This is a genomic window from Arthrobacter sp. PM3, from assembly GCF_003352915.1.
In the GTDB taxonomy this organism is placed as follows: Bacteria; Actinomycetota; Actinomycetes; order Actinomycetales; family Micrococcaceae; genus Arthrobacter.
Map to the genome: position 1 here is coordinate 2,236,043 of NZ_CP022314.1, position 56,159 is coordinate 2,292,201.

Here is a 56,159-nt window from a genome sequence, read left to right on the forward strand (position 1 = left end):
GAGAACCAACAACTGAATAACACCACAACTGCACCACCAGCTATAACTACAGGTGCAGCGTGTTGTAACCACAAAGTTTTCCCCACCCCCGCCCCCACAAAGGGCCGGGCCGGTGGCGGACACAGGGTTACGGCGGTCATAGCGTGGGGGAAACGCCCGGTCCCATTCCGAACCCGGAAGCTAAGACCCACAGCGCCGATGGTACTGCACCCGGGAGGGTGTGGGAGAGTAGGTCACCGCCGGAACATCATTCAGGTCGAGGACCCCAACCACCAGGTTGGGGTCCTCCCGCATTTAACCACCCCCACCACCCATTCACACCCTCCCTCACCACCCGCACCCCCCACCCGGACCCTCCCTCACCACCCGCACCCCCACCCGGACCCTCCCTCACCACCCGCACCCCCGGACCGGACCCTCCCTCACCACCCGCACCCCCCCAACCCGACACCTGAGGGAGGGGCACCCCCAGGACCGCCGAACCTGAGGGAGGATCACAGCCGTGAAACCGGCTAGCGGCCCCGCAAGGGTTTTGCCCTGGCTGTAACCAGCTCGAGCAGCGGTCGTACGGAGGGACGGATCCATTGCATTGGCGCCGTACATGTATTCGGAGTTGCTATCCGGGGCGACCGTTTCGACTTTGCTGCCGTCGGCGCGCAGCTCATCGACCTGTGCTGCCAGCTGCATGGCCCACCCTGGCGGCATCCGGGTTCTGCCGCCAAACGGCGACAGGACCAGGACCCGGGCGTAGCCGGCAGCTAAGTCGGCATTCTCGTTGCGTCGGTAGCCGCCGTCGACATATCGGTTGTCGCCGATCCTGTACGCGAAGGCACTCGAACAGCTGGCGGCGACAGCGTCCGACAGGTCGATTCCGCTATGGCGATCGAATACGACCGGTTCGCCGGTCTGAGCACTAACGGCAGTGATGAGCACCGATCGCGCGGGCCAATGCGGACTGGGCAGCCGTGAGGCGACTGTCGCGCGCCATCGCGCCTGCCCGGAGGCATCCGACGACGACTCGAGACTGAGTGCTGCCGCGCCAATCCTGCGGCGCATGTCAGCCGCGTTCGCAGAGGCGGCGATAATGTTTCCCGTTCTCTCCATGTGGTCTGACGCCGTCCTGACGGGCACACGTCCGCTGTCGGGTCCGACCGGAGCAGCCCGTTGTTGGGGTTTCGCAGCAAGGATCGCTGCAAGCAGGTCTTCCGGGGATGCGCCGGTTATCTGCGCCGCGGCCGTTGCTCCGGCGGATGTTCCGATGACCAGGTCAGCCCCGGTCACATCCAGGCCGGCATCGAATAGCCCGGCGATGATGCCGATGAGCCACGCGTTGCCTGTGGATCCGCCGCCGCCGAGTACCAGTGCCCGCTCGCCCGAAGTACTGCGCGGACGTGAAAAAGATGTTGTGTTCATGGGAGTCGCCTTTCGCGAATTGCCTGGCGTGCGCTCCCGGAGGCGACTACTTCAGCCGCGCGATCGTGGACTGCAGGGGAGCGCCCATTGCGGATACTGCGTTCATGGGTCTCACCTCCTGCCGACGGATCACGATCGCCACGAAAGTAGCACGCCACGGTGAGAGCGCACAATCAGCATGGGGCGGAACCTGCGGGAGCGTCGGGCTGGAGCGGGCAAAACGTGAGGGAGGGTTGAGCAGGACTGTGCGAAAGATGAGGGAGCGTCGGGAAGGGGGTGGGCGGGTAGAGTAGTTGCCCATGGATAACCTCTTCAGCCATGCTCCGTCGAGCGTGCCGGACCCTGGCGCGGCGGACGAACTTGACCCCGTTGTGGTCAGTGTTGTGGTCCCCGGCGCCGTTGCCCGGGCCTTCATGGGCTTCACCGAGCACACGCACCTTTGGTGGCCGCTCGAGGACCACAGTGTCTACGGTGCCGGCTCCTACGTGGAGTTCGAGGAGAGCCTCATCCTGGAAACGGCGGATGACGGCAGAACGGCTGTCTGGGGATCGATCGACGACTGGCAGCCGCCACTGTCCTTCCACGCCAGCTGGCACCCCGGAACCACGGCGTTATGGTCCACGGAGCTGCGGGTGGCCTTCAAAGCGGTCGAAGGCGGGACGGAGCTTCGCCTGGTCCACGGCGGCTGGGAAGGGGCCGAGGACCCCGAAGCCACCCGCGCCGACTATGAGGCCGGTTGGCCCGGCGTGCTCGACAGGTTCGTGCGCTTCATGGGCGGCGCCTGAGCCGGGACGTTAGTCCCGGGCCGGAACCGGGTCCACCGGCGGAACGGCAGTGCTGGTGCGGATCACGAAGCGGGTGGGATATTCGGTGTCCGCGGCCGCCAGGTCCGCTCCGTCGTCGAGCCCTGCCAGCAGCCGCCGGACAGCCAGGGCGCCCTGACCGCGGGCGTCCTGGTCTATGGTGGTCAGCCCGAACACTTCGCCGAGCTCATGGCCGTCGATGCCGATGACGGAGAGATCCTGGGGCACGCGCAGGCCGAAATCGCGGGCGGCGAGGATGGTGCCGATCGCCATCTCGTCGGAGGCGGCGAAAACGGCCGTGGGACGCTCGGCCGAGCTGCCCAGGAGTTGCCGCGCACTGGCGTAGGCGCCCTGGATGGTGAAGTCGGCGGAGACCTGCCATTCGGGCCGCACCGGGAGCCCCGCGTCCCGCATGGCCTTCTTGAACCCCGCCTGCCGGGTACCCGGCAGGCGGAAGTCTTGCTCGTAGGCGGCGTCGCCGGTCATGTGGGCGATTCTGCTGTGGCCGAGCTGGATCAGGTGCCGGGCCGCGGCCTCGGCGATGCCGGAATCATTGATGCGGATGGTCGACGCCCCGGGCAGCGGGCCGCCGATTCCCACGATCGGGCGGTGGATGGCCAGCAGCTGATCGATCTCGGCCTCGGAGAGCTCCAGGGACACCGCGATCACGGCATCCACGCGCTTGCGGAGCAGGAAGTCGTTCAGCACGCTGTGCCGCCGCTCCTGCCCCCCGCTGACGTTGTAGAGGGTGAGGTCGTAGCCGGCGTCGAGCAGGGTAGCCGAGACGCCTTCGACCACCGAGGAGAAGAACCACCGGTGGACCGACGGGACCACGACGCCGACATTGTGGTTGCGCCCGGAGGCCAGGCTGGAGGCGTGGTAGGACAGGACGAAGCCGAGCTCGGCGGCCGCGGCTTGGGCGCGTTCCCGGCTGCGCGGGGAGACGTTGCCCTTGCCGCTCAAGGCGCGCGAAACGGTGGCGATGGAGAGGCCGGCCCGTTCCGCGACGTCCTTGATGCCCGGCATTTTCAGCGCTCCGTGTCCTCGATGTAGATTTCCAGCCAAACGGTTTCACCTGAGCTTAACTGATCCCCCGGGCTGGACATGTCCCCTGCGGCGTAACCCGCGTCCGGGGACCCCGCGCTGCGCAGCAGCACCCGCCCCGCCGGGATCGCCAGCGGTCCGGGGCCGACGTTCAGCAGCACCAGTGTTGTCCCGTTGAGGAAGGCCAGGCTGCTGTCCGTGCAGAGGTCCTCATACCAGGACAGCGAGCCCCGGCCGAGGCCCAGTTCACGGCGCAGGTCCAGCATGCGCTTGTAGAGGTTCAGGTGCGACGACGGCGAGGCGGCCTGCACGTCGCGGGCCAGTGCTGCGAAGCTGTCCGGCTGCGGCAGCCACGGGTCCTGCCCGCCGCCGAAACCGGCGTGGGGTTCGGCGGCCCGCCACGGCAGCGGGACGCGGCAGCCGTCGCGGCCCAGCCGCTCGCCGCCGGTGCGCGCGAACGTGGGGTCCTGCCGCCGGTCATCCGGGATGGCGATCCCGTCCGGGAGGCCCAGTTCCTCGCCCTGGTACAAGTAGGCGCCGCCGGGCAGCCCCAGCATGAACATCGAGGCTGCGGCCGCCCGGGACCGTCCCAGGTCCTCGTCCGGCTGCGGGTCCGCGACGCCGATGCCGTCGCCGTCGCGCGGCGCCGGGCCGTCGTACCCGAACCGGGTGGCGTGCCGGACGACGTCGTGGTTGGAGAGCACCCAGGTGCTGGGAGCGTCGACGGCGTCCAGTGCGGTCAGCGATTCGGTGATGACACTGCGCATGCGGTGCACGTCCAGGCCCGCGTGCAGGTACGGGAAGTTGAAAGCCTGGTGCATTTCGTCCGGCCGGACCCAGTCGGCGAGCCGGGGGAGCGGGTCCACGTTAGCCTCTGCGCAAAGGATCCGGTCGGGGCCGTACTCGGCCAGGATCCGCCGCCACTGGCGGTAGATGTCATGCAGGGCCGGCTGGCCGAACATCGGGGCGTCATGGCCCGGGAAGCCGTCACAGCTGTTGCCGTCCGCGCGTCCGCCCCACTCGGGCAGCCCGGGCGCCTTGACGAGGGCGTGCGCCACGTCCACCCGGAACCCGGAAACGCCGCGGTCCAGCCAGAAGCGCAGGATCCGCTCGAATTCGTCATGGACGGCGCGGTTGTCCCAGTTGAAGTCCGGCTGCGAGGAGTCGAAGAGGTGCAGGTACCACTGACCGGGGGTGCCGTCCGGCTCGGTGATCCGGGTCCAGGCGGAACCGCCAAAATGGGACTGCCAGTTGTTCGGCGGCTCGTCGCCGGAGACCCCGCGGCCGTCGCGGAAGATGAACATGTCCCGCTCCGGGCTGCCGGCCGCCGCGGCCAGGGCGGCCCGGAAGGCCGGGTGCTGGTCAGAGCAGTGGTTCGGCACGAGGTCCACGATCAGCCGCAGGCCCAGCCGGGAGGCCTCGGTCATCATCGCGTCGAAGTCGGCGAGGGAACCGAACAGGGGGTCGACGTCGCAGTAGTCGCTGACGTCGTAGCCGGCGTCGCGCTGCGGCGACCGGTAGAACGGGGAAAGCCAGACGGCGTCGATGTCCAGATCGGCCAGGCGGGCCAGTTCGGCGGTGATACCGGCGAGGTCGCCGACGCCGTCGCCGTTCAGGTCCCGGAACGAGCGCGGATACACCTGGTAGATGACGGCGGAGCGCCACCACCCGGGCAGCTGGTCGGCGGCATGCACCGGGGTCAACACCCCCGTCAGGGGACCGGCCTGCACAGTGGGTCGGAAGCCGGCCGGCGCGGCGGGGGAGCAGAGAACTGAATCTACGGACATGACGGCAATCGTAAGTCCCGAACCCCGAAAATGAAAACGCTTCCAACAATTGCCGGTCCGGCCCTCGGGCCGATGCTCGGGCCTCCCTCTGCCCGCAGCCCCTTGCTGCAGAGGGAAAAGCGGGTCATGTGGCTCCTGCGCCGTCAGTCCGCTAAACCGCGCGAGAAACAGATGGTGCCCCTACCAGGCGGTACGCTGACTTTTCAAAGCGACGCCAACCGTGTACTTTGGAAGCGCTTGCAGCTGTGAGCCACATCACCGACGATGCCACCGGGCTCTGGAAGGGACTTCCAGGGCCTTACGCGTGGATGCAGGATTTATGAAAGGGACACCAATGAAGGTGCAGAACACCCTCACGAACGGGACGAGCCGCCGGGTCTTCACCGCCGGCGCGCTCTCCGTAGTGGCCGCGCTGGCTCTCAGCGCTTGCGGCGGCGCCGCAGCCACCGCACCGGCCACGGCGACGGCCAAGCCTGACCTGAAGGCTTCCGGCGCCAGCACGATCACCATGTGGGTCGATGCCGAGCGTTCACCCGCGCTGAAGGACATTACGGCCAAGTTCCAGGCCGACACCGGCATCGAGGTCAAGCTCGTCGTTAAGGACTTCGCCGCTGTCCGCGACGACTTCATCACCCAGGTCCCTACCGGCAAGGGCCCGGACCTGATCGTCGGCCCGCACGACTGGGTCGGCAAGTTCGTCCAGAACGGCGTGATCGCGCCGGTGGAGCTCGGTGACAAGAAAGCCGCTTTCCAGGACTCCTCCATCAAGGCCATGACTTACAACGGCTCCGTCTACGGTGTCCCGTACGCGATCGAGAACATCGCCCTGCTGCGCAACACGGACCTCGTCCCGCAGAGCGCGAAGACCCTGGATGAAGTGATCGCCAACGGCAAGAAGGCCGTGGCCGACGGCAAGGCGAAGTTCCCGTTCCTGGTGGGCATGGACCCGAAGCAGGGCGACCCGTACCACCTGTACCCCTTGCAGTCCTCCATGGGCTCGGAGGTCTTCGGCAAGACCGCCGACGGCAGCTACGATCCCAAGCAGCTCCTCCTCGGCGACGCCGCCGGCGTCGAGTTCGCTAAGAAGCTCGCCGCGTGGGGCGATGCCGGGGAGAAGATCATCAACTCCAACATCACCGGTGACATCGCCAAGGAGAAGTTCCTGGCCGGAGAATCCCCGTACTACCTGACCGGCCCGTGGAACGTGCCGGACGTGCAGAAGAAGGGCATCAAGTTCGCCGTTGACGAGCTGCCCACCGCCGGCGACAAGCCCGCCCAGCCGTTCATCGGGGTCAACGGATTCTTCATCAGCGCCAAGAGCGCCAACGCCCTGGCCACGAACGAGTTCGTCACCAACTACCTCACCACCGAGGCGGCGCAGGACTCCATGTACAAGGCCGGAGGCCGCCCGCCGGCACTGAAGGCTTCGTTCGAGAAGGCCGCCAGCGACCCGGTCGTGGCAGCGTTCGGCAAGATCGGCGCCGCCGGCGTTCCGATGCCGGCCATCCCGGAAATGAGCGCCGTCTGGGCCGACTGGGGCGCCACCGAGCTCGCGCTCATCAAGGGCCAGGGCGATCCCGCTGCGGACTGGGCCAAGATGGCGGCCAGCATCAAGGCCAAGATCGCGGGCTAGTTTCCGCACAGCACCGGGCCGGGCGGCAGAGCATGCCGCCCGGCCCGTTCCCGCACCACCCCAGCTTTCTCCCGAGGACTGTAGACAGCCATGACAGACACCGAACTCCGCCAGGCCGGCGATTCCGCCGCAGCACCAGCCGGTAAATCCGCCGGGCACCCTGCCGGCAAACCCGCCCGGAAACCGGCACAGAAACCGGGAGGGAAACCAGCCGCCCGCCGCCTGCCCTTCGGCCCCGACACCACCAAGGGAACGGTCGCCAAGATCGTGCTGCTGGGCCTCGTGGACGCCGTCGCCGTCTACGTGCTCATGATGTTGTTCCTTAGCCAGTCCTGGGCGGTGCTGGCAATCTCCGCCGCCGTCGTGCTGGCGATCAACTGGATCTACCTGCGCAAGGGCGGGCTTCCCGCGAAGTACCTGGCCCCCGGCGTCCTGTTCCTGCTGGTCTTCCAGGTGTTCGTGGTCCTGTTCAGCGGCTACATCGCCTTCACCAACTACGGTGACGGGCACAACAGCACCAAGGACGACGCGATCGCGGCCATCCAGTTGACCGCGCAGAAGCGCGTCCCCGACTCCCCGACCTACAAGGCCTCCGTGCTGTCCAAGGACGACTCCTTCTATCTGCTGTTCACGGGCCCGGACGGCAAAGTCTCGCTCGGCAGCACCGGAAAGCAGTTGGAGCAGGTTTCCGGCGCCGGAACGGATTCGACCGGGAAAGCCAACGCCCTCGACGGATACAGGACCCTGAACTTCCAGGAAATCGTCGCTAACCAGCAGCGGATCCTGGACATCACCGTCCCGGTGTCCGCCGACCCCGCAGACGGCACCCTGCGAACCGCCGACGGCAGCTCCGCCTACCAGTACAAGCCGGCCCTGAGCTACGACGCCGCCGCCGACACCTTCACGGACACGGACACGGGCGCCGTCTACAGGGACAACGGCAAGGGCGCCTTCGCCACGGCCGGCGGCGAGACCCTGACCACCGGCTGGAAGATCGACGTCGGCATGGAGAACTTCGCGCGCGCCTTCACCGATCCGAGCCTCCGCGGCCCGCTGCTGGGTGTCATCCTCTGGACCTTTACCTTCGCCGTGGCCTCCGTGGCGCTCACGTTCGCCCTGGGACTGTTCCTGGCGATCACCTTCAACCGGGAGGACCTGCGCGGCAAGCGGATCTACCGCATCCTCATGATCCTGCCCTACGCGTTCCCGGCGTTCCTGTCCGGGCTGGTCTGGTCCGGGATCCTCAACCCGCAGTTCGGCTGGCTCAACCAGACCCTGCTGGGCGGGGCCACGATCGGCTGGCTGACGGACCCCGTCCTGGCCAAGATCAGCGTGCTCGTAGTCAACCTCTGGCTCGGCTTCCCGTACATGTTCCTCGTCTGCACCGGCGCCCTGCAGTCCCTGCCCACCGAACTGGACGAGGCAGCCCGGATGGATGGCGCCAGCCCGTGGCGGGTGTTCCGCTCCATCAAGCTGCCGCTGCTGCTTGTCTCGATCGCCCCGCTGCTGATCTCCTCCTTCGCCTTCAACTTCAACAACTTCAACGTGATCTTCATGCTCACCGGCGGCGGCCCGCGGTTCGCGGATACGGACCGGGACATCGGGGCCACGGACATCCTGATCACCCTCGTGTACAAGGTGGCGTTCGGACAGGGCACCGGACGCGACTACGGCCTCGCCAGCGCCCTGGCCATCATCATCTTCATCATCGTGGCCACCGTCTCGGCCATCAGCTTCAAGCAGACCAAGGCACTTGAGGAAGTGAACTCATGAACGGCTCAGCACCGCGCACCGGCACCACGCTGGAAGCACCCGGCTCCGATCTCCGCAGCGAATCGGGCAGGACCGGCGCCGCGGACCTCGCGCTGCTGCAGCGCCGCAAACCCTTCGGCGCCTGGGTCAGGGACAAGGGCTGGCGGCACGCCGTGGGGATTGCCGTCACCGTCTTCGCCGTTTTCCCGCTGCTCTATGTGCTCTCCGCGGCCTTCAACTCCACCGGCACCCTGGTGGGATCCAACGCCCTGTTCAGCCGGTTCGACGTCGGCAACTTCACCGAGCTGATGAACAACCCCTCCCGGCCGTTCGCCCGCTGGTTCGTCAACACCATGGTGGTGGGCGGCGTGACCTCGGCGGCCACCGTGTTCCTGGGCGCCATGGCCGCCTACGCGTTCTCCCGCATGCGCTTCACCGGGCGCCGGGTGGGACTGCTGAGCCTGCTGCTGCTCCAGATGTTCCCGCAACTGCTCGCCGTCGTCGCGATCTTCCTGCTCCTGAGCGGCATCTCCGAGGTCATCCCGGCTCTGGGCCTGGGCAGCCAGCTCGGCCTGATCATGGTGTACCTCGGCGGCGCCCTGGGCGTGAACACCTACCTCATGTACGGGTTCTTCAACACCGTGCCGCAGTCCCTGGACGAGGCCGCCAAGATCGACGGCGCCAGCCACGCGCAGATCTTCTTCGGCATCATCATGCGGCTGGTCACGCCGATCCTGGCCGTCGTGGGCCTGCTGTCCTTCATCGGGATCTCCGGCGAGTTCGTGATCGCCAGCGTCGTGCTGACCGACCCGGACAGCCAGACCCTCGCCGTCGGGCTGTACTCCTTCGTGGCCCAGCAGCGCTCCGAGAACTGGGGCGTTTTCGCCGCTGGCGCCGTGATCTCCGCCGTTCCGGTGATGGCCCTGTTCCTGTACCTGCAGAAGTACATCGTCAGCGGCCTCACCCAGGGCTCGGTGAAGGGCTGATCATGGACGGACCGGGCATGGCGCTCCCGGCCGGCGCTGGCCCGCTTCCGCACCACGACGGCTCGGGCCTCCACGCGCCTGTTCGCGCCGAACGGGGCGCGGAGGTCCGCCTGCGGCTCCGCGTCCCGGCTGTTTGGGGCCGGGCAGCCAGGGTCTGGCTCCGATCCCTGCACGACGGCGAGCCGCGCTACGATCCCGCCGCCAGCCTGGGCGAGGCCGACGGCTGGGTCTGGTGGGAGGCGGCCACCGTGCCGACCAACCCGGTGACCCGCTACCGCTTCCTGCTGGAAGTCCCGGAAGAATCCGCCGGGGCTAAAAACCGCGGCGGCGCCGGCCGGCTGCAGTACTGGAGCCTCAACGCCCAGGGACTGTTCAGCCGGGACGTCTCCGACTATGCCGACTTCCGGCTGACCACGTTCCGCCCGGCCCCCGAATGGCTGCGCCGGGGCACGATGTACCAGGTCTTCCCGGACCGCTTCGCGCGCTCGGCCGCTTCCGACGACCTGGCGTCGGCGCGTCCGACCCCGGACTGGGCCGTGCCCTGCAGCTGGGACGGCACCCCGGTGGAGGGCGCCGGCCCGCACACCCCCTACCAGTACTACGGCGGGGACCTCCGGGGTGTCACCGAGCGGCTGGACCACATCCAGCAGCTCGGGGCGGACGTCATCTACCTCACCCCGTTTTTTCCGGCCCGCTCCAACCACCGCTACGACGCCGCGACCTTCAGGCGCGTGGATCTGCTGCTGGGCGGCGACGAGGCCCTCATCGAACTCGTCGAAGCTGCCCACGCCCGCGGCCTGCGCGTGATGGGCGACCTCACGGCCAACCACTCCGGCGACGCCCACGAATGGTTCCGCCGCGCCCTGGCGGACCCGGCCTCCGAGGAAGCCGGGTACTACTACTTCAACGCGGACCACACGGCGTACGAATCCTGGTACGGCGTCCCGTCCCTGCCCAAACTCAACTGGGCGTCCCCGGGCCTGCGCCAGAAGTTCGTCCTCGACGACGATTCCCCCGTGGCGCGCTGGCTCCGGCCGCCGTTCAACCTCGACGGCTGGCGGATCGACGTCGGCAACATGACCGGCCGGCTCGGCGCCACCGACCTCAACCAGGACGTCGCGCGGCTCATCGCGGACCGGGTCCGGGCCATCAACCCGGACGCTGCGCTGCTCGCCGAGGCCACCAACGACGCCGCACCGGACTTCACCGGCGAACACTGGCACGGCGCCATGACCTACTCCAACTTCACCCGCCCCCTGTGGTCCTGGCTGGCCGGCGACGCCGGGCACGTCAACTTCTTCGGAACTCCGCTGCCCGGTTCCAACCGGACCGCGGCCGAGGACTTCCTCGCCACCCACCTGGACCTCTCCGCCGCGTTCAGCTGGGACGTCCGGCAGCAGAACATGAACGCCCTGAACAGTCACGACACCGCCCGGGCAGCCACCGTGATGATCGACGGCGGCCAGCGGCTCGGCGCGGTGCTGATGTTCACGCTGCCCGGGGTTCCCGTGATGTTCGCCGGGGACGAGTTCGGGCTCGAGGGCGACAACGGGGAGTATTCCCGCACCCCCATGCCCTGGAACGATCCCGGCCGCATCCGCACCGACCTGAGGGCCGACTACGCGGCCCTCACCGCGCTGCGCCGGGAACAGCCCGCGCTCACCGGCGGCGGAGTGCGCTGGCTCCACGCCCGCGGGGACGTCCTCGCGTTCGTGCGCGAAACCGCCCACAACGCCGTCCTGGTAGTGGCGGCCCGGGCCGGAGCCGGCGTCGAACTCGCTCCCGGATCGCTCTCGCCGGCCCAGCTCGCGGCCCTGGCGGGTCCGCCGGCCTACGCGACCGCGGCAGTCGAAGTGGCGCTGTCCCCGGCGGACGCGGCCGCCGTGCTGATCCGCACCAGCGGACCGGCGGCCGCCGCCTGGGTGCTGCCCGGGACCAGGGTGCCTGTCCCGCAGCCTTAGAAGGGGAGCCTGAGACCGGGAGCCTTAGACTGGGAGCCGGATTCGACCGAACTGGAGACCGCATGCGCAGCATCATCGACGAGCTGACCTCTGCCCTGGACCCGGCCAAAATCGCCGTGGACGCCGCCACCCTGGCCGCCTACGCCGTGGACCAGGCGCCCGTCCTGGACTATCAGCTCCCGCAGGCCGTGGTCTTTGCCGAATCCGTGGCCGACGTGCAGGCCACCGTCGCCGCCTGCGCCGCCCGCGGCGTCGCGCTCGTGGCCCGCGGGGCCGGCACCGGCGTCTCCGGCGGCGCCCACGCGAGCGAGGGCTGCGTGGTGCTCACCCTCGAACGGATGAACCGCATCCTGGACCTCAACCCGGATGACGAGACCGCCGTCGTCGAACCCGGCGTCATCAACGCGGACCTCAATGCCGCCGCCGCCGAACACGGGCTCATGTACGCCCCCGACCCGGCGAGCTTCAAGATGTCCACCATCGGCGGCAATGTCGCCACGAACGCGGGCGGGCTGCGGTGCGCCAAGTACGGGGTGACCCGGGACTCGGTCCTGGCCCTCGACGTCGTGCTGGCGGACGGCTCGCTCATCCACACCGGACACCAGACCTTCAAAGGCGTCGCCGGCTACGACCTCACCGGGCTGTTCGTGGGGTCGGAAGGGACGCTGGGGATCGTGGTCGGGGTGACCGTGCGCCTGAAGTACCTGCCGCGCGAGGTCCACACCATCGCGGCCTTCTACCCGGACTTCCGCAGCGCCGCGGCCGGTGTCCTCGCCGTCGGCCGGGCCCGCGTGCAGCCGGCCATCATGGAACTGCTCGACGGCGGTTCGCTCGCCCAGCTCGACGACCTCCACGGCTCGGACCTCGCCTCCCGCGGCAAGTCACTGCTTCTGATCCAGACCGACGGGTTCGGCGCGGCGGCCGAGGCCGCCGCCATTCGCCCGGTCCTGGCCGCCGGCGGGGCGGTGGTGACCATGGAAGCCGACGCCGAGGCCGAGCAGCTGGTTGAGCTGCGCCGCAACAGCCGCGGGACTGAGGTGGATGACGAATACCGGGTGGGCGAGGATGTGGCGGTGCCGCGCTCGCGGCTGGTGGACTACGTCGCGGAACTCGAGGCCATCGCGGCCGAACACGCGGTCCAGCTCAAGGTCGTGGCGCACGCCGGCGATGGCAACCTGCACCCGACGTTCTGGATCGACCGGGTGGACAACACCGTGGACCCCGAGGCCATGGGCCGCCTCGGCGCCGCACTGGACAAGTCCATCACCGTGGCCCTGGCCATGGGCGGCACCATCACGGGCGAACACGGCATCGGCCAGTACAAGCTGCGCTGGCTCGGCCTCGAGCAGAAGGAACCGGTGCGTGAACTGCAGCGCCGGATCAAGGAGCTATTCGACCCCGCCGGGATCCTGAACCCGGGCAAGGCGATTTAGCACACCCGTGCTGCATGGCGGCCCCAAGCGGCTGCGCGGCGCGGGGCACTAGTCGTCGGCGTCCGGGTACTCGGCGAGGGACTCCTCGGCGCCGTAGCGTGATTCCTCGGTTTCCACCTCGAGGATCTTCAGCAGTTCCGTGTCCGGGTTAAGCATGATCGCGGCCTCGTCCCGGCGGTGCCGGAGCTCGTTGTCGATGTAGGACTGGACGGCCTCGGCCAGGGGGATGTGCCGGTTTTCTTCCTCGGACCGGTACCAGCGGTGCTCCAGGACCTCGTGGACCGCCTCGGCCGGCTCCAGTTTGCCGGAGAGATCGCGCGGGATGGCCCGCACGATCGGCTCGAAGATCTGGCTGACCCACAGGTGAGCACTGTATTCCTCGTCCATGCCCGGGTTGTTGTCCGCCCGGAAGGAGTCCATGTCGTTCAGGAGCCGGCGGGCCTGGTTTTCCTGGGCGTCCAGCCCGGTCAGGCGCAGCAGCCGGCGCTGGTGGTGGCCGGCGTCGACCACCTTGGGCTGGAGCTGGATGGTGGAGCCGTTCTGCGTCGTCTTGATGGCGTATTCCTCGACGTCGAAGCCGAGCTCGTTGAGCCGCCGGATGCGGGCGGCCACGCGCCAGCGTTCCCCGATCTCAAACGACTCCTTGGCCGTCAGCTCGGTCCACAGCCGGCGGTAGCTGTCCATGATGAGCTCGCTCGTGGCCACGGGGTCGACCTTCTCCTCGATCAGGCCGCCGTCGAGCAGGTCCATGAGCTCCCCGGCAATGTTGACCCGGGCGATTTCGAGGTCGTACTCACGCTGGCCGGTGGACAGATCCGGGTACAGCTCGCCGGTCTCGGCATCCACGAGGTAGGCGGCGAACGCGCCGGCGTCACGGCGGAACAGGGTGTTGGAAAGCGAGACGTCACCCCAGTAGAAGCCGATCAGGTGCAGCCGGACCAGCAGCAGCGCCTGGGCGTCGATAAGCCGCGTCAGGGTGTCCTTGCGCAGCATCTGGGAGAAGAGCGCACGGTATGGCATGGAGAACTTCAGATGCCGGGTGACCAGCACCGGGTTCAGCGGCCGGCCCTCCGGGGTGGTGCGTCCGGTGATGACGGCCACCGGCTCCACGCAGGGCACGTCCAGCCGGGCGAGCTTGCGGAGCATGTGGTATTCGTGCCGGGCGATGTGCTCCGAGGTTTCCTTGATGGCGATGACCGAGCCGCCCAGGTGGGCGAAGCGCACAATGTGCCGGGAGATGCCGCGGGGGAGTGCCGCGAGATACTCGGCCGGCCAGTCCTCGAGGGCGATGTGCCACGGCAGGTCCAGGAGTTCGGGCTCGGTGGCGGCGGCGGTGATGCTCAGCGAACTGGACACCAGGGAGGCTTTGTCATCATTGGCGCTCGCCGCCTCGTGCCGGGGCAACTTGCCGATCTGGCCGTAGTCGGTGGGCTCGTCGTGCCACTGGGCGCCGTTTTCCTCGGTCATGTGGGGTTTTCCTCGGTCATGGGTCAATTCTTCCGTGTTTCTTGGGCCGTGCCTAACGCAGAGCAGTTAAAGCCCGACGGCGGCCCTCCAGTGAGGAGGACCGCCGTCGGTTGCTAAGCAGGGCCCACGCCGGCAGGGTTCCCTGGCCGAAGCGGAGCGAGGTTAGGGAGCCGGTGGGGATTAGTCGCCGAGGCGCTGACCGGTCTTGGTGTCGAACAGGTGCACGTGGCCGGACTGCGGGCGGACCCAGACGGACTCACCCTTCATCGGGGGGCGGCGGCCGTCGACACGGGCCACGATGTCGTGGCTCTTGCCGTCCAGCGTGGTGTGGCCGTAGACGTAGGCGTCGGCGCCGAGTTCCTCGACGACGTCGACCTCCACCTGGAGGCCTTCGCCCTGGGCAACCGTTTCCAGGTCCTCCGGTCGGGTGCCCAGCGTGACGGTCTGGCCGTGGGCCTCTTCAAGGACGTCGCGCGGCACCGGGTACACGGTCCCGCCGAACTGGACGCCGCCGTCGACCACCGGGAGTTCGAGCAGGTTCATGGCGGGGGAGCCGATGAAGCCGGCCACGAAGACGTTCTTCGGCTTGTCGTAGAGGTTGCGCGGGGTGTCAACCTGCATCAGCAGGCCGTCCTTGAGCACGGCGACGCGGTCACCCATGGTCATGGCCTCGACCTGGTCGTGCGTGACGTAGACCGTGGTGACGCCGAGGCGGCGGGTCAGGGACGCGATCTGGGTGCGGGTCTGGACGCGCAGCTTGGCGTCGAGGTTGGACAGCGGCTCGTCCATGAGGAAGACCTGCGGGTTACGCACGATTGCGCGGCCCATGGCAACACGCTGGCGCTGGCCGCCGGAGAGTGCCTTCGGCTTGCGGTCCAGGTACGGCTCGAGGTCCAGGAGCTTGGCGGCCTCACGGACGCGCTCGGCGCGCTCTTCCTTGCTGACGCCGGCGATCTTCAACGCGAAGCCCATGTTGTCCGCGACGGTCATGTGCGGGTACAGGGCGTAGTTCTGGAACACCATGGCGATGTCGCGGTCCTTCGGCGGAACGTCGGTGACGTCGCGATCGCCAATGAGGATGCGGCCGGAGTTGACGTCCTCAAGACCTGCGAGCATACGCAGGGAGGTCGACTTTCCGCAGCCGGAGGGTCCGACGAGGACCAGGAATTCGCCATCGGCGATGTCAATGTTGAGCTTGTCAACAGCGGGCTTATCGGTGCCCGGGTACAGACGTGTTGCGTTATCAAAAGTAACTGTAGCCACAGTTATCAATCCCTTCACCGGCAGGTACGTGCCGGACGATCCGTTGTGAATGGTTTTTTTATTCAGTTGGTAATTCAGTTTTGGGTCATCACGTGCGTACTCCCCGGCCGGGGCCGAGGAGCAGGACAACGCGTATCCTGTGACGCCGCACGGTGCCTGTGCGCCACATCACATACAGAGTATGTCAGATACATGGCATCTGGGCGAAAATGTTACGGATGTCACATGTGGGGTCCCTCACGCGGCGTCGGAGCGGGGTGTATAGGCTGTGCGCATGACTTCACTGCAGATCTATGTCAGTTTCCCCGGCACAGCCCGTGAAGCACTTGGCTTCTACGCGGATGTTTTCGGCGGAGAGCTTGCCTTGTTCACGTACGAGGAATTCAACCGCAGCGACGGTCCGCCGGATGCCATTGCCCACGGACAGCTGACCGGCGCGGTCGCTTTGGCGGGATCGGATGCGGCCGCGGGCGAGAAAAGCGTCCGGTTCGAAGGCCTCATGCTCTCGCTGCTGGGGACCGCCGAACCGGCAGTTCTGCACGAGTGGTTCGACAAACTCGCCGTTGACGGCCGGGTGGTCGATCCCCTTGCCCCGAAGCCCTGGGGCGCCTCAGACGGCCAGGTCGTCGACCGTCACGGCCTGCACTGGCTGATTGGCTACGAACCCGTTTCCTGAGCAACGCACGGTCTCCCGGGCGGCAGGCAACGGCTAGCTCTCCGGCTCGACTGCCTTCCGACGCTCCCGCAGCAGGGCTTCGAGCAGCTCGCAGACGTGGAGCGGCGACTCCACCCGGAACTCGGCCTGGGTGAAATCCAGCCCCACTTTGACGCCGAGGTCCCCCGGGATGAGGCTGGCCAGGGCGTCCTCGTCGGTGGTGTCGTCCCCGGCGAACGCCACGGCGGAAGCGCCGGTGGCCTGCCGGAGGAAGGCAATGCCCTCGCCCTTGGAGGCGTGGACCACCGAGGTTTCCAGGACCCGGTTGCCGGTCTTCAGGAAGACGCCGCTGCGGTCCTGCAGGACCGCCCGCGCCGCCGCGACGGCGTCCTCGGCGACGTCGTCGGCCGCCAGCCGGGTGTGGAGGACGACGCCGGCCGGCTTGTCCTCCAGCAGGGTCCCGGGCGCCTCCTGCACGATCCCCTCCAGCTCGCGGCGGACTTCGGCCAGCAGGTCCCGCTGGGCGTCGTCCAGCATCAGCTCCGAGGACCCGGGGCCCATCCAGACCTCGGCGCCGTGGCTGCCGATCAGCAGCGTGTTCTCCGGCGGGGAGGCGACCGCGCGCAGGCTGTCCAGCGCCCGGCCGGAGATGAGCGCGGTCGTCGTCCGGGGAAGTTCCGCCAGCGCCGCGAACGCGGCGGCGGAACGGGGGAGGGCACGGGCGTCGGCGGCGTGGTCCACGAGCGGGGCCATGGTGCCGTCGAAGTCCATCGCCACCAGCAGGTGCTCGGTGCCGGCGGTGCGGCGCACTGCCTCCAGCAGCTCCGGTGAGAGCGAGAGCGGCGCGGCGTCCCGTTTGTTGGTTTCGGCCGGTTCAGGAGTCATCGCGGACCACCTTTTCGGCCAGCGCGGTCAGGAAGTCCGAGGACCAGAGGTCGACGTCGTGGTCCAGGATCTGCTTGCGCATGGCCCGCATCCGGCGCGACGCCTCCGCCGGCTGCATGTGGACGGCCTTCATGATGGTGTCCTTGAGCCCGTCGATATCGTGCGGGTTCATCAGAAGTGCCTGCTTGAGCTGGTCCGCGGCGCCTGCGAATTCGCTGAGCACCAAGGCGCCGTCGTTGTTAGTCCGTGCCGTGACGTATTCCTTGGCGACCAGGTTCATGCCGTCCCGCAGCGCGGTGACCAGCATGACGTCGGCCGCCAGGTACAGGGCGACCATTTCCTCGATCGGGTAGCTGTGGTGCAGGTAGCGGACGGCGGTGTTCTGCATGGTGTCGAAGGTGCCGTTGATGTGGCCCACGGTGCCCTCGACCTCTTCACGCAGCAGGCGGTACTGTTCCACCCGCTCCCGGCTGGGACTCGCCACCTGGATCAGGGTCGCATCCTCCACGGTGAGCCTGCCGTCCTCCAGCAGTTCCTCGTACGCCTTGAGCCGGTGCCGGATGCCCTTGGTGTAGTCGAGTCGGTCGACGCCGAGCAGGATGGTCTTGGGGTTGCCGAGGTCCCGGCGGATCTGCCGGGCGCGCTCGACCACCTCCGGCTGCTTCGCCAGCTCGCTGATCTGCTTGACGTCAATGGAAATCGGGAACGACTGGGCCCGGGCAATGTGGGTGGTCTCGCCGTCGGCGCCCTTGACGTGCACCTGTTGCTGCTTGACGCTGGCACCGAGGAAACGGCGGGCGGAGCGCATGAAGTTCCCGGCGTCGCTGCTGCGCTGGAAGCCGACGAGGTCGGCGCCGAGCAGGCCGTCGATGATCGCCCGCCGCCAGGGGAGCTGCGCGAAGATTTCCGGCGGCGGGAACGGGATGTGGTTGAAGAACCCGATTTTCAGGTCCGGCCGCGCCTCCCGGAGCATCTTCGGGACCAGCTGGAGCTGGTAGTCCTGCACCCAGATGGTGGCGGCCTCGGCCGCGTGGCGGATGACGGCGTCGGCGAACCGCCTGTTGACCTTCCGGTAGGCGTCCCACCAGGCACGGTGGAACTCCGGCGGGGCGATCACGTCGTGGTAGAGCGGCCACAGCGTGGCGTTGGAGAAGCCCTCGTAGAACATCTCGATGTCGTGCGTGCTCAGCTGCACCGGGATGAGGTCGATACCGCCGTGGCTGAAGGGCTTGACGGTCTCGTCCGGGGCGCCGTGCCAGCCCACCCAGGCGCCGTCGGTCTTGGTCATCATGGGCGCCAAGGCCGTGACGAGGCCGCCGGGGGAGCGGCGCCAGCCGTCCTCGCAGCCGGGCTCATCGTCCGGGCAGCGGTCGACGGGCAGCCGGTTGGACACGACGATGAAGTCGAATTGGTCTGCCGCGTCGGTGCCGCCTGCCTCCGCTTCGGCGCTCCCCGCCGTGGCGGTATGTTTCGCGCTGTGATCGGCGCTTTCCGTTGCTTCCATTGGTGCCCCCTGGGGTCGCTCGTGGCTCTTTACCACCCTAGCCGCACGGAATCTTCCGGGCTATTCGTCCGTTGGGCAGGCGGAAGAGAAACTTGAAACCGCAACTTCTCAGGTTTCTCCCCTAAAATGATGAATTGCCACTGAGTGGACCACCCCTGGCCGATCGACCCGAGGAACTAATGAGCCCCGCAAACGACCCCCGACAGTCCAAGGCAGAGCGCACGGCCGCGGCGCGCGAGAAAGCCCGTGAGATCCGCGAAGCGCAGGTGAAGAAGGACAAGCGCAACAAGCTGCTGATCGGCTGGGGCATTGTTGCCGCCGTCGTCGCCATCATCGTGATCGTGGCCCTGGTTGTCACCTCGAACATCAAGAACAACGCCCCCGTGGCCGACGAAGGCCCGACGCCGGCCAACGGCAACGTCCATGGCGGCATCACCCTGCTGGCCAACACCGAGGTCGCCAAGACCGATCCCGCCACCGTGAAGCTCTCCGATCTTCCGGCCGCGCCGGCCACGCCGCCGTCCCCGGTCACGGCCCCCGGCGCCGAAGCTGAGGCCGGCAAGCCGGTCAAGGTGGTCCTCTACATCGACTTCATCTGCCCCGTCTGCAAGAACTTCGAGGCGCAGTACAACGAGACCCTCACCAAGCTGCGCAACGACGGCAAGATCACGGTGGAATACCGCCCGCTCGGCTTCCTCGACAGCCGCTCCACCACCAACTACTCCTCGCGCGCGGCCAACGCCGCAGCCTGCGTGGTCAACGAATCCCCGGAGAAGTTCTCGGCTTTCTTCGATGAACTGTTCGCCAAGCAGCCGGCCGAAGGCAGCGCCGGCCTTTCGGACAACGAGCTGAAGAAGATGGCCACCGACGTCGGGGCCAAGAGCATCGACCAGTGCGTGGATGACAAGACGTACCGCCCGTGGGTCAAGCACACCACCCAGGAGGCCTCGGTGATCGGCATTACCGGCACCCCCACCGTGTTCGTTGAGGGCAAGCAGTGGGGTGTCGGCGACAGCGCCCAGACCCCGTTTGACCAGTACCTGCAGGCCGCGGTGGACGCCAAGAAGTAACCTGCGGAATCCTGTGCAGCTGCAGGCTGCAACAGGAAGGCCCTGTCCCGGAATTTTCCGGGGCAGGGCCTTCCTGTTGCAGGGCAGCCGGCGCCCCTGCCTGCACTCCCGCCGCCGTTTTTATCCTCGGGTGTCCGTGGGCTACCCTTATCTAGCGTCCAGGCGCCGTCCCGTTCGCGGGCGGCCGCGGGACTGCGAACGCCTCCTTAGCTCAGTTGGCCAGAGCACCGCTCTTGTAAAGCGGGGGTCGTCGGTTCGAATCCGACAGGGGGCTCTGAAAACCCCTCCATTCCGGCGATTTTGCCCGGGATGGAGGGGTGCTTTATGTGCGAAAACAGGGCACGACACGCTTACGGCACGCTTTGGAAAAGTTCCGATGACCGACGTCGGAACAGTGGCCGCATAAAAGTCAATATGCAGTTAGGCAGCAAGTCCTTGGGACCGGCCGAGGCGGCAGAACCTTGCGTGGTCACGGGGAAAGGGAAGTTCCTGATCTTCTCCGTGTACTGGTCCATTCCGTAAGCGGTGATCGCGGTGACAACCAGGCAAATGACAGTCCCGGTGATTCCCAGAATCAGCCCCGCCGTGCCCGTTACTCTGTCCCGCGCAAACCCTGTGCGGGCGAAGTGGTCGAGAATGATCACAGGGCGACAAGGTAGAGGAATGCTATTGGGAGATCTCCGACGCCAAGTACAACATCATCGCCAACAACTTCATTAGCGTCTCGCCGCAGTTTACGATCACCATCCCGGCGACGGCATCCGGCTTCACAGTGAAGGGCACGGGCGAACGGCCTGCGCACCCTCGACCCCGGCCTACTCGAAATGCACACCATCGACGGCCAGGTCTGCAAGATCGTCCCGATGGACATCCGCCACAAGACGTTCACTTCCTCGGTGTCCTCACCGTTCAAGCTCAAAGAAAACTCCAAGTCACGGATCACCGACGGCCACGACGTGGCCGAGGTCATGATGGAGTCCCTGCGCTTCGGCGACGGCTCCCTGCGCGCGGTGTTCACGCAGCCCACGGCCCGCAGCGCCGGGCCGCTGATGATCTTCCGCCCCCACAACACCGGGGCACCGCTGTACGCCATGGAGAACCCGTTCGACCCTCCGGGCAAGGCGCTGAAAAACAAGCGCTGGCTCAGCGGCGAGGCCGTCCCCGCCATCGACGGCCGCGACGTGCCCCTCGACGTCGTCCTGGCCGGCGCCCCGGTCGAATAAGGCCGACCAAATACCGAAGCCCTCCCGCACCGGCTGTCACCTGCGCGGGAGGGCTTCTTCATGCCCCGGTCCGGGCGGCTACCTGAGCGCCCGCACCGACGCTGAGGTCGTGGTCAGGAAGCCGGTCCGGGTGCCGGTCGCCTTCGCCATGATGGTCCTGCCAGCATCGGAAGCGGTGAGCTTGTAGGATTTCGCCGTGGCGCCCGGGATCCGGACGCCGGAGCGGTACCACTGGTAGGTGAACGCCGACGGCCGCGGCTGCCAGCTTTCAGCGCCGGTATAGACGGTGAGGGTGGATCCGGGCTTCGGGGTGCCTTTGATAGTTGCGTACGTTAGGTAGGAGAAGAACGGCCTCGGGGCGATCTTCGCCGTCTTTACCTCCGGATGGATCAGTCCGCCGGCCTTGAAGCTGAGCACGGTGCCGGCATCGGCGGGTGCCGGCTGGTACGTCAGCGACGTGGCACCTCTGATCGGGGCGCCGTTGCGGTACCACTGGGGTGAGGCCATTGCGTCGACCGTCCCCTGGTCCAGTCCTACCGGGACGGCAAGGACTGCTGTCAGCTGATTGCTGACCTGTGCCTTGCCCCGGATGGTGACACCGGGGGAGGGAAGCTTCACGCGCGCGACCGTGACCGCAGCGGATTTGGACTCTGTGTAGGCGGCCACGCCCCACTGGTAGGCGCTGGCCACGACACGGATCGACTGGCCGACGTCTTCCGCCTTCACCTTGTAGACCTGCCCGGTGCCGACCCTGTCGGTCCCGCGGTACCACGTGAAGGCGATCCCCGCTGCGGGCTGCGGCGACCAGGTGCCCGGGGTGGCGAACAGCACGCCTCCGTACTTGAGTTCGCCGCTGATGACGGGCGGTGCCTTGATACCGTACTTGGGCAGGGTGCCGAGCACGACGGTGGACGTGCCCAGGTTGACGATGCCGGGCGTCGAGATGGTGATCTTCTTCGCGGAGGTGTACCCGGCGGCCATGTCGAAGGTGCTCTTGCCCCCGTACCACTTGTCGGCGAAGGTCAGTGGGTTCCGGCCGGTGCCCCCGTACGGGTCCCAGACGCGAACCTTGTAGACGGTCGAGCTATCAGCCTTGAAGCTGAAGGTGCCGTCCTCCCCGGTGGCGGAATACTGGGTCTGCCAGGAGTCTTCCGCCGCTCCCGACAACGGCTGGTCGGCGTTGGTGTACGGGGTCACCTGCAGGCCCTGAATCGGTTTCCCGTCAGGTCCGACCACCTTGCCGATGATGACTGAATCGTAGGCCAGCGCCTGAGCCGGCGCCGCTCCCGCAACCAAAGCAAGCAGCGCCAGGGCTGCAGTGAGAAGACCGGCCACGGGCCGAGCAAGGGTCAAGATTTTCAAGTTTCCCCCAGGAAAAGTCGAGTGATGCTCGAATCCTAACGTCACGCCACCCGACTGCGCTCCTCCGCCGCCGGGATCACGTCATGCACTGCCCTGTTTTGCGTGCCTCGCCCCCTCGGGAAGCGGAGAGTCGTCCGCGATTCCACCCCAGAGGCGCGGAGTTGCGCGAGGCGGCCAGAATCGACAGCAGGGCTTCAAAGGATTCATCCACAACCGGCGTCTTTTTATCTAATGGGCCAACCGGATAGGGCCCTGCGGCGGGAGTTAACAGCTGCCCTTCGGAGCAGTGTGCTGGCATTCGACCGTGATTCTGATCCCCGCGACGGCACCCGTCCAGGGACCCGTCGGGTCGTGCCGGATCAGATCGGCCACGACGTATCCTGCCTGCAGTTCGACGACGCGCTTTAGCGTCCCAGAACACTCGAGATCGAACGACAGCGGTTCGGCACCGGTCCGGGGATCTTGGGAGAGGAACATCTGGACGCCCGGGGTGCCCACACAGGCTGCCGTTACAGTGTGGGCGCCGCCAGCCTTCACCGTCGCAATCTTGCTGAAGCCAACCCCTGGCCCATCGGCCGGACCGGAGTCGCTAAGCACCACAGTCCCCGTCGTCCCTGCAAGACGCTTCTTCAGGTCGGCGTAATTGCTCGATTCCACGGCCAGCACGTCCGGACCTTTTGACGGGACGGTCGGCGCAGGACGAGCCGTGCGCGCGGCCGCCGTCGAAAGAGCATCACCGTCATCCTCGTAGGCACAGGCAGTCATGCCGCCGGCCAACAGCGCGGTCACGATGAGTGCCGCAACGCGGCCCACAGCTTTTGTTCCCCCAGGTCCAGACATGCGCTGAGTCTACGGTTGATCGTCTGAAGGACAAGTCATCCAACCTCGGCACGCGGCGCCTTCGGGCACTGAGCCGGCTGCCACTTCTGCACCGCGATGTCCTTTGCCCGAGCTGCCGGTGGGCGATGGAGGATCTACCCCAATGACTTCCGTCGTGCAAGAATCGCCGCGTGGATGAGGATGAGCGGCATATAAGGGACGAATTGATGATGCTCGATGCCCTGCTACGGGCGATGGACCGTCGTGACGCGGTCTTCCAGATGATTGAGGATTCGGAGGACGAGGACGAAGCAAGACGCCGTGTGGGTCAGCTGTTGGGTGTGGGGGACTTGGGCAGCAGGGTGGTCCTCGACATGCAGGTTAGAAGACTCACCCGGGACCAGCGTCAGAGGCTCGCTTCCCGGGCAGCAGAACTTAGGTCAATGTTGCCTGAGGGCCGCTGAGGAATTCTCGGAAGCATCCGACGCCAGAGACGTGGATGCCCCGGAACCAAATCCCAGGAGCCGCCCATCCATGCCTCTTGACAGCCAGAACGACATGTCAGAATCCCGGTGACTCAGCGTCCACGAGGTTGAGGACATCCTTGAGCATCGCCACGGCTGCTCCTTGGGGACTCGAACGGCCACCCTGCACCGTGATGTCCCCAGCGTCAGGACAGACAAAGACTACTGCCTTCTCAGGGCCGGCGATGTGGCGCAGGGGGTCCTGCGCGGCCACGGATTCCAGTCGCACACTCACCAGCATCGGCCGGTCGAGGGAAGCGCTGGCGACGGCACGAAGGCGGCGTCCCTGGCCGGCTGCCGCCAGGGCCCGGGCCGATGCCGTGTGGTCGATGGGGTCCAGCTGAACCTTCATTCGTGACACGTCCCAGCCCCAGACGAGGCCCGTCATCAGCCGCACCTTGGTGGCCGCGTCCTGCCCCGACAGATCTGCGGACGGGTCAGATTCGGCGATGCCGCGGCGTTGTGCTTCCAGAATCGCGTCGGCCAGCCCGGCTCCGCCGGAAAGCTGGTCCAAAACGAACGTTGATGTGCCGTTCGGGCAGGCACGGACGGCGTTGCATCCGAGGCCACGGACGCCGAGCCGGGCCAGGTCCGCTGCCGGCAGGGCGGCGCCGGTTGCTCCTGAGATGCGGATGCGGCTCCGCCCGATTTCGGCAGCCCGTTGCAGTTCCCGCCAGTGGCTCACCAGGTGGCTCTTCGTTGCTGTCACGACATGGACGCCCCGTCGCAGGGCAGCGATCGCCTCATGGGTGGCGCGCGAATGCGCTTCCTCAGAGGACGGGAGGGCCTGGACCAGGACGGCCGCCCGGGTTGCGGTGAGCGCGTCATCGATCGAACCGAGTGGTTCCCACGACGAGCGCTCCGGCACGACTGGTTCCTCGCCGAGGCGCACTTCGGTGTGGTGCCCCCGGATGCCGGCGACATGAATCCCGGTTTCCTGCAGCGGGACAAGGTTCACGAATGACTGGCCGACGTTGCCGTACCCGGATAAAAGGAGCGGCACGGTCGGCTGAAAGCGGCTTGGCATGTCTGTCCTCGTCCTTTGGGTTATGGCTCCACGGGGTGCTCCTGCACCCGTTTCGGTCACGCCGGCCGTACTCACGGTTTCTGGCCTGCGAGGACCTTCCTGGCGGCGGTGCCGCGGTAGCCGCTGCAGTCCCGGGTGTAGGTGCCGCCATAGTTCTTGTCGGCGCCCATGGCATAGGCCATGCAGTCGGCGAGCTGTTCCTTCCCGGCCCAGCCGTAGATGGCGTTCATCCGCGAGGTGAGCTTGGCGTCGTCGTTGTACAGCTTGTAGGAGGCGATGTGGGCGCACTCGTGCAGTGCCACGTACTGAAGTGACTTCCCGGTCCCGTACGTCTGGGCCATTTCGATGCGGTAGGACGGCCACCACGCAAAGCTGGTGTAGCCGCCGATAAGGGTGATGACCTGCTTATCGCAGTAGGGCTTCATGTAGTTGTAGGCGGCCTTCTTGTACCCGGTGTAGTCCGCCGGATTCATGTGGGCGATGGCGGTGGATCCGGACGTCCAGGACTTCTCTTGGGCCGTGGCGGCCACGGTGAACCGGTAGCGCTTGCTGGTCGTGGCATTCACCAGCGGGGTCTTGACGGTGGCTTTCCAGCCGGACGCCTTGGTGAAGTCGACAGTCCGGATGGTCTGCCAGATTCCGTTCCGGTATTCCTGGAGTGACCCACGACGGTTGCCGAGCGCGCTGTACAGGACATAGGTCGTGGACCATTGCGTCCCCGCCGCCACACGGCCCTCAGCGGTGGAGAAGGGATTGTTCGTGAAGGAATCCGCGGCCCAGATGGAGGTTTCCTGCCGGGCGTAGGTGACGGGCAGCGGGTCCGAGGTGGCGATCCGCTTGCCGGACTTGTTGAGGACGGCCCGGAACCTGGCCGTGCCTTCCGTCGCGAACGTGTAGGTCAGCCTGGCGCTGTCGGTTTTCAGGACAGGGCTCGTTTTCACGGTCGTCCAGATGCCGCCCGTGAGGCGTTGCAGGGAGATCGTGGCTCCGGTGAAGCCGTACCCGGAAAAATTGAAGACCTTGGCCGGCTCCGAGTTCCAGTTGGGCGACCACAGATACACGGCCGAACCGAAGGAGGTCAGCTGCGGTACCGGCGAAGTATGTCGCTGGGGCGTCCCGGCTGCAACGACCGGGCCGGCATCCTCCATGGCCAGGACCGGGTCTGCCGGCACCAGCAGTCCGGCCGCCACCGCCAGTGCGGCGGCCACGGCCGCGATAGTCCGGCGCATTCTGATGCTGGTACCCCCGGATGCAGCGCATCGCGTTCTGATTTTCAATTCCCCCACCTTGATCACGAGTCGCGGGGGATGGCACCGACGGTGCCCGCCGGGCAGATGATGGTTCCCCCACGGCAGACTCTAACTGCGCTGGTGGCATTTTGCCGGTCGCCATGTCGGCACGTCCTGTAGTTAGACTGCAGCGTGTCGTCTAATCTGCGACGACGTTCGAAGAGCAACCACCAGGAGGGCATGTGCCGTACGCCGTAGATTTCAAGAACGTGTCCACCGTTGGCCTGGAATCCTCACCCGTCGCAGACGCGCTCGCAGGGCTGCGGGCCAACGAGGCGCGCTATTACAAGAACAAGTACGACCACGATTTCACCGTCACGCCCGCAGCCGAGGCGCCGGAGACGCTCGAGTGGGTGAGCCGCGTTCTCGCCGAGGAACGCAATATCGTCATCGCCTCCCGTCCGCTGGAGGTGACGTCCTTCGAGGTGGACGGGCTTCGGATGGCCTACGTGTTCTACGAGTCCGGCCTGTCCATCAACGTGATGTACGGAATCGAGGACGGGGCGAAGCGCGCCGTCGGATTCAAGCTGTCCGACGGCATGGACGTTCCCGAGGAACTGGCGTCAAGCTTCAAGTTCGCCCGCCAAAAGTCCAAGCTGGCCGGCGTCATCCGCGGCTCCTACTTTGTGATCAAGGGCCAGTACTGACCCTCAGGCGCCCCGCGGATGGCCCTGCAGATCCATGGCCTGGTGGATCTGCAGGGCAAACCACAGCTGCGCCAGCGTCGAGGTCTCGGTCATGTCAAGGCCGGTCAGCTCACCGATCTTCCGGATGCGGTAGATGATGGTCTGCCGGTGCGCGAACAGGGCGGCCGCCGTTTTCTGCCAGGACCGCTGGGAGTCAAGGAACGTCCTCAGGGTGAGGATCAGATCCCCGTTTTCTCCCTGTTCGTACTCGAAAATGGGTCCGAGGAGCCGCTGGACCAGGGCATGGCCTTCCTCGAAGCTCGTGAGCCCCAGCCACGAGGGTCCCTCCGCATAGCGGACCAACCGTTCGCCGGTGCTTGACGCCGTCCCGAGGGCCCACATCGATTCCTGAAGGGCCCGCTGCGCGCCGGCGGCAGCGGAAGGCCGGCTGATGCCGATCCGCACGTCCGAGGGGACGGCGTGCCGCAGCAGAACGTCGGAACAGTCCGAGGCGACGGCCAAATGCAGGGTATTGGACCTGCGCTGGCAGGCCGTCGGATAGCCATGCCGCCACAGATCGACGTGCACGCCCGCCAGGCGCTCGCCGTCGTCGCTGGACATGGAAACGATCAGGAATTCCCGGGACGAGATCCCGAACTCAGGCAGCCGGCTTTCAATGTCGGCGATGCCCAGGCGCCCGTCGAAGGCCTGCGCAAGGAACTCCGCACCCAGCCTGCGCTGGTTCTCCAGCGACAGCGCGGTCCGGGACAGCTCCAGCCCAAGGACGGTGGCCGCGTGGAGCAGCACCACGGCATCGGGGAGCGGCTCGGATCTGGGCAGCACCACCAGGAGCGCGTTGGCGTGGGTCGGGATGTCCATCATCAGGAGGTGGCGGTCGCCGAAGCGGTGCCACTGGAACTTCTTGCTGGCTACCGGTGACTTGCTGGTCAGCGGTTCAAGGTGCTGCTCGAGGTCCGGGGGCAGCGGCTGGCCTCCGGGGTGCCAGGGGTGCAGGCACCGCCGGTCAATGACGAAGAGGCCCGCGTCGAGTTCAGCCTCGATGCCCAGGATCAGGCTGAGCCAGTTGTCCTCAGACGGCCCCGCGAGCCGCAGCAGGTCATAGATGCGGGCCGTCTGCCGCAGCCGGCGGGACTCCTCCAGTAACGACGATTCGGCGACCGACCGCGCGATGGCGATGAACGGAAGCGGGTACGGGATGCTGATCACCGGCAACGGCAGATGGTCGCAGACCTCGAAGAACTCGGGAAGGAGTTCAGGGGCATGCATCTGCTCGCCGATCGCCAGCGCGCTGGCACCGGCGTTGACCAGTGCCTCGGCCAGTTCAACCTGGCCCGCGGGATCCGCCGGGATGGAGAGCCCGTTGGTCATCATGAGTTCCCCGCCGGTGACCCATTCCCACAGGCGCGGGAGGTCGGAGGTGTGGGCCCAAGTGACACGGTTGCCCAGGCCGGCGGAACCTGCCAGGAGGCTCAGGCCCAGCTGAGGTTCTGCCAGCAGTTCGGCCACGGTGATCGCCATGTGCGGGTCCTGTTCATGCGTCCGAAGGCCATCCCCAGGTGGCTTTTACATATGTATAAGCACCTCGGTTATTTGTAGTCAATCATCGCATATACCGCGTGACGCCGATCACTAATAGTTAAGCCATAGACCTCAACCGGCGCAGGATCCAGTACAGCGAAGTACCGCGAAGAATCCGCAGGCCGGCCGAAACCACAGCAACCGGAGGACCCCTGCCATGACCACACACAAGCCGATCGGCCCCGTCGACGCCACAAAAGTCCCCCGCTTCGCGGGCCTCGGGACCTTCGCCCGGCTTCCCCAGATTGACCGGGTTCCGGACTACGACATTGCGATCGTGGGTGTCCCGTTCGACGGCGGCACCTCCTACCGCCCCGGCGCCCGGTTCGGTCCGGCGGCTGTCCGGGAGGCGTCGCGGCTCCTGCGCCCCGGCTATCACCCGGAGCTCGACGTCGAGCCCGTGTATGAGGCCCAGGTTGTGGACGCCGGCGACATCGCCTGCACCCCCTACGACATCTCCCGCGCGGTCCGCGAGATCGAGGAACAGGCCCTCCCTCTCCTCGGCGGCGCCGGTTCCGGCAAGAGGCTGATCTCGATCGGCGGCGACCACACCATCGCGCTGCCGATGCTGCGGGCCTTGAACATGGTCCACGGCCCGGTGGCCCTGCTCCACTTCGACGCGCACCTGGACACGTGGGACACCTACTTCGACCAGCCGGTCACGCACGGAACCATCTTCCGCCGGGCCTTCGAAGAGGGCCTCCTCGTCGAGGACAAGTCGATGCACGTGGGCATCCGCGGACCGGTCTACGACCGCAACGATTTCCTCCGAGACCACGAGTTCGGCTTCCAGATCATCCGCTGCTCGGACCTGGATGTCATCGGCGTTCCGGCCGCGATCCAGCGCGTCAAGGAACGGCTGGGCGACACCCCGGTGTACGTCTCCATCGACATCGACGTCCTGGACCCGTCCTACGCGCCGGGCACCGGCACTCCGGAAATGGGCGGGCTCCACTCCCGCGAACTGCTGGCGCTGCTCCGCGGACTGAACGGCATCAACATCGTGGGCGCCGACGTCGTCGAGGTTGCCCCGGCCTATGACCACGCAGACATCACCACCGTCGCCGCGGCAACCCTCGTCTTCGACCTCCTGGCCTTGATGGTGAACCGCAGCAAGGCCGTCAACAACGTGGCCGAGGACTTGCAGGCGGCCACCGCCTGAGCCGCAACGGTCGCTTGGGCCGCAATCGCGGGGCAGTCGCGCCTGGTTCATACATATGTACGAACCGGTTTACGGCATCTAGCCAATTGCCGGATTTCCACCGTGACGCAAGTCACGAAATGATTGATACATCAGATCCCGTGCCCGATGACGCGCCGGGACAGAACGAAGAGGTTCCCATGAACTCCTGGAACGCATCATGAGCGCTCGACCCACTCCCGCCGCAGCCGAGGTACCCAGGCTCGAGGACAAGACCATCCAGCCGATCCCCGCCGACGAACGCCACGGCAAGGCCCGTGACCTTTTCACCATCTGGTTCGGTTCCAACATCATGATCATGACGATCGTGACCGGGGGGCTCGCCACCACGGTGTTCGGGCTGAGCTTTGTGCCCGCCATCGTCGGAATCATCATCGGAAACCTCGTCGGCGGCATCTTCATGGCCCTGCACTCGGCCCAAGGCCCGCAGCTGGGCGTGGCGCAGATGATCCAGACCCGCGGCCAATTCGGTTCCTACGGGGCGCTGCTGATCGTCGGCATCGTCGTGATCATGTACGTCGGGTTCTTCGCCGCAAACCTCGTCTTTGGCGGCGAAGCGCTGGCCGCCGTCAGCCCGGGCATCAGCGTTGACGGAGGCATCATCGTCATCGGCGTCGTCAGCGTCGTGGCCACCATCTTCGGCTACCGGCTCATCCACGCCTACGCACGCTTCCTCAGCATCGTGGCCGGCCTGGCGCTGGCGCTGGCCTTCGTCTGGATCCTGGCCGTCCACGGATTGCCGGCCAGCTTCCTGACCCAGGGAAACTTCAACTGGGTGGGCTTCATGGCCACCATCTCGGTCTCGGCCCTCTGGCAGCTCGCCTACGCCCCCTACGTCTCGGACTACTCCCGCTACATGCCCCAGGGCACCGGCTCGGCCCCGGCATTCTGGGCATCCTACTCCGGCTGCGTCCTGGGAACCCTCTTCCCGATGGTCCTCGGCGCCCTGGTGGGAACACTCGCCATGACACTGATCAGCGACGGCAGCGCCGTTGAAATCGTCGGGAGCCTGAGCGCGCTCCTCGGGCCATGGACCCTGGTGGTCATCGGCATCTTCTGCCTCGGCGTGGCGGCGTCGAACGCCATGAATCTCTACTGCGGCGTCCTGTGCAGCCTCACGATCGGGCAGACGTTCAAACCGACCTGGTTGCCCCACGCCAGGACCCGGACCTTCGGGGCGCTCATCCTCTTCACGCTCGCCCTCATGATCTCGCTGTTCGCCCGCGATAATTTCATCTTCTTCTACACGAACTTCCTCTCCTTCCTGATGTACGTCCTGGTCCCGTGGACCGCCATCAACCTGGTGGACTACTACCTGCTGCGTCACGGCGACTACCGGGTGGAAGACTTCTTCAAGCGCGACGGCGGAGTGTACGGACGGTTCAACTGGATCGCGATCGGAGCCTACATTGCCGGCGCCCTGATCCAGGTTCCGTTCTCGGCCACAGCGATGTTCACCGGCCCCGTCGCCGCGGCGATGAACGGCGTGGACCTGTCCTGGATTGTCGGCCTGGTGGTGGTTGCACCCCTCTACTACCTGGCGGCCCGCGTGTTCCGGAAGGCCCCGGAAGCCGTCCCCTTTCAGTCACCCGCATTCGCCACTGAACTGATTGAAGCGCCGCAGGCCTAACCCCACCACCGCACATGCCCGGGGCGGCCGTACCCCCGCCCCGGGCGATGCCCCCACCCCACACACCTTCGACGCCGGCACCGGCGCAGAACGCAAAGGCAAACAAAATGACACTCACCAACCTCGAACGCTTCACGGCCCGGCGCTCCTCCACAGAGCAGACCTGCGCGGGCGTCCTGCCTCCGGCGGGGCACTTCATCGGCGGCTCATTCGTCCCCGGCTCCTCAAGCGAACTCATCGATGTGGTGGATCCCACCACGGAGCAGGTCATCGCGTCGGTGCAGGCCGGCACGGCCTCGGACGTGGACGTCGCGGTCGAGGCGGCCGTGGCGGCCCAGAAGTCCTGGGGCGCCACGACCCCGAAGGAGCGCTCCGAGGTGCTCTCCCTGATCGCCAACATCATCGAAGCCAACCGCGAAGTCTTCGAACTCATCGAATCCGCCAACACCGGCAAACCGCGGGCCGTCGCGGAGGACGATGTCTCCAGCACCATCGACACCTTCCGGTTCATGGCCGGCGCCTCCCGCACCCTGACGTCCATGGCAGGCGGCGACTACGCCGCCGGACACACCTCGGTCATCCTCCGGGAACCAGTCGGCGTCGTCGGCGTCATCACCCCGTGGAACTACCCGCTGCTGATGGCCGCCTGGAAGATCGCTCCCATCCTGGCCGCCGGAAATTCGATCGTCCTCAAGCCCTCGGAACAGACGCCGCTGTCCACGCTGAAGCTGGCCGAACTGGTGGCCGGACGCATCCCGGACGGAATCCTCAACGTCGTGACGGGCCAGGGCCGCACCGTCGGGCAGCGGCTCGCCGAACACCCCGACGTCGCCCTCGTCGCGCTGACGGGCAGTGTCGCCAGCGGACAGGCAGTCGCGGAAACCGCGGGCAGGTCGGTCAAACGCGTCCACCTGGAACTTGGCGGCAAGGCCCCCGTTGTCGTCTTCCCCGACGCCGACCTCCGCGCCGCCGCCGCCGGCGTGCGCAACGCCGGCTTCTGGAACGCCGGCCAGGACTGCGGCGCCGCCTGCCGCGTGCTGGTCCACGAATCCGTGGCCGAGGAGTTCACCGAGCACCTCGTGCGTGAAGTCGGCACGCTCGTCGTCGGCGCTCCGGGCGCAGGGGACGACGTCGAAATCGGCCCCATGATTTCCCGGCCGCACTTCGACCGGGTGCAGGAAGCCCTGGCCGAGGCCAAGGCCGCAGGCCTCCAGGTGGCCATCGGCGGCTCGGCGATGGAGGGCCCCGGCTACTTCATTGAACCGACGGTGATCAGCAACGTACCGGCCGGGGCGCACATTGCCACCCACGAAATCTTTGGTCCGGTGGTCACGGTCGAGTCCTTCAGCTCCACCGAGGAAGCCATCACCCGGGCCAACGAAAGCCCCTACGGCCTGTCCGCCTCCGTCTGGACCCGGGATTCCAGCCTCTCGCTCAGCGTTCCGAAGCAACTCGACTTCGGCACCGTCTGGGTCAACGCACACCTGGTGCTGGCCTGCGAGGTCCCGTGGGGCGGCTTCAAGGGCTCCGGCTACGGCCGCGACCTCTCCCTCTACGCCCTGGACGACTACTCCCGGACCAAGCACGTCATGATCAACCACGGCGCGTGAGCGTTAAGAACAGCATCGGAGTTCAGCAATGACCACCACCAACCACCCCCGCACCGCGCCGCCGGCCCGCGCCGCAACCCCGTCCGCTCCCTTCGGGACGGACGTCACCTGGACCAACTGGGGCGGCAACCAGAGCGCCACGCCGGCCTTCACGGTCCGGCCGCGGACCGAGCAGGAAGCGCTCGACGCCGTCCGGTTCGCCATCCGCGAAGGCCTGCCGGTGCGCGCCGTCGGCTCGGGGCACTCATCCTCCCCGCTCGTCCAGACGGGCGGGGTCCTGATGGACATGTCGGAGCTCTCGGCCATCACCGGGACCGACCCCGTGCGGCGCCGCGCGCGGGCCCTGGCCGGCACCACCATCCACTCCTTCGGCGATCCGCTATGGGAACAGGGGCTTGCCCTGGCCAACCAGGGCGACATCGACAAGCAGCAGATCGCCGGGGCGCTGGCCACCAGCACCCACGGCTCCGGAAAGAACCTGGGCAGCTTTTCATCGGCCCTGCGCTGGGTCAGGCTCATCAACGGCCACGGCGAAATCGTCGAGATCGGCGAAGGGCAGCTCCGCGAACTCCGGGCCGCCCAGGTGGCCTTGGGAACACTCGGGATCTTCCTGGAGGTCGAACTTGAGGTAGCGGACCGCTACTACCTGCAGGAGGAGATCACGTACCCGACGTGGGCGGAGACCGCGGCCACCTGGCAGGCGGACATCGACGCGAACAGGCACTACTCCTTCCTGTGGTGCCCTGCGGAGGATTCGTGTGAGCTCCTGGACCTCCCCGGTTCCCCGGGCCAGGACATGACAAACCGCAGCTACACCAAGCGCTACAACATCGCCCAGGTCCAGGACGAGCGGGAACTCTCGTCCGCCGAGGGTGCCCGGCTCGACCGGTCCTACCGGATCTACCCGGGCGGATTCACCACACCGTTCCATGAGTTCGAGTACTTCGTGCCCAGCGAACACGGCCTGGAGGCCGTCGAAGCCATCCAGGACCTGATCCGCACCCGGCATTCCGACCAGAAGTACCCCGTGGAGGTCCGCTGGGTGAAGGCCGACGACGGCTACATGTCCCAGTTCCAGGGACGCGACAGCACGGTGATCACGCTGACCACCGAACCCGGAACCGACTACTGGCCGTTCTTCCGGGACGCGGACGCGGTGCTGCAGGACTTCGAACCGCGGGCCCACTGGGGCAAGATCCACTTCATGACACGGAGCCGCCTGGAGCGCGTCTACCCGGAGCTTGACACCTTCATCCAGGTGCGCCGGGAGTTCGACCCCCGCGGGATGTTCCTGAACGACCACACCCGCGCGCTCGTCGGCTAAACCGCAGCGCTCATCAGGCGCTGCATCTGGACGCCGGCCCCGCTCCCCGGGGCCGGCGTGTAGACCACGATATGAAGATCGGGCCGGTCCGAGGGCGAGAGCTGATGGTGCTCGAGCTGGAGGACCCCCACTGCCGGGTGCTGGAAAAGCCGCTCACGGGATTCGAAGCCCAGGATGTCGTACCGGTCCCAGCCCTGCCGGAACTCCGGACTGGTCTCCAGGAGCCGTTCCACCTGATACTTGATGTCCGGATCACCGAGGCGCTGTCCCGTCTCTGCCCGGAACTCCGCGAGGAACCGCTTGCTCGTGACATCCCAGTCGGGAAGCAGGTCCCGGACATAAGGATCTGTGAACACCAGCCACAACAGATTGCGGTCCTGCGCGGCAACCGTGGCGATGTTGGGATAAAGCGCAGCGTAGGCCGTGTTCCAGCCGGCGACGCCCCAGTCGGGGAAGAGCGCGAACGCGGGGTTGGGGTCCAGGGCGTCCAGCAGCCGCTGGACATGCGCCGGCGCGGTGGCCGCGGCGGGACCGGCCGGAGCCGCGGCTGCGTAGCCGCCCAGCGACAGGACGTACGCCAGGCCGGTATCCGAAAGATGCAAGGAGCGGGAAATGGACTCCAGGACCTGACGGGACGGGCTGATGTCCCGGCCTTGCTCAAGCCACGTGTACCAGGTGACGCTGACCCCGGAGAGGAACGCGACCTCCTCGCGGCGGAGGCCGCGCTCGCGCCTGCGGGCCACCGGCGGGAGCCCGTAGTCGGCCCGCAGTGCCTGGTCCCGCCGGGCCCTGAGGAAGAGCCCGAGCTCCTTGCGCCGCTCAGAATTGTTCACCCGAGAATACTATTACTCTGGTACTCCCACTACTAGTATTAGCGCCGTCTTCCACGCGCCGGAAAGACCACGCAGGATGGTATCCATGCCTGCACTCCGCTCAAAAACAGTCACCCACGGCCGCAACATGGCCGGAGCCCGCGCACTGCTGCGCGCCTCCGGCGTCGCCAACTCAGACATCGGCAAGCCCATCATCGCCGTGGCCAACTCCTTCACCGAATTCGTACCCGGCCACACCCACCTCGCCCCCGTGGGCCGGATCGTCTCCGACGCGATCCTCGCCGCCGGCGCCGTCCCGCGCGAATTCAACACCATCGCCGTGGACGACGGCATTGCCATGGGCCACTCGGGAATGCTCTACTCCCTGCCCTCCCGGGACCTGATCGCCGACTCGGTTGAATACATGGTCAACGCCCACTGCGCCGATGCACTGGTCTGCATCTCCAACTGCGACAAGATCACCCCCGGCATGCTCATGGCCGCGCTGCGCCTGAACATCCCGGTGGTGTTCGTCTCCGGCGGCCCCATGGAGGCCGGCCGCGTGACCCTGACCGACGGGTCCGTACGCTCCCTGGACCTGGTGAACGCGATCGCCGACGCCGTCGACGAATCCATCTCCGACGCCGACATCAACCTCATCGAAGAGAACGCCTGCCCCACCTGCGGTTCCTGCTCCGGCATGTTCACGGCCAACTCCATGAACTGCCTCGCCGAGGCCATCGGCCTGGCCCTGCCGGGCAACGGCTCCGTGCTGGCCACCCACACCGCGCGCAAGGCGCTCTACGAGAAAGCCGGCCGCACCGTCGTCGAACTGGTGAAGCGCTATTACGACGGCGACGACGACTCCGTGCTGCCGCGCTCCATCGCCACCGCGAAGGCTTTCGACAACGCCATGGCCCTGGACATCTCCATGGGCGGCTCCACCAACACCATCCTGCACCTGCTGGCCGCGGCCCAGGAGGCAGGCGTGGACTACGGCCTGGCCGAGATGGACGCCAAGTCCCGCCAAGTGCCTTGCCTGGCCAAGGTGGCCCCGAACGTCGCCAAGGACAAGACCTATTACATGGAGGACGTCCACCGCGCCGGCGGCATCCCTGCCCTGCTGGGCGAGCTGAACCGCGGCGGACTCCTGCACAAGGACGTCCACTCCGTGCACTCCGCCGACCTGGACGGCTGGCTGGATGACTGGGACATCCGCGGCGGCAAGGCCACCGAGGAAGCCAAGGCGTTGTGGCACGCGGCTCCCGGGGGCGTCCGCTCCTCCACCGCGTTCTCCCAGTCGAACGAGTGGACCTCTCTGGACACCGACGCCGCGGAAGGCTGCATCCGGTCCGTGGAGCACGCCTACTCCAAGGACGGCGGGCTGGCCGTGCTCCGCGGCAACGTGGCCGCCGACGGCGCCGTGGTGAAGACCGCCGGCGTGGACGAATCCATCTGGACCTTCGAAGGTCCGGCCGTTGTGTGCGAGTCCCAGGACGAAGCCGTCGAGAAGATCCTGAACAAGACCATCAAGGAAGGCGACGTGGTGGTCATCCGTTACGAAGGCCCCAGGGGCGGTCCGGGCATGCAGGAAATGCTTTACCCGACGTCGTTCCTCAAGGGCCGCGGCCTCGGCAAGAAGTGCGCGCTCATCACGGACGGCCGCTTCTCCGGCGGTACCTCCGGCCTGTCGATCGGGCACATCTCCCCGGAGGCTGCCTCCGGCGGCACCATCGCCCTGGTGGAGGATGGCGACATCATCAGCATCGACATCACGCAGCGCTCCCTCCAGTTGCAGGTCTCCGACGAGGTTCTCGCCGAACGCCGGGAAAAACTGGAAGTCAATGGCGGTTACAAGCCCAAGGACCGGGACCGTCAGGTCTCCGCGGCGCTGCGCGCCTACGCGGCCATGGCCCTGTCCGCGGACAAGGGCGCCGTCCGCGACGTCTCCCTCGTGGAGCGCTAAGCGCACCACGCACCCCGGCGTGCTTCGGAGTTAATCCACAAACGTACGGCCCCGCCCCCCGGAGTCAGGGGAGCGGGGCCGTACGGGCTTTAAAGGACCGGTTCTTGGCCGGTTGTTCTTACTCGGGAACCACCAGAGCGGGGGTGTCCTGCCGGATGGTTTCGCCGCGGAAGAAGCCGGGGTGCAGCTTGGCGGTCAAGAGCATGATGAACGCGCCCAGGGCGAGGATGCCGACGCCCAGGATGAACACCAGGCCCACGCCGAAGACTTCCGAGCCGCTGCCGAATTCCGGTGCCCAGCTGTCCACGGCCGTCTGGATGAAGACCACGGTGAGGACCAGGCCGCCCAGGACCGGGAACAGGAGCCGCATGAAGAAGTTGCGGACGCTGCTGAACAGGCTGTGCCGGAAGTACCACGTGCAGGCGAACGCCGTGAGGCCGTAGTAGAAGCAGATCATCAGGCCCAGGGCCAGGATGGTGTCGTTCAGGACGTTTTCGCTGACCACCTTCATGATGGCGTAGAAGCCGCCGGAGATCAGGCCCGCCACCACGGTTGCGTAGCCGGGGGAGCCGAACCGCTTGCTGACCGTGGCGAAACGCGGCGGCAGGGCACGGTAGTGGCTCATGGCCAGGAGGCTGCGGGCCGGGGACGCCATGGTGGACTGCAGGGACGACGCCGTGCCGGAGAGTACGGCGAGGGACATCAGGATGGCCAGCGGACCCATGACCGGCGAGGCCAGGGCGGCGAAGATGTTCGACTGGTTGTCCGGGTTGTTCAGGCCGATGCCGTCAGCGCCGGTGCCGGCCACCATCATGGTCGCCACGATGACGATGAGGTAGAGGGCCAGGACGGCTACCGCCGTCGTCGTCCCCGCCTTGCCCGCTGTGCCCTTGCCGCCCTTGGTTTCCTCGTTGACCGTCAGGCACACGTCCCAGCCCCAGTAAACGAAGACCGCCAGCGACATACCCGCGGTGAACTGCTCGAAGCTTTCGATCTTGGCGGGGTTGAACCAATCCCAGCTGAACGCGAGGGAGGATCCGGCGTCGCCGGCCGCGGCGTGGGTGAGCGCCATGATGACGAAGACGCCCAGCACCAGCACCTGGAACCCGACCATGCTGTACTGCACGAGCTTGGTTGCGTGCAGGCCGCGGTAGCTGACCCAGACGGCCAGGGCCACGAACACGAGGCAGGTCACGATGTTCAGGGCCGTGTTGGAGGTCAGGTCCGCGAGGTCCGGGTTGTTGAACACCTGGGCCAGGAAGAGGTAGAAGAAGTCCACCGCCACGCCGGCGAGGTTGGACAGGACGATGATGTTGGCGGCCAGGAGACCCCAGCCTCCCATCCAGCCGACCCACGGGCCGAACGCTTTCGTGGCCCACGTGAACGTGGTGCCGCTGTCCGGCGAGTCGGCGTTCAGTTCCCGGTAGGCGAACGCCACCAGGATCATCGGGATGAACGCGACAATGAAAATTGCCGGCAGCTGCACGCCGACGGCGCCGACGGCGGGACCCAGTGAGCTGGTCAGGCTGTAGGCCGGCGCCACCGAGGAGATGCCTAGGACGACGACGGCGAGCAGGCCCAGCTGGCCGCCTTTGAGGCCCTTGCCCGTGATGCCGTGTTTGGACCCGGCCGGATCGACGACGTCGTGCGTTGTGGTGCCGTCTTTACGGCCGATAGTCTGACTCATTGCTGACCTGTTTCCTGGGGAGTGGACGGTTGCTGTTGGGTGGAGCCCGGGGATTCCGATCACGGTTACTTCGGTGAGACGGGCGTCACAGAAATGAACAAGGTTCATTTAGTATCGGGGGTGGGTTCAGTAAGGGGCAAGACCTAATATGAATAAAGTTCATTTATTTATTCGGCGGCGGGCCGTTAGGCCCTAGACCGCGGAAGGGTCGCGGCAGACTCTGGGCCTATGAGTGGAACGAACGGCCCGGTCCCGGACATCAAGTCCGCCCACCTGAAGGAACAGCCGACGGCGGTGGTGCGTGAGACCGTGCCCATGTCCGCACTGCGGGGCTTCTTCGACCGCGCCTTCGGTGCCGTTATAGGCGCCGTGCAGCAGCAACATGTCCAGCTGGCAGGGCCCCCGTTCGCCCTCTACCGCGGGATGCCGACCGACGTCGTGGACGTCGAGGCCGGGTTCCCGCTCGCCGCGCCGTTCACAAGCACAGGCGGGGAGGGCGGGCCCGTTACCGCCGGAACGCTTCCCGCGGGGAAAGCGTACGAGGCGATGCACATCGGCCCCTATGCCACGCTCCAGCAGACGTACGGCGCCATCATGGCGCGGATGCAGGCGGACGGCGTGACCCCGGCCGGGACCATGTGGGAGTACTACCTCAGCGACCCGGGTGCCGAGCCGGACCCGGCGAAATGGCAGACCCTGGTGGTCTGGCCGGTCGCCTGAATTGCGGCCTTCAACCCGGCGCCAGAGAGCCGCAAAAGACTCATACTGTCTGATTGGCCACACTATTCTTCAACTCCGTGCATAATGTCCTAAACTGCTTCACTGAGGTGCCTGAAATGGCGCTGCGCAGCAACGAAAGTGAACCCTGATATGGCTACCGATTACGACGCCCCACGCAAGACAGAAGAAGAGTCTCCCGCTGAGTCGCTGGAGGCCCTGCAGGCGTCCCGTGGCGGCGGCGCCCAGACTGCCGTGATCGACGTCGATGAGAACGACACCGCGGAAGGCATCGATCTTCCGGGTGCGGATCTGTCCGGCGAAGAGCTGACCGTCATTGTTGTTCCCGAGCAGTCCGACGAATTCACCTGCTCCTCCTGCTTCCTGGTCCGTCACCGGTCTCAGGTCGCCCGTGAAAAGAACGGCATGAAGTACTGCCGCGACTGCGAAGGCTAAATTCCTTCCACCGTTCCGGCTGCTTCCAGCAGCCGGTGACACAGCAGCGCCACATGAAGCGCCGGACCCGCAAGGGGACCGGCGCTTCATGCGTTCCTAACGGTTGGGCGCCAATCCCGACGCAGCCCTCGCCAGCCGGCCCGGCCGCTCCTACCCTTGAACTGTCACATCGTGCTATCACATCGCGCTATCACATCGCTCTGTCACATTGCTCGAGGGGGTGGCCGCTTTGAAGGGCTCCCGGTTGAATATTTCCGAATTCCGGAAGTTCCGCGCATTGCTTGCGGCACTGCTGATGGCTGTGGGCCTGGGGGTGCTGGCCCCCGGCCCGGCCGCCGCAGACCCCTACTGTGGGCAGGTCTGGGGTTCGCTGGCCAAGACGGATCCGGCCATGAGCCAGGCCAAGGTGGTCAACGTCCGGACCGGACAGCATTACTGTTTCGACCGCCTGGTGGTCGACCTGAACGGTCCCGCGCCCGGCTACACTGTGCGGTACGTGCCCCAGGTGGTGCAGGACGGCTCGGGCCTGCCGGTTCCGCTGCGGGGCCAGGCGTTCATCCAGGTGACGGTCAACGCGCCAGCCTATGATGACGCCGGCAAGCCCACTTACACCCCGGCCGACAAGAATGAACTCTCCAACGTGACCGGCTACCAGACCTTCCGCCAGGTGGCGTGGGCGGGCAGCTTCGAAGGCTACAGCAGCATGGGCCTTGGAGTCCGCGCGCGGCTGCCGTTCCGGGTCTTCACCTTGGCCGGGCCCGGCACAGGGTCACGGCTCGTGGTGGACGTGGCGCACTTCTGGTAAGGCTGACTGCGCCCGGCCGACCGGCGGCCGGCGGCGGCTACAGCGAGCCGAGTTCGGCCCGCAGCGGGTAGTCCCGGCCGTCGAGCACGAGCTGGGTGCAGGATCCTGATTCGCGGTTGAGCACGATCGGTGCCATGAGGTTCACGGTGGTGGAGCCGGGGGCGTGGTTGACCACGATCAGTACCTGGGCGTCGGAAGCGTGCGCCAGGCCCAGCGCATCCAGGGCCGCTGCCGGAACCGGGGGAGCGTAGCTGGGCGCGAAGATGGCGGCGTCGGCCAGGAACAGGCGCATCCCGGAGCCCGACTCCAGGGCGTACAGGCCGGCGGCACCCTCGACGCTGCGGAGAGTGAAGTCGTGCAGGTTTTCGAAGCCCGGCATGGGCGCGGTGAACGTGACGGGCGTGTTCAGCACGGCAGTGCTCACCGCAGGAAGTCCATCAGCGTGGGCTGCAGCACCCGTGCCGTCGCGGCCAGGGCCACCTGGTAGTTGGTCTCCTGCAGCTTCAGGTCCATGATGACGCTGCCGAGGTCCGCCTTTTCTATGCCGGTACGCTGTGCATCCAACGTGGCCTCCAATTCTGTGTTGACGTTGCCCGCACGTTCCAGCTGTGCCTGGCGTGTTCCTATCTCAGCACGTCCGTTGACAACATTTTTGAACGAAGCATCCAGGGCTGCAAGACGCGGGGTGATGTCCGCGCCGTTTTTTAGGTCGGCGGCGATCTTTCCCACGGTATCGAAAACCGAGCCGGCGCCGTCGCCGAAGACCGCGGCGCCATCCGCATCCACCCGTACTGTCTGGGTGGGGCTGATGCGGCGCTCCACGGAGGAACCGGCAACGCCCTGGAAGGCCGGAGGTGTGCCCGTGAAGGCGCTGGCGGCGTCGGAACTTCCCGCGAAAATGTTGCGACCCAGATGCTTGCTGTTGGCGATCGAGAGGAGGTCGTCGTTGAGGGACTCCAGTTCGATGGCGATGGCGTCCTTGCCGGACTGGTTCAGCGACCCGTTGCCCGCCATGACGGTGAGGTCCTGGACGCGGAGCATGATGTTGGTGGCCTGTTCCAGGGCGGAATCCGCCGCCGTGAGCCAGGTGTTGCCGTCGTCGATGTTCCGGCCGTACTGGGCGGTGGCCGCCTGCCTGGAACGAACATCGAGCGCCTGTGCGGTGGCTGCCGGATCATCCGAGGGGCGGGAGATCTTGTCGAGGGAGGCGGCCTTGTCCTGCAGTTCGGCCAGCTTCGCCTGCTGGGTCTGCAGCGTCCGCTGGGCGGCCGCGCTCATGGTCAGGTTCGTCACCCGGTTCAACATGGTGGCTACCTTCCTACAAGTCCGGTGCGGTTAATCAGGACGTCCAAGGCTTCGTCGACGGCGGTCATGACGCGGGCCGCCGCTTGGTAGGCATGCTGGTTGGTTAGGAGGCTGACGTTCTCCTCATCGAGGCTGACCGATGCCTGCGAGGCCCGGCCGGTCAGCGCCGAGGTCTGGGCTGCGGCGGTGAGTGCCTCGTGCTGTTGGGCGCCCCGGGACTGGACACCGATGCTGGTGACGATTCCTGACCAGATTTTGTCCGGGGACGCCGTGCCGGTGCCAAGCTGTGAGATCCGGTCCGCGATTCCGGTGTCCAAGGCACCCTTGTTGGGCAGTTTGAGGGCGATGTCGGCGGTGCTCGCCGGCGCCTTGATGCCCATGGCTGCAGGGCCGGTGGCGCTGACGGAGAAGAACTCGGCATTGGTGGCGCCGGTTCCCGTCTCGCCAAGCCTGTGGACGTCATTGACGGCTGTGGCCAGTGCGGTGGCGAAGTCGTTGTAGGACTGTGCGGCCTCGGCGATGGCGCCACCCGACCCGCCGGAGGCGGGTGCGAGCACCGACAAAGCGCCGGCGAGCTCGCCGCCGTCGAGCGCTGCCGTCCCGCCGGGATTGGTCCAGTCGATGCGCGGGGCGTTGCCCGTTGCCTGGTCCATGGTTGTTGCACCGGCCAGTGCCAGGGTCCGGACCGAACCACCTGTGACCAGGGCGTTGCCGCCGACCAGCACATCCACGGTGCCGTCCGGCTGTTCACGGACGGTGCCGCCGGCGAGGCCCGCAATCTTGTCCGTGAGTTTGGCCCGGGCGTCGATCAGCTCATTGGCGGACCCGCCCGCGGCCAGCGTTGAGCGGATGGTCGTGTTGTAGGCGGCAACCTGGGCGGCGGCGGCGTTCACGGCGTTGACGTTGTCCGCGGCCTGGGCGCGGACGCTGCTCCACTGTGCGTCGAGGGCCTGGTACGCGGAGGAAATTTTGTCGGTCACGGAGTTGGCTGCATTGAGCAGCAGACCTTTGGGCCCGTCCTGGTCGGGCTGATTGGCCGCGCCCTGCCACGCAGACCAGAATCCCTGCAGGGCAGTGGAAATTCCGTTCTCACCGGGTTCCTGGAGGATCCCCTCGATTCCCTGAAACGCTGAGGAGCGGACACTGGCGTAGCCGGCCTGGGAGTTCGTGGACCGGACACTGGAATCCAGGAAGATGCTGCCCAGCCGCGCGATCCCGTCCACGGACACGCCCTGTCCCGCTTCCGGACGGCCGGAGCCGAAGAGGCCCTGGGCCGGAGCGGCAATCGAAGACTGCTCCACGCGCTGCCGGGTGTACCCCTCGGTGGCGGCGTTGGCGATGTTCTGACCGGCCACGTTCATGCCCAGCTGGGCGGCCGTCAGTCCCCGGTAGGCGGTGTTCAGGGCGCCAAAAGTGCTCATGGTCGCTTCCTTAGAATTGCTGGTCGAAGATGCGGGAGCCAGCGGTTTCCGCGGTCTTACCGTGGGCGTCGTACGTGCCGGCGGCCGCCGCAGGCCGCAGATCGGCCAGGGACTCCTGGGCGGACCGGACAGCCGTGCGCAGGTACTGCTCGTTGGAATCGCGCAGTTCCTTGATGAGGGCGGTCTGGCGGGTCAGCGCGGTCAGGTGTGCGGTAAGGACCTCGGCCCAGGCACCTTCCGGAGCTGCGGCGGCGAGTTCTGCCAGGGACGCGTCGGACGGCAGCCCCCAGTTTTCGGCCACAACCGCCGCCTCGATGGTTCGTGCCAGGCTCGCCTGGGAAAGGTGCCCGAGGACCTGCTCGACCTCCCGCGTGCCGTGCGCCAGCCAGCGGGACTTGCCGGACGTGAGCAGCAGTTGCTCTTCCTCCAGCTTGAATGTCAGAACGTCCAGAAGTTCACGCTCCCGCCACAGCAGGGCTGAAAGTTCGTGGATGGCCATGGTCCGGACGGCTCCCTCATGTGTGAATGGTGCAGGTGGCTGATGCGGTGATGACAGGGCCTCTACACATCGTGCGGACGATGCAGGCTCCAGCAGGGTTCGTAGAAACTATCGGCGCGACCGGAGGATCCGTTAGCAGTAATACGGCTGATAACACGCAGCATTTGGCGCGAGGGAAAAACCGAAAACAATTTTGGATTTCTCCTTACCTGTGCTTTCGAAGCGGCGATAGCTACTCCTGAAGGCCCACGGATGGGCCATCGCTTATAGTCCCACTCACGGAGGAAATACCATGGGCTTCGTTATCAACAACAACCTTGCGGCAAACAACACTTACCGCAGCCTCAACGCCACCCAGAGCGACCTTTCCAAGTCCCTGGAGAAGCTGTCCACCGGCCTGCGCATCAACCGCGCCGGCGATGACGCAGCAGGCCTGTCCATCTCCGAGGGCCTCAAGTCGCAGGTCACCGGATCGGCTCAGGCCGCCCGCAACGCCCAGGACGGCATCTCGGTCATCCAGACCGCTGAAGGCGCCCTGACCGAGGTCCACTCCATCCTGCAGCGTGTGCGTGACCTCGCTGTCCAGGCCGGTAACGACTCGAACAACTCGGACGCCCGCGCGGCCATCAAGGCAGAGTCCGACGCACTGGGCGATGAACTGACCCGCATCGGTGACTCGACCAACTTCAACACCATCAAGCTGCTCGACGGCAGCGCCACCGCGCTGACCTTCCAGGTTGGAGCGGGCAGCACGGCCGCGGAAGACCAGATCGTCGTCGACCTTTCGGGCGCTGACATTTCGACCCTCGGCGCCACCGTCAAGGCCCTGACGTTCGACACCGCCGCAAATGCCCTTGCCTCGGTTGGTTCGGTTGACACCGAGATCAAGAACATCTCCACGGAGCGGTCCAACATCGGTGCCGTCCAGAACCGTCTTGAGCACACCATCAAGTCGCTGAACGTTGCCGGTGAGAACCTGCAGGCCGCTCAGTCCCGCATCGCAGACGTCGACATGGCGCAGGAAATGGTCAAGTTCACCAAGGCCAACATCCTGTCCCAGGCCGGCACTGCCATGCTGGCCCAGGCAAACCAGTCCAGCCAGGGCGTTCTTTCCCTCCTGCGCTAAACCGGTTTCCGGCAGCCGGCAGTCCAGGACTGAGGCTGCCATCCTGATCGGACGAAGAGACACCCCCGATCACCACGCTGCGGAAGGGCCGGACGATGCCACAACCATCGTCCGGCCCTTACGCGCAGCATCAGTAGTTTTGGAATACAAGACGTTTCGCTTCAGCAGCAGCAAGGAAAGGCAGCGATGGGAATCTCACTCGACGGACTGGCCAGCGGGCTCGACACCACCGCGCTTATCGCCTCCATCATGCAGGTCGATGCCCTTCCCCAGACGCTGCTCAAGAACAAGTCCTCAGACATCCAGTCCATGGTGTCCGCGCTCCAGGGACTCAACACCAAGGTAGCCGCGTTGGCAACGCAGGCGACTGCCGCGGCCAAACCCGGCGCCCTGGACCTCTACACCGCCGCTACGAACAGTGACAAAGTCACCGCCACGACCACAACAGGTGCTGCGGTCGGGTCGCTGGACTTCCAGGTCACCGCGCTCGCCCAAACCCAGGTCACTGTGACCCCCAAGGTGAACGGCGTGACCGGCTGGCCCTACACGACCATGACTATCAACAGCGGCGGCACCCCGTACACGATTGAACCGCTCAGCAACAACCTCGACGACGTTGTGAAGGCTGTCAATGCCGCCGGCGCCGGCGTCACCGCAAGCAAGGTGGACGTGGGCGGCGGAGATTTCCGGATCCAGTTCACCGCGACGAAGTCCGGCAGCGCCGGGGCCTTCACCATCTCTGATCCGGGCACGACCTTCACTGACGTCAAGGCTGCGCAGGACGCGGAGATCACGCTTTGGCCGGGCAACCCCGCGGTGTCGACAACTGTCAAGTCGTCAACCAACACCTTCGCCGAACTGTTGCCCGGAGTCTCAGTCACTGCCAAGGACGTCACCGCCGCCCCGGCCACCTTGACCGTGTCCCGTGACGACGCCGGGATCACCAAGGTCGCTTCCGACCTGGTCGACGGCGTCAACGGCATCTTCTCGTTCGTGGCCAGCAGGACCGCGGTCAGCACGACGACGAACTCGACCGGTACCACGACCTCGGCCGGCGTCTTTGCCGGCGACACCACGGTGCGTTCGGTCGACCAGGACATCCTCTCGGCCGCGTCGCTGCCGGTCGGCACCCCGCCGCGGTCGCCGTCGGAAATCGGCATCAGCATCACCAAGACCGGCACCATGGAGTTCGACGCCACCAAGTTCGGCGCCGCCCTCGCTGCCGATCCTGCCGGTACGGCGGCCAAGGTGCAGGAGATCGCGGGGCGGATTGCAGCCGCGGCTACCAAGGCCTCGGACAAGTACGATGGCACCTTGACCAAGACCATCACGGGCCAGCAGTCCGAAGTCCGCGACCTTGCCGACCGGATCAGCGACTGGGACACCCGGCTCGCTTCCCGAAAAGCCACCCTCCAGCGGACTTACTCAGGACTTGAGGTGGCGCTCAGCAACATGAAGGCCCAGCAGTCCTGGCTCACGTCGCAGCTTGCCGGTCTCTCCTCAGGAAGCAGTTCATCATGACGTTCAACGGCTACGGAGCGGGTGGCTTCGGAAGCGCCGCGCAGCGCAACCAGTACCTCGAAGATTCGGTCCTCTCGGCTCCGCCGGCGCGACTGCTCACCATGCTCTACGACCGTCTCCTTCTGGACCTTGGCCGGGCCGAGACCGCGCAGCAGGCCTCGAACTGGCCGGTCGCGTCCGAAAACCTCCTGCACGCGCAGGCCATCATCGCCGAGCTCGTCTCCTCCCTGAAGACGGACGACTGGGACGGCGCCGACGGCCTGCTGGGGCTGTACAACTATGCGTTCACTGCCCTGGTCAACGCCAACATCCAGCGCGATCCCGTCCTCACCCGGGAGGCGATCGACCTCCTGGAGCCGTTGCGCCAGGCGTGGCACGAGGCCGCCGCGTCGGTTCCCGCGCCGGCCGCCGCGGCACCCCCCTTCGCGGCGAAAGCCGCACCCGCCTTCGCCGGAGCATGGAACACCCAGCCCGGATCAGGCGGCGGGAGCCTCGGTTTTGGCTGACCCTGCCGAGGAGATACCCGCGGACACCACCCTGGCCGCCTGGATGGCTGTCCTGGACGTGCTCGAAACGGCCGTCCAGTCCGCTGAGCGCACCCTGAAGGATCCGCTGGGGCCGCTGGCCGCCGCCACCGGGTCCGCGGCCGAACCACGGCCGGAAAAACGCTGGACCCCGCCGCCGCTGCCGGGACCGCTGCCGGCCGCCGCCCGGCGCCGCGCCATCGCCCTGGCCGCCGCCCAGGAGCGCGTTGCCCTCCGGCTGGAAGAGGCCCGGCGGGGCGTGGCCCGCCAGCTGCAGGCCGTCTCCTCCGTGCCCGGGGTGGGGGAGTCGCCCGGAGCCGTGTACCTGGACGTCAACGGCTAAGAACCCCGGCCCCAGAACATCCGAAAATACTCTCCGGTTTTCGCCTAACGCGGCGCTGACCAGTGCCGATAACCTCTGTAAGAGCACGGATCGCTCGCTTACCGGCCACGGATCGGCCACCCCACCTTTCCCAGGCAGGACTCTGTGCTCGAATCCGTGACTTCCGCCGCCCTGGCCAGCGCCATGGACGGGCTGGCACTGCGCCAGCGGACCATTGCGAACAACATCGCGAACGTCAACACGCCGAATTACCACGCGAAGCGGGTCAGCTTCGAGGAGGCCCTCGCGGCATCGGTGCAGAACGGCGACGGCCACGTCCAGGCAACAACGGCGGAATCGCTTGAACCGACGCAGCTGAACGGCAACAACGTCAACCTGGACACCGAGACCCTGTCCAACATCGACACCGTGCTGCGCTTCCAGTTCGCCGCCCGCGCCGTCAACTCCGAGTTCACCGCCGTCCGTTCCGCCCTGAGGACCAGCTGATGACCTTCGACGTGATCGGCATCGCCGGCTCCGCCCTTACCGTCCACCGTAAGTGGCTCGACGCGGTCTCCGACAACCTGGCCAACATGAACAACGCATCTGCCACGTCCGGCCCGGCCTTCCAGGCCCGGTACGTCGAGGCGGCCGAAGGCTCGGAAGGCTCCGGCGTGTACGTCAAGGGCACCGCCCTGGGCAGCGCCGAAGGCAGGATCGTCTACCAGCCGGACCACCCGCTCGCGGACGCCAACGGCAACGTCAAGTACCCGGACATCGACATGGCCGAGCAGATGGGCGCGCTGATCATCGCCCAGCGCGGCTACCAGGCCAACGCCCAGGTCGTGGACCGGGCCCGCGAAACCTACATGGCTGCCCTCGAGATTGGACGCTCCTGATGACTGTTTCCCCCATCGCCCCGGTCCAGGGTGTCCTGCCCACCAGCTACGTTGCCGGAGCGGCCCCCGCCGCCGGTACGGACGGCTCGGCCTTCGCAACCTCGCTCACCGGCGCGGTGGACAACCTCCAGCAGCTGCAGTCGACGTCGAAAGACCTCGCCGTTACCGCCGTCACCGGCAACCTGGATGACATCCACAACGCCACGCTCGCCGCGACCCGCGCCCAGGTCACGCTCGAGCTCATGGCCACCGTGCGGAACAAGGGCGTAGACGCGTTCAACGAGATCATGAGGATGCAGGCCTGATGCCTCCGCAGATAACCGCGTTCTTCCAGCGTATCGGCGACGGACTGAAGAGCTTCACCGCCGGCCAGCGCACCCTCGCCGTGCTCGGCGCCGCCCTCCTGGTGGTGGGCATCGTGGCCCTGTCCGCCTGGCTCACCCGCCCCGTGCTGACCCCGCTGTTCTCCGGCCTGCAGACCAGCGATGCGAACGGCATTGTCGAACAGCTCCGCAAGGACAACGTCCCCTACGAACTCAGCGACGGCGGATCCACCATCCTCGTCCCGCAGGACAAGGTCTACGACGAACGGCTCAAGGCCGCGGCCGCCGGCCTGCCGACCGCCGCCGCCACCGGCTACTCCCTGCTGGACAAGATGGGCGTCACTTCCTCGGAGTTCCAGCAGTCCGTCACCTACAAGCGCGCCCTGGAAGGCGAACTCGCCAGCACCATCTCCGCCATGGACGGCGTGAAAACCGCCGCCGTCCGGCTCGCCATCCCGGAGAAGACCGTGTTCGTGTCCACGACGCCGGACACCACCGCCTCCGTGTTTGTCGAGACCGACCCCGGCACCACCCTGTCCGGCGACAAGGTGCAGGCGATCGTCCACCTGACCTCCGCCGCCATCGAAAACCTCAAGCCCGCCAACGTCTCCGTGGTCGACTCCCAGGGCAACGTGCTCTCCACCGTCGGCGCCGGGGCGACGGGGTCAACCTCCAAACAGGCCAGCGACTACCAGAACCGCACCTCGGACGCCGTCCGCGCCGTCCTGGACCGCGTGGTGGGCCCGGGCAACTCCACCGTGGCCGTCGCCGCCGATGTGACGGGCGAATCCGCGCAGCAGAAGAGCGAAACGTTCTCCAATGCCGAGGGCGCCCTGCCGCTGAGCGAATCGTCCAAGACCGAGAAGTACACCGGCACCGGGGGAGGGGCTGCGGGAGTCCTCGGCCCGGACAACATCGCCGTCCCCAGCGGCACGAGCGGCAACGGGAACTTCGATTCCTCCACCGAGACCAAGAACAACGCCGTCAACAAGGTCACTGAGGACCGCACCATCCCGGCTGGCGCCATCAAGCGGCAGACCATTTCCGTCGCCGTCAGCCAGGCAGCCGCCGGCGGACTGAACCTGACCTCCCTGAAGAACCTCGTGACGTCGGCCGCCGGCGTCGACACCGGACGGGGCGACGTCGTCACCGTTGAAGTGGTGCCGTTCAGCACCTCCGCCGCCGACGCCGCCGCCAAGGCCCTTGCCGACGCCCAGGCCGCCGCCGAGGCCGAAAAGCAGGCAGCGTTCTTCGGAACACTCGTCACCGCGGGCAGCATCCTGCTGGGCCTGCTGATCCTGGCCCTCGTGGTCACGATCATCCTCCGGCGTCGCCAGAAGCGTGAGCCCGTGGACCTCGGGGAACGCCTGGACCTGGAGATCATGCCCGTGGCCCCGCCCGTCACGGCGCTTCCGCCGGCACCGGCGACGTCCGCCATCCCGATTACGGCCCTGCCGCCGCTGCCAGGTCCCACCACCGAGCAGCTGGAATCCGAGCGCCGCCGGCTCGAGATCGACAGCATGGTCGCCGCCAACCCGGAGAGGGCTGCCGACTACCTGCGCAGCCTCATGGATGACAGGCAACCGGCATGAAACCGGCAGATACGCTCCTGACCGGCACCCAGCGCGCTGCCGTGGTCCTGATGCAGATGAGTCCGGAGAACGCCGCGAAGGTCATGGCCCAGCTCACAGACACGGAGGCGGAGGAAATCGCCGCCGAGATCGTCAAGCTCCGCAAGGTGGATCCGGACGTCGCCGAAGAGATCATGAAGGACTTCCACCAGGCCGCGCAGACCAGCCAGCGCCAGGCCCGGGGCGGCCGGGAACTTGCCGAGGGCCTCCTCGAGGCGTCGTTCGGCTCAGAAAAGGCCGCCGGCCTCATCAACCGCCTGACCGTCAACATGGCCGGGAAGTCCTTCGAATTCCTCGAAGACATCGAACCGGTGCAGATCCTGGCGCTGATCGACGGCGAACTGCCGCAGACCATCGCCCTGGTCCTGGCCCACCTCAGCCCGCGCAAGGCCTCCGCCGTGATGTCCGGGCTGCCGGGCTCGCTGCGCGCCGACGTCGCCCTCAGCATCGCCACCATGGGTTCCGGCGCGCCCGAAGCGATCGGAATCGTCGCCGACACCCTCAAACTCCGCGGCGGCGCCGCGGTGTCCCAGCAGGCCTCCAAGGTGGTGGGCGGCATCCAGCCGCTGCTGGAGATCATCAACCGGACCGACGCCGGCACGGAACGGTCCGTGCTGGACGGCCTGGATCTGCTCGATCCCGACCTCGCCGTGGAGATCCGAGCGCAGATGGTGACGTTCGACGACATCGTCAAACTGGAGCGCCGCGACGTCCAGCTGGTGCTCCGCGGCCTCGATTCGGCCGTCCTGGCCGTCGCCATGAAGGGCGCCTCCGAGCCGGTCCTGGAGACCATCACCACCAACGTCTCCGGCCGCAACCTGGAAATCCTCGAGTCCGAGATCGCCGGGCTCGGCCCGCTGCGGGCCTCGCAGATCGAAGAGGCCCGCGCCGCCGTCGTCCGCTCCATCCGGGAGCTCGAGGCGGAAGGCCAGATCACCATCCAGCGCGGGGACGAAGAAGACTATGTCTACTGACAGCGCCGCAGCCGGCGGCCCGGCGCGGATCGTGTTTCCCTCGCTGCGGGCCAACGGCCCGGCCGCCGAACAGGCCGGTTACACCGAGGGCCACGCCGCAGGCTACGCCGCCGGCGTCCGGGCCGCGGCGAAGGAGCAGCGCCGCTGGCGCGACCGGATGGCCGCCGAGCAGGCCGCCTCCCTGGCCGCCGGGCAGCAGGACCTGGACCGGGCCGTCCGCGCCCTGGCCGTCGCCCGCACCGACTTCGCCCACCGCAACGTCCAGGCCCTGCAGGACGCCGAGGAGGTCCTGGCGCGCACGGCGCTGGAACTGGCCGAGGCCATCCTCGGCTACGAACTGGCCGAAGGCACCCGCACCGCCCGCGGGGCCCTGGCCCGCGCCCTCTCGGGGAACGACGCCGCCACCGTCCTGGCGATCCGGCTGCACCCGGCCGACGTCGAGGTCCTCACCCGTGAAGGCCAGGACCTGCCGGCCGGGCTGCCGCTCATCGCCGATCCTTCCCTGGCGCGCGGCGACGCGAAGGTCGAATACCAGCAGGGCTGGTTCGACGCCGGCCTGCGCAGCGCCCTGGACCGGGCCCGTACCGCGCTGCTGGGGGAGTCCGGGCCGGCTTCGGATGAACGGGGCCCGGCGTGATCGCCGAATGGCGGCCCAAGGGTGCCGATTACGCCGCCGCGCTGGCCGCCGCCGCCCCGCAAAGGGTCGGGGTTGTCACCTCGGTCATGGGCCTGGGCCTGGAGGTGTCCGGGCTGGACTGCGCCCTGGGCGACCTCGTCACTGTGGGCACGAATCCGGGACTCGACGCCGAAGTGGTCGCCGCCCTGGACGGCTCGGTGCGCTGCATGCCCCTGGGACGCCTCGCCGGCGTCGCAGCCGGGGACCCCGTCCGCGCCAAGGGCAGCGCTGTCCTCGTCCCCACCGGCCGGGGTCTCTTCGGCCGGGTCATCGACGGACTGGGCCGCCCGATCGACGGCAAGGGCCCGCTGCTCAGCGGCCCGCGCGTGCCGATCGACAACGAGGCACCCAACGCCATGAAACGCGCGCGCATCGACTCCCCGCTGCAGACCGGCGTCCGCGTCCTGGACACCATGACGACGCTCGGCAAGGGCCAGCGCATGGGCCTGTTCGCCGGTTCCGGCGTCGGCAAGTCCTCCCTGCTCTCCATGATCGCCCGCGGCACCGACGCCGAAGTCTCCGTGATTGCCCTCGTAGGCGAACGCGGCCGCGAAGTGCGCGAATTCCTCGAAGACGACCTCGGCCCGGCCGGCCTGGCCCGCTCCGTAGTGGTGGTCGCCACGTCCGACGAACCCGCCCTCATGCGCCTGCGCGCGGCCTTCACCGCCACCCGGATCGCCGAATCGTTCCGCGACCAGGGCCAGGACGTGGTCCTGATGATGGACTCCCTCACCCGCGTGGCCATGGCCCAGCGCGAGATCGGCCTCTCCGCCGGCGAACCCCCGGCAACCCGCGGCTATCCGCCGTCGACCTTCTCCGTCCTCGCCCGGCTCCTGGAACGTGCCGGCACCGCCGAAGCCGGCTCCGTCACCGGCATCTACACCGTGCTGGTGGACGGCGACGACCACAACGAACCCATTGCCGACGCCGCCCGCTCCATCCTGGACGGCCACGTGGTGCTGGACCGCAAGCTCGCCGTGACGGGGCACTTCCCGTCCGTGGACGTGCTCGGGTCCGTGTCCCGGGTGGCGGGCAAGGTCAACGCCCGGCCGCACCTGGACGCCGCAGCCACGCTCCGCCGGGTCCTCGCAGCCCGGAAGGCGGCGCAGGACCTGATCGACGTCGGCGCCTACCAGGCCGGCACCAACCCGCTCGTCGACGCCGCACTGAACCACGAGCAAGCCGTAAGCGACTTCCTCCAGCAGCCTATGGAGGAATCCACGGCTCACCCCGAGTCCTGGCAGCGGCTCGGCCACCTCACTTCGATCCTGGGAGCAGCAGCATGAACCGCGAATTCTCTCTGGCCGGCCTCCTGCGCCTCCGCCAGCTCCAGCAGGACCAGGCCGCCACCGGGCTGGCGCGCGCCCGCTCACGCTCCAACTCGGTGCGCGTGCGGGAGGCAGCCGCCCGCCGCGAGCTGGCCGCGACCGACGACCCCATCTCCAGCTCCGCGTCCCTGCGGGCGGTGGCCGCCGCCCGCTCCTCCGCGCACAGCATGCTCGCGGACCTGCAGAACCTCACGCGCCTGGCCGAGGCCGATGAGGCCGGCGCCCGCGCCGAGTTCATCGCCGCCCGCACACGGTCCGTGGGCCTGGAAAAACTCCAGGCACGCCACCACGCCGAAGTCAGCAGCGCGGACCTGCGCGCCGAACAGTCCGCGCTGGATGAGATCGCCTCGACCAGCTGGCACCGGGACGACCAGCAGGAGAAGCCATGAGCATGACCGAGGCGATCGGCCGGATGCAGGGCATCCAGTCCATGATCGCGGAACTCAGCCGCCCCGCGGCCGCGGACGTCAGTGCCGCAGGCACCAGCGCCGCCGCCAAGGCCGCGGCCGCATCCTCCCTGGCCACCGCCACGGGCACCGGCGATACCGCCTCCTTCACGCAGGCCCTCGCCGCGGCCCTCGGCAGCACCGGCACGGATGCCTCGTCGCTCACGGACAGCCTGGGGCTGGGCGGCACTGGGCTGGGCAGCACAGCGGCGGCCGGAGTATCCGCGCTCACCGGCGCAACGGCGTCGGGGACCGTCCGGACAGGCGGTGCCGCGACGGGCAACGACGTGGTGGCGGCGGCCAAGAAGTACATCGGCGTTCCCTACGTCTGGGGCGGCACCAACCCGGCCAGCGGCATGGACTGCTCGGGCTTCACCCAGCGCGTCTTCAAGGACCTTGGCATCGACATTCCCCGCGTCGTGAGCGACCAGATGCGCAAGGGCACCCCGGTAGCCTCCCTCGCCGAGGCGAAACCGGGCGATCTCCTCGTGAGCTTCGGCGGCAACCACATCTCGATCTACCTGGGCAACGGCAAGGCGATCGACGCTCCCGTCCCCGGCAAGACCATCCAGATCCGCGACGCCTGGGAACAGCAGTCCAACCTGACGTCCATCCGGCGCATCGTTCCCGCGGGGACCGCATCGTGAGGGCCGCGGTGTCTGCGGACCTCGCATCCGCCCTGTTGGCGGGGGCCTTGGGCGCGGCCGGCAGGCAGGGTCCGGGGTCGCGGTCGGACGCGGGAACGCCTGCCACTGCGTCCTTCGACGCGGTGCTCGGCGACCTCCAGGGCGGTGGCACGGCTCCTGCCGAGGCGAACAGCGCCGCCGTCACCCCCGAAACTGTCGCCCCTGGGACGGTTGCTGCCACCATCCCGGCCGCCGTCCCGGCGGCCGTCCCTGTGTCCGTTCCGGCCACCGGCGCGACGGCCGAATGGGTCCCCGGTGCTGTTCAGGACAGCAGCTTCCCTGCGGAAGCCGCTCCGGTGACGGACGACGGCGTGCCCTCCGCCGCCGCGCCCCTCACCGGGGCAGACTCCGAACCCGCCGGCGACCGTGCCGCCGTCCCGGCGCCAGTGACCGACGCCGGTGCACTGGCCTCTATCGCGTTTGCCGGCCTCCTGCAGGTCTCACCATCCGCAGCGCCGGCACCGGCCGGCATTCCGGTCCGCGTTCCGGCGGGCGAGCTCCGGGAGTCCGGACGCCCGGTTTCGGCCAGCACCCAGGCCAGCGGCCCTGCCCGGATTCCAACAGAGGCTGCCGCGCCGGAAGGGAACACGGCGCCTGTCCTGGGGACTTCGGTTCCCGTGCTGGCAGTATCTGCTCCGGCAACATCGTGGCCGGTCACGCAGGCTGTGACCACACCTGCCCTGACCGTCCCGGTCGGGACCGCCCCGGTCGGGACTGCCCCGGCTGGGACCGCACCGGGCAGGTCCACCTTTGGGCTCGCGACCACGGCGACCGGTTTTGCGGCTGACCCTAGCACCGGCCCCCGCCAACCGGGGCCTGCCGGGTCTGTGAACGCACCCGTTGCCTCACCGTTCGTCGTGCCCGCTGCCACCGGGACGCCGGGGACGGCCGTTCGGGTGGTTTCCGCCGTGACCGGCAGTGCCCCTGCGCTGGACACTGCGCGCGCTACCGCCGGAACGCCACCGGCGGGAACCGCAGCGGAGCCCGCTCCGGTACCCGGCGGACCGGGCGCCACCGCCGTCGTTCCGTCCGCACCGCAGACTGTCGCCGCTGCGCCCGCGGCGCAGACCGCCCGCCCTTTCACCGCCCGTGCGGTGACAGCCGGCATCGCCCAAGCTGGCACCGCAGTGCCGGCGGACGGGACCACGGATCCGGCACCCGCAGCCGCGTCCGCCTCCGCCCCGGCAGCGGCAGCGGCACAGCCGGCGGTACCGGGGGATGCGCTTGCCGCTGCCGCTCCGGCTGCCGCGGGGGCAGGGGCCGCTCAGCCACCTGCCGCCGGCGCAGCTATGCCGCAGCCCGCAACCCACACCGCGTCCCATGCCGCGGCACCCCTGCAGCCCCAGCTGGCCAAGCCGCTCTTCACCCTTGTCGGTGCGCCGCACGGCCAGCACGTCATGACGCTCAAGGTCAGCCCCGAGGATCTCGGCCCGCTGACCGTCCGGGCGCACATCGACGCCGGGGGAGTGCGGATCGAACTCTTCGCTCCCGGCGAGGTGGGTCGCGAAGCGGTCCGGGGGATCCTGCCCGAACTCCGGAAGGAACTCGCGGACGCCGGCTTCGGCGCAAGCCTTGACCTGTCGGACCACAGCGGCCCCGGCAACCCCGGCCAGAACAGCGCAGGCCAAAACAGCACAGGCCAGGATCGCCCGGGCAACGGCCCGACCGGTGCTGGCTCCTCTGGCGCCGGCCGCGACTCCGCCGGAAACGGCCCTGGTGGCCGGAACGGAGCCGGCGAGCCGCGGCCTGGACACCGCTGGGGCCCGGGGCCGGATGAGCAGACCGGCAACGCCGGAAGGATCCCCGCCAGCCCCCAGACCACCCTCGACATTCTCGTCTGACACGAAGGAACGCGAACTATGACGATTCAGCCGATCGCAGCCCAGCCGGCCACGGCCGCGGCCTCCCCGGCGTCCGCCGTCCGGGCGCCGGTGCAGACCATGGATGCGAACGTCTTCATGACCCTGCTCGTGGCGCAGCTCAAGAACCAGAACCCGAGCGCGCCCATGGACAGCAACCAGATGATGAGCCAGACCATCCAGCTCTCCATGATGGAGAAGACCACAGAGATGGCCACGAACAGCAAGGAGGCGTTCTCGCTCCAGATGCGTTCTTCAGCCGCTCAGCTGATTGGCCACACCGTGA

General features: G+C 67.4%; 52 protein-coding genes, 1 tRNA gene and 1 rRNA gene (1 of these 54 cut by a window edge). 36 read left to right on the top strand and 18 right to left on the bottom strand.

What is annotated here, in order from left to right:
• Window positions 1-128: 128 nt before the first annotated feature.
• Window positions 129-245, top strand: a 5S ribosomal RNA gene (gene rrf / locus CFN17_RS10295).
• Between the two features lie 145 nt (window positions 246-390).
• On the opposite strand, the gene CFN17_RS10300 is transcribed toward rrf, so the two are convergent.
• Window positions 391-1,413: a patatin-like phospholipase family protein gene (locus CFN17_RS10300; RefSeq protein WP_208747635.1), complete on the bottom strand. Its 1,023-nt coding sequence runs from the start codon at window positions 1,411-1,413 to the stop codon at window positions 391-393.
• Between the two features lie 299 nt (window positions 1,414-1,712).
• On the opposite strand from CFN17_RS10300, the gene CFN17_RS10305 reads away from it, so the two are divergent.
• Window positions 1,713-2,198: an SRPBCC domain-containing protein gene (locus tag CFN17_RS10305; RefSeq protein ID WP_208747636.1), complete on the top strand. Its 486-nt coding sequence runs from the start codon at window positions 1,713-1,715 to the stop codon at window positions 2,196-2,198.
• A 9-nt stretch (window positions 2,199-2,207) separates the two neighbouring features.
• Here the strand turns inward: CFN17_RS10305 and CFN17_RS10310 are convergent, their stop codons facing one another.
• Window positions 2,208-3,242 carry a LacI family DNA-binding transcriptional regulator gene (locus tag CFN17_RS10310; protein ID WP_208747637.1) on the bottom strand — a complete coding sequence of 345 codons (1,035 nt, stop codon included), beginning with the start codon at window positions 3,240-3,242 and terminating at the stop codon, window positions 2,208-2,210.
• Window positions 3,243-3,244: 2 nt separating this feature from the next.
• Window positions 3,245-5,047 (bottom strand): glycoside hydrolase family 13 protein, encoded by a 1,803-nt coding sequence (locus tag CFN17_RS10315; RefSeq protein WP_261792145.1) that lies wholly within the window; start codon window positions 5,045-5,047, stop codon window positions 3,245-3,247.
• Between the two features lie 334 nt (window positions 5,048-5,381).
• Here CFN17_RS10315 and CFN17_RS10320 point away from each other — a divergent pair, with 334 nt between their 5' ends.
• The 5 genes from CFN17_RS10320 (at window position 5,382) to CFN17_RS10340 (ending at window position 12,812) form a co-directional block, all read left to right on the top strand.
• The gene (locus CFN17_RS10320) at window positions 5,382-6,680 is read left to right on the top strand and encodes a maltose ABC transporter substrate-binding protein (RefSeq protein WP_208747638.1); all 1,299 of its coding nucleotides are present in this window, start codon (window positions 5,382-5,384) and stop codon (window positions 6,678-6,680) included.
• A 90-nt stretch (window positions 6,681-6,770) separates the two neighbouring features.
• Window positions 6,771-8,453, top strand: coding sequence for an ABC transporter permease subunit (locus CFN17_RS10325; protein ID WP_208747639.1), 1,683 nt, complete (start codon window positions 6,771-6,773; stop codon window positions 8,451-8,453).
• Complete coding sequence (locus CFN17_RS10330) at window positions 8,450-9,418, top strand: sugar ABC transporter permease (protein WP_208747640.1); 969 nt, start codon at window positions 8,450-8,452, stop codon at window positions 9,416-9,418. The genes CFN17_RS10325 and CFN17_RS10330 overlap by 4 nt, the downstream gene beginning before the upstream one ends.
• 2 nt (window positions 9,419-9,420) lie before the next feature.
• Complete coding sequence (locus tag CFN17_RS10335; RefSeq protein WP_261792146.1) at window positions 9,421-11,379, top strand: glycoside hydrolase family 13 protein; 1,959 nt, start codon at window positions 9,421-9,423, stop codon at window positions 11,377-11,379.
• A gap of 62 nt (window positions 11,380-11,441) precedes the next feature.
• Window positions 11,442-12,812, top strand: a complete 1,371-nt coding sequence (locus CFN17_RS10340) for an FAD-binding oxidoreductase (protein WP_208747641.1) — start codon at window positions 11,442-11,444, stop codon at window positions 12,810-12,812.
• Between the two features lie 48 nt (window positions 12,813-12,860).
• Here the strand turns inward: CFN17_RS10340 and CFN17_RS10345 are convergent, their stop codons facing one another.
• The gene (locus CFN17_RS10345) at window positions 12,861-14,279 is read right to left on the bottom strand and encodes a DUF4032 domain-containing protein (RefSeq protein WP_208747642.1); all 1,419 of its coding nucleotides are present in this window, start codon (window positions 14,277-14,279) and stop codon (window positions 12,861-12,863) included.
• A gap of 180 nt (window positions 14,280-14,459) precedes the next feature.
• Window positions 14,460-15,542 carry an ABC transporter ATP-binding protein gene (locus tag CFN17_RS10350; protein WP_208747643.1) on the bottom strand — a complete coding sequence of 361 codons (1,083 nt, stop codon included), beginning with the start codon at window positions 15,540-15,542 and terminating at the stop codon, window positions 14,460-14,462.
• 274 nt (window positions 15,543-15,816) lie between these two features.
• On the opposite strand from CFN17_RS10350, the gene CFN17_RS10355 reads away from it, so the two are divergent.
• Window positions 15,817-16,218, top strand: a complete 402-nt coding sequence (locus CFN17_RS10355; protein WP_208747644.1) for a VOC family protein — start codon at window positions 15,817-15,819, stop codon at window positions 16,216-16,218.
• Window positions 16,219-16,251: 33 nt separating this feature from the next.
• Here CFN17_RS10355 and otsB read toward each other — a convergent pair whose 3' ends face one another.
• Together otsB and CFN17_RS10365 are read right to left on the bottom strand one after the other, a co-directional pair.
• The gene (gene otsB / locus CFN17_RS10360; protein WP_208747645.1) at window positions 16,252-17,082 is read right to left on the bottom strand and encodes a trehalose-phosphatase; all 831 of its coding nucleotides are present in this window, start codon (window positions 17,080-17,082) and stop codon (window positions 16,252-16,254) included.
• Entirely contained in the window at window positions 17,072-18,586 is a 1,515-nt protein-coding gene (locus CFN17_RS10365; RefSeq protein WP_208747646.1) for a trehalose-6-phosphate synthase, read from the bottom strand. The genes otsB and CFN17_RS10365 overlap by 11 nt, the downstream gene beginning before the upstream one ends.
• Before the next feature lie 179 nt (window positions 18,587-18,765).
• On the opposite strand from CFN17_RS10365, the gene CFN17_RS10370 reads away from it, so the two are divergent.
• From CFN17_RS10370 to CFN17_RS10380, 3 genes are all read left to right on the top strand, one after another.
• Complete coding sequence (locus CFN17_RS10370; RefSeq protein ID WP_208747647.1) at window positions 18,766-19,656, top strand: DsbA family protein; 891 nt, start codon at window positions 18,766-18,768, stop codon at window positions 19,654-19,656.
• 200 nt (window positions 19,657-19,856) lie between these two features.
• A tRNA-Thr gene (locus tag CFN17_RS10375) sits at window positions 19,857-19,930 on the top strand.
• 550 nt (window positions 19,931-20,480) lie between these two features.
• The gene (locus CFN17_RS10380) at window positions 20,481-20,879 is read left to right on the top strand and encodes a hypothetical protein (RefSeq protein WP_208747648.1); all 399 of its coding nucleotides are present in this window, start codon (window positions 20,481-20,483) and stop codon (window positions 20,877-20,879) included.
• A 78-nt stretch (window positions 20,880-20,957) separates the two neighbouring features.
• On the opposite strand, the gene CFN17_RS10385 is transcribed toward CFN17_RS10380, so the two are convergent.
• Together CFN17_RS10385 and CFN17_RS10390 are read right to left on the bottom strand one after the other, a co-directional pair.
• Complete coding sequence (locus CFN17_RS10385) at window positions 20,958-22,232, bottom strand: hypothetical protein (RefSeq protein WP_208747649.1); 1,275 nt, start codon at window positions 22,230-22,232, stop codon at window positions 20,958-20,960.
• Window positions 22,233-22,505: 273 nt separating this feature from the next.
• On the bottom strand, window positions 22,506-23,054 hold the full coding sequence (locus tag CFN17_RS10390; protein ID WP_261792147.1) for a hypothetical protein: 549 nt from the start codon (window positions 23,052-23,054) through the stop codon (window positions 22,506-22,508).
• Window positions 23,055-23,251: 197 nt separating this feature from the next.
• On the opposite strand from CFN17_RS10390, the gene CFN17_RS10395 reads away from it, so the two are divergent.
• Window positions 23,252-23,524, top strand: coding sequence for a DNA gyrase subunit A (locus CFN17_RS10395; protein WP_208747651.1), 273 nt, complete (start codon window positions 23,252-23,254; stop codon window positions 23,522-23,524).
• A gap of 97 nt (window positions 23,525-23,621) precedes the next feature.
• On the opposite strand, the gene CFN17_RS10400 is transcribed toward CFN17_RS10395, so the two are convergent.
• Both CFN17_RS10400 and CFN17_RS10405 read right to left on the bottom strand, forming a co-directional pair.
• Window positions 23,622-24,611, bottom strand: coding sequence for a homoserine dehydrogenase (locus CFN17_RS10400; protein WP_208747652.1), 990 nt, complete (start codon window positions 24,609-24,611; stop codon window positions 23,622-23,624).
• A gap of 71 nt (window positions 24,612-24,682) precedes the next feature.
• Window positions 24,683-25,840, bottom strand: coding sequence for a hypothetical protein (locus CFN17_RS10405; protein WP_208747653.1), 1,158 nt, complete (start codon window positions 25,838-25,840; stop codon window positions 24,683-24,685).
• A 242-nt stretch (window positions 25,841-26,082) separates the two neighbouring features.
• Here CFN17_RS10405 and CFN17_RS10410 point away from each other — a divergent pair, with 242 nt between their 5' ends.
• The gene (locus tag CFN17_RS10410) at window positions 26,083-26,547 is read left to right on the top strand and encodes a phage tail protein (RefSeq protein ID WP_208747654.1); all 465 of its coding nucleotides are present in this window, start codon (window positions 26,083-26,085) and stop codon (window positions 26,545-26,547) included.
• A 3-nt stretch (window positions 26,548-26,550) separates the two neighbouring features.
• Here CFN17_RS10410 and CFN17_RS10415 read toward each other — a convergent pair whose 3' ends face one another.
• A complete protein-coding gene (locus CFN17_RS10415; RefSeq protein WP_208747655.1) occupies window positions 26,551-28,065 on the bottom strand; it encodes a PucR family transcriptional regulator in 1,515 nt (504 codons plus the stop codon).
• Window positions 28,066-28,282: 217 nt separating this feature from the next.
• Here CFN17_RS10415 and speB point away from each other — a divergent pair, with 217 nt between their 5' ends.
• The 4 genes from speB to CFN17_RS10435 all read left to right on the top strand — a co-directional run bounded on the left by speB (window position 28,283) and on the right by CFN17_RS10435 (window position 33,890).
• Window positions 28,283-29,287 (top strand): agmatinase, encoded by a 1,005-nt coding sequence (speB, locus tag CFN17_RS10420; protein ID WP_208747656.1) that lies wholly within the window; start codon window positions 28,283-28,285, stop codon window positions 29,285-29,287.
• Window positions 29,288-29,486: 199 nt separating this feature from the next.
• Window positions 29,487-30,956 (top strand): cytosine permease, encoded by a 1,470-nt coding sequence (locus CFN17_RS10425; RefSeq protein ID WP_208747657.1) that lies wholly within the window; start codon window positions 29,487-29,489, stop codon window positions 30,954-30,956.
• A 107-nt stretch (window positions 30,957-31,063) separates the two neighbouring features.
• The gene (locus CFN17_RS10430) at window positions 31,064-32,566 is read left to right on the top strand and encodes an aldehyde dehydrogenase family protein (protein WP_261792148.1); all 1,503 of its coding nucleotides are present in this window, start codon (window positions 31,064-31,066) and stop codon (window positions 32,564-32,566) included.
• Between the two features lie 28 nt (window positions 32,567-32,594).
• Entirely contained in the window at window positions 32,595-33,890 is a 1,296-nt protein-coding gene (locus tag CFN17_RS10435; protein WP_208747658.1) for a D-arabinono-1,4-lactone oxidase, read from the top strand.
• Here CFN17_RS10435 and CFN17_RS10440 read toward each other — a convergent pair.
• Window positions 33,887-34,723, bottom strand: coding sequence for a helix-turn-helix transcriptional regulator (locus CFN17_RS10440; protein ID WP_208747659.1), 837 nt, complete (start codon window positions 34,721-34,723; stop codon window positions 33,887-33,889). The two genes, CFN17_RS10435 and CFN17_RS10440, sit on opposite strands and share 4 nt — an antisense overlap.
• Before the next feature lie 85 nt (window positions 34,724-34,808).
• On the opposite strand from CFN17_RS10440, the gene ilvD reads away from it, so the two are divergent.
• Complete coding sequence (gene ilvD / locus CFN17_RS10445; protein ID WP_208747660.1) at window positions 34,809-36,668, top strand: dihydroxy-acid dehydratase; 1,860 nt, start codon at window positions 34,809-34,811, stop codon at window positions 36,666-36,668.
• A 118-nt stretch (window positions 36,669-36,786) separates the two neighbouring features.
• On the opposite strand, the gene CFN17_RS10450 is transcribed toward ilvD, so the two are convergent.
• Window positions 36,787-38,355, bottom strand: a complete 1,569-nt coding sequence (locus CFN17_RS10450; RefSeq protein WP_208747661.1) for an APC family permease — start codon at window positions 38,353-38,355, stop codon at window positions 36,787-36,789.
• Between the two features lie 228 nt (window positions 38,356-38,583).
• On the opposite strand from CFN17_RS10450, the gene CFN17_RS10455 reads away from it, so the two are divergent.
• The 3 genes from CFN17_RS10455 to CFN17_RS10465 all read left to right on the top strand — a co-directional run bounded on the left by CFN17_RS10455 (window position 38,584) and on the right by CFN17_RS10465 (window position 40,333).
• Complete coding sequence (locus CFN17_RS10455; protein WP_208747662.1) at window positions 38,584-39,075, top strand: GyrI-like domain-containing protein; 492 nt, start codon at window positions 38,584-38,586, stop codon at window positions 39,073-39,075.
• A gap of 150 nt (window positions 39,076-39,225) precedes the next feature.
• Window positions 39,226-39,528: a DUF4193 domain-containing protein gene (locus CFN17_RS10460; RefSeq protein WP_090956868.1), complete on the top strand. Its 303-nt coding sequence runs from the start codon at window positions 39,226-39,228 to the stop codon at window positions 39,526-39,528.
• Window positions 39,529-39,823: 295 nt separating this feature from the next.
• Window positions 39,824-40,333, top strand: a complete 510-nt coding sequence (locus CFN17_RS10465) for a hypothetical protein (protein WP_208751434.1) — start codon at window positions 39,824-39,826, stop codon at window positions 40,331-40,333.
• A gap of 37 nt (window positions 40,334-40,370) precedes the next feature.
• Here CFN17_RS10465 and fliW read toward each other — a convergent pair whose 3' ends face one another.
• From fliW to flgN, 4 genes are read right to left on the bottom strand one after another with little or no spacing between them, the layout of a single operon-like run.
• A complete protein-coding gene (fliW, locus tag CFN17_RS10470) occupies window positions 40,371-40,757 on the bottom strand; it encodes a flagellar assembly protein FliW (RefSeq protein ID WP_261792149.1) in 387 nt (128 codons plus the stop codon).
• Window positions 40,754-41,638, bottom strand: coding sequence for a flagellar hook-associated protein FlgL (gene flgL, locus CFN17_RS10475; RefSeq protein ID WP_208747663.1), 885 nt, complete (start codon window positions 41,636-41,638; stop codon window positions 40,754-40,756). Before flgL ends, fliW begins: the two co-directional genes overlap by 4 nt.
• 5 nt (window positions 41,639-41,643) lie before the next feature.
• Complete coding sequence (flgK, locus tag CFN17_RS10480; protein WP_208747664.1) at window positions 41,644-43,059, bottom strand: flagellar hook-associated protein FlgK; 1,416 nt, start codon at window positions 43,057-43,059, stop codon at window positions 41,644-41,646.
• A 10-nt stretch (window positions 43,060-43,069) separates the two neighbouring features.
• Complete coding sequence (flgN, locus tag CFN17_RS10485; protein WP_208747665.1) at window positions 43,070-43,558, bottom strand: flagellar export chaperone FlgN; 489 nt, start codon at window positions 43,556-43,558, stop codon at window positions 43,070-43,072.
• A gap of 292 nt (window positions 43,559-43,850) precedes the next feature.
• On the opposite strand from flgN, the gene CFN17_RS10490 reads away from it, so the two are divergent.
• The 15 genes from CFN17_RS10490 to CFN17_RS10560 form a co-directional block, all read left to right on the top strand.
• Complete coding sequence (locus CFN17_RS10490) at window positions 43,851-44,684, top strand: flagellin (protein ID WP_208747666.1); 834 nt, start codon at window positions 43,851-43,853, stop codon at window positions 44,682-44,684.
• Between the two features lie 186 nt (window positions 44,685-44,870).
• A complete protein-coding gene (fliD, locus tag CFN17_RS10495; RefSeq protein WP_208747667.1) occupies window positions 44,871-46,205 on the top strand; it encodes a flagellar filament capping protein FliD in 1,335 nt (444 codons plus the stop codon).
• Window positions 46,202-46,711 carry a flagellar export chaperone FliS gene (gene fliS, locus CFN17_RS10500; RefSeq protein ID WP_208747668.1) on the top strand — a complete coding sequence of 170 codons (510 nt, stop codon included), beginning with the start codon at window positions 46,202-46,204 and terminating at the stop codon, window positions 46,709-46,711. The genes fliD and fliS overlap by 4 nt, the downstream gene beginning before the upstream one ends.
• The gene (locus CFN17_RS10505; RefSeq protein ID WP_208747669.1) at window positions 46,704-47,072 is read left to right on the top strand and encodes a hypothetical protein; all 369 of its coding nucleotides are present in this window, start codon (window positions 46,704-46,706) and stop codon (window positions 47,070-47,072) included. Before fliS ends, CFN17_RS10505 begins: the two co-directional genes overlap by 8 nt.
• A 144-nt stretch (window positions 47,073-47,216) precedes the next feature.
• Window positions 47,217-47,558 (top strand): flagellar basal body protein, encoded by a 342-nt coding sequence (locus tag CFN17_RS10510; RefSeq protein ID WP_208747670.1) that lies wholly within the window; start codon window positions 47,217-47,219, stop codon window positions 47,556-47,558.
• The gene (locus CFN17_RS10515; protein ID WP_208747671.1) at window positions 47,558-47,950 is read left to right on the top strand and encodes a flagellar basal body rod protein FlgC; all 393 of its coding nucleotides are present in this window, start codon (window positions 47,558-47,560) and stop codon (window positions 47,948-47,950) included. Before CFN17_RS10510 ends, CFN17_RS10515 begins: the two co-directional genes overlap by 1 nt.
• Window positions 47,950-48,255: a flagellar hook-basal body complex protein FliE gene (gene fliE, locus CFN17_RS10520; RefSeq protein WP_208747672.1), complete on the top strand. Its 306-nt coding sequence runs from the start codon at window positions 47,950-47,952 to the stop codon at window positions 48,253-48,255. Before CFN17_RS10515 ends, fliE begins: the two co-directional genes overlap by 1 nt.
• Complete coding sequence (gene fliF, locus CFN17_RS10525; RefSeq protein ID WP_208747673.1) at window positions 48,255-49,865, top strand: flagellar basal-body MS-ring/collar protein FliF; 1,611 nt, start codon at window positions 48,255-48,257, stop codon at window positions 49,863-49,865. Before fliE ends, fliF begins: the two co-directional genes overlap by 1 nt.
• Window positions 49,862-50,878 (top strand): flagellar motor switch protein FliG, encoded by a 1,017-nt coding sequence (gene fliG, locus CFN17_RS10530; protein ID WP_208747674.1) that lies wholly within the window; start codon window positions 49,862-49,864, stop codon window positions 50,876-50,878. Before fliF ends, fliG begins: the two co-directional genes overlap by 4 nt.
• Entirely contained in the window at window positions 50,868-51,515 is a 648-nt protein-coding gene (locus tag CFN17_RS10535; RefSeq protein ID WP_208747675.1) for a FliH/SctL family protein, read from the top strand. The genes fliG and CFN17_RS10535 overlap by 11 nt, the downstream gene beginning before the upstream one ends.
• On the top strand, window positions 51,512-52,840 hold the full coding sequence (locus CFN17_RS10540; RefSeq protein WP_208747676.1) for a FliI/YscN family ATPase: 1,329 nt from the start codon (window positions 51,512-51,514) through the stop codon (window positions 52,838-52,840). The genes CFN17_RS10535 and CFN17_RS10540 overlap by 4 nt, the downstream gene beginning before the upstream one ends.
• Window positions 52,837-53,271: a flagellar FliJ family protein gene (locus tag CFN17_RS10545; protein ID WP_208747677.1), complete on the top strand. Its 435-nt coding sequence runs from the start codon at window positions 52,837-52,839 to the stop codon at window positions 53,269-53,271. Before CFN17_RS10540 ends, CFN17_RS10545 begins: the two co-directional genes overlap by 4 nt.
• Complete coding sequence (locus CFN17_RS10550; protein ID WP_208747678.1) at window positions 53,268-53,975, top strand: C40 family peptidase; 708 nt, start codon at window positions 53,268-53,270, stop codon at window positions 53,973-53,975. The genes CFN17_RS10545 and CFN17_RS10550 overlap by 4 nt, the downstream gene beginning before the upstream one ends.
• Window positions 53,972-55,855 (top strand): flagellar hook-length control protein FliK, encoded by a 1,884-nt coding sequence (locus CFN17_RS10555; RefSeq protein WP_208747679.1) that lies wholly within the window; start codon window positions 53,972-53,974, stop codon window positions 55,853-55,855. Before CFN17_RS10550 ends, CFN17_RS10555 begins: the two co-directional genes overlap by 4 nt.
• Before the next feature lie 18 nt (window positions 55,856-55,873).
• A protein-coding gene (locus CFN17_RS10560) for a flagellar hook assembly protein FlgD (RefSeq protein WP_208747680.1) crosses the window boundary here: on the top strand, window positions 55,874-56,159 show its 5' portion. 143 nt of this gene lie beyond the right edge of the window; only the first 286 of its 429 coding nucleotides appear in the window; its start codon is at window positions 55,874-55,876; its stop codon lies off the right edge, out of view.

Excerpts from the sequence above, each read along its gene's own strand:
- CFN17_RS10310 (WP_208747637.1), bottom strand. The coding sequence starts at position 3,242 with ATGCCGGGCATCAAGGACGTCGCGGAACGGGCCGGCCTCTCCATCGCC.
- flgL (WP_208747663.1), bottom strand. The coding sequence starts at position 41,638 with ATGTTGAACCGGGTGACGAACCTGACCATGAGCGCGGCCGCCCAGCGG.
- CFN17_RS10550 (WP_208747678.1), top strand. The coding sequence starts at position 53,268 with ATGAGCATGACCGAGGCGATCGGCCGGATGCAGGGCATCCAGTCCATG.
- CFN17_RS10545 (WP_208747677.1), top strand. The coding sequence starts at position 52,837 with ATGAACCGCGAATTCTCTCTGGCCGGCCTCCTGCGCCTCCGCCAGCTC.
- CFN17_RS10370 (WP_208747647.1), top strand. The coding sequence starts at position 18,766 with ATGAGCCCCGCAAACGACCCCCGACAGTCCAAGGCAGAGCGCACGGCC.
- CFN17_RS10315 (WP_261792145.1), bottom strand. The coding sequence starts at position 5,047 with ATGTCCGTAGATTCAGTTCTCTGCTCCCCCGCCGCGCCGGCCGGCTTC.
- CFN17_RS10305 (WP_208747636.1), top strand. The coding sequence starts at position 1,713 with ATGGATAACCTCTTCAGCCATGCTCCGTCGAGCGTGCCGGACCCTGGC.
- CFN17_RS10455 (WP_208747662.1), top strand. The coding sequence starts at position 38,584 with ATGAGTGGAACGAACGGCCCGGTCCCGGACATCAAGTCCGCCCACCTG.
- CFN17_RS10325 (WP_208747639.1), top strand. The coding sequence starts at position 6,771 with ATGACAGACACCGAACTCCGCCAGGCCGGCGATTCCGCCGCAGCACCA.
- CFN17_RS10345 (WP_208747642.1), bottom strand. The coding sequence starts at position 14,279 with ATGACCGAGGAAAACGGCGCCCAGTGGCACGACGAGCCCACCGACTAC.
- fliG (WP_208747674.1), top strand. The coding sequence starts at position 49,862 with ATGAAACCGGCAGATACGCTCCTGACCGGCACCCAGCGCGCTGCCGTG.
- CFN17_RS10415 (WP_208747655.1), bottom strand. The coding sequence starts at position 28,065 with ATGGCGATCACCGTGGCCGAACTGCTGGCAGAACCTCAGCTGGGCCTG.
- CFN17_RS10460 (WP_090956868.1), top strand. The coding sequence starts at position 39,226 with ATGGCTACCGATTACGACGCCCCACGCAAGACAGAAGAAGAGTCTCCC.
- CFN17_RS10535 (WP_208747675.1), top strand. The coding sequence starts at position 50,868 with ATGTCTACTGACAGCGCCGCAGCCGGCGGCCCGGCGCGGATCGTGTTT.
- CFN17_RS10320 (WP_208747638.1), top strand. The coding sequence starts at position 5,382 with ATGAAGGTGCAGAACACCCTCACGAACGGGACGAGCCGCCGGGTCTTC.
- CFN17_RS10355 (WP_208747644.1), top strand. The coding sequence starts at position 15,817 with ATGACTTCACTGCAGATCTATGTCAGTTTCCCCGGCACAGCCCGTGAA.
- CFN17_RS10450 (WP_208747661.1), bottom strand. The coding sequence starts at position 38,355 with ATGAGTCAGACTATCGGCCGTAAAGACGGCACCACAACGCACGACGTC.
- CFN17_RS10425 (WP_208747657.1), top strand. The coding sequence starts at position 29,487 with ATGAGCGCTCGACCCACTCCCGCCGCAGCCGAGGTACCCAGGCTCGAG.
- flgN (WP_208747665.1), bottom strand. The coding sequence starts at position 43,558 with ATGGCCATCCACGAACTTTCAGCCCTGCTGTGGCGGGAGCGTGAACTT.
- flgK (WP_208747664.1), bottom strand. The coding sequence starts at position 43,059 with ATGAGCACTTTTGGCGCCCTGAACACCGCCTACCGGGGACTGACGGCC.
- ilvD (WP_208747660.1), top strand. The coding sequence starts at position 34,809 with ATGCCTGCACTCCGCTCAAAAACAGTCACCCACGGCCGCAACATGGCC.
- CFN17_RS10380 (WP_208747648.1), top strand. The coding sequence starts at position 20,481 with ATGCACACCATCGACGGCCAGGTCTGCAAGATCGTCCCGATGGACATC.
- CFN17_RS10340 (WP_208747641.1), top strand. The coding sequence starts at position 11,442 with ATGCGCAGCATCATCGACGAGCTGACCTCTGCCCTGGACCCGGCCAAA.
- CFN17_RS10335 (WP_261792146.1), top strand. The coding sequence starts at position 9,421 with ATGGACGGACCGGGCATGGCGCTCCCGGCCGGCGCTGGCCCGCTTCCG.
- fliE (WP_208747672.1), top strand. The coding sequence starts at position 47,950 with ATGACTGTTTCCCCCATCGCCCCGGTCCAGGGTGTCCTGCCCACCAGC.
- fliF (WP_208747673.1), top strand. The coding sequence starts at position 48,255 with ATGCCTCCGCAGATAACCGCGTTCTTCCAGCGTATCGGCGACGGACTG.
- fliD (WP_208747667.1), top strand. The coding sequence starts at position 44,871 with ATGGGAATCTCACTCGACGGACTGGCCAGCGGGCTCGACACCACCGCG.
- otsB (WP_208747645.1), bottom strand. The coding sequence starts at position 17,082 with ATGACTCCTGAACCGGCCGAAACCAACAAACGGGACGCCGCGCCGCTC.
- CFN17_RS10405 (WP_208747653.1), bottom strand. The coding sequence starts at position 25,840 with ATGCGCCGGACTATCGCGGCCGTGGCCGCCGCACTGGCGGTGGCGGCC.
- CFN17_RS10515 (WP_208747671.1), top strand. The coding sequence starts at position 47,558 with ATGACCTTCGACGTGATCGGCATCGCCGGCTCCGCCCTTACCGTCCAC.
- CFN17_RS10365 (WP_208747646.1), bottom strand. The coding sequence starts at position 18,586 with ATGGAAGCAACGGAAAGCGCCGATCACAGCGCGAAACATACCGCCACG.
- CFN17_RS10435 (WP_208747658.1), top strand. The coding sequence starts at position 32,595 with ATGACCACCACCAACCACCCCCGCACCGCGCCGCCGGCCCGCGCCGCA.
- CFN17_RS10465 (WP_208751434.1), top strand. The coding sequence starts at position 39,824 with ATGGCTGTGGGCCTGGGGGTGCTGGCCCCCGGCCCGGCCGCCGCAGAC.
- CFN17_RS10330 (WP_208747640.1), top strand. The coding sequence starts at position 8,450 with ATGAACGGCTCAGCACCGCGCACCGGCACCACGCTGGAAGCACCCGGC.
- CFN17_RS10490 (WP_208747666.1), top strand. The coding sequence starts at position 43,851 with ATGGGCTTCGTTATCAACAACAACCTTGCGGCAAACAACACTTACCGC.
- CFN17_RS10400 (WP_208747652.1), bottom strand. The coding sequence starts at position 24,611 with ATGCCAAGCCGCTTTCAGCCGACCGTGCCGCTCCTTTTATCCGGGTAC.
- speB (WP_208747656.1), top strand. The coding sequence starts at position 28,283 with ATGACCACACACAAGCCGATCGGCCCCGTCGACGCCACAAAAGTCCCC.
- CFN17_RS10430 (WP_261792148.1), top strand. The coding sequence starts at position 31,064 with ATGACACTCACCAACCTCGAACGCTTCACGGCCCGGCGCTCCTCCACA.
- fliS (WP_208747668.1), top strand. The coding sequence starts at position 46,202 with ATGACGTTCAACGGCTACGGAGCGGGTGGCTTCGGAAGCGCCGCGCAG.
- CFN17_RS10300 (WP_208747635.1), bottom strand. The coding sequence starts at position 1,413 with ATGAACACAACATCTTTTTCACGTCCGCGCAGTACTTCGGGCGAGCGG.